Genomic DNA, 42,841 nt, shown 5'->3' on the forward strand with positions numbered 1-42,841 from the left:
CTACATCCCGGAGCCGGTGCGTGCGATCGACAAGCCGTTCCTGATGCCGGTGGAAGACGTGTTCTCGATCTCCGGCCGCGGCACCGTGGTGACCGGTCGTATCGAGCGCGGCATCATCAAGGTCGGTGACGAAGTCGAAGTGGTCGGTATTCGTCCGACCCAGAAGACCACCGTCACGGGCGTGGAAATGTTCCGCAAGCTGCTGGACCAGGGCCAGGCAGGCGACAACGCCGGTCTGCTGCTGCGCGGCCTGAAGCGCGACGACGTCGAGCGTGGCCAGGTGCTGGCCAAGCCGGGCACGATCACCCCGCACACGGACTTCGAGGCTGAGGTGTACGTGCTGTCGAAGGACGAGGGTGGCCGTCATACGCCGTTCTTCAAGGGCTACCGTCCGCAGTTCTACTTCCGCACGACCGACGTGACCGGCGCCTGCCAGTTGCCGGAAGGCGTGGAAATGGTGATGCCGGGTGACAACGTGAAGATGGTGGTCAGCCTGATCCACCCGATCGCGATGGACGAAGGCCTGCGTTTCGCCATCCGCGAAGGCGGCCGCACCGTCGGCGCCGGCGTGGTGGCCAAGGTCATCAAGTAATACCCCTTGGGGAGCCACCTTCGGGTGGCAACCTGGAAAAAAGCCGGCCTCAGGGCCGGCTTTTTTTATGTGACTTGTACGGATTGCGCCCCTTGCTCGTCATTCCGGCGCAGGCCGGAGGCGTTCTACAACAGCCGAATGGCTGGTCATCCAGTAGCAGCATGGTTTGATGGTCGCGATAGGGGTGGATGCTTTGTTGGCTCGTTCGCGAACACCGCATTTGGTCGCCACTGGATCCCGGCCTGCGCCGGGATGACGATCAAAAAAACCAACGAATCATGCAAAAAGAACCGCTTAGGGCTTTTCTTCCGCCGAATAGTCAGCTATAGTCGCCGTCTTGCCTGTCGCCGGACCTTGGTTCGGGCGACCTTACAGCGAAATGAGGCACAGGAAGTGCTTCGAGTTCGCTGGCCTGGATGGCCAATACGCAAGAGAGGGCTCGGACGACGAAGCATGACGCTTTGTTGACCTGGCCATTTCGCGCGTTTTATACTTTTCCGTCTAGGCGGGCCCGTTTTGGGCCTGCCTAGTCTTTTAAGGTCGGTTTGAGGTGTGGCGTCAGCCACCCAAGAAACGACTGGTTGTTGGCAGTAAAGGGTTGTGCGGGTGGGCGAGAAGCTCACTCGAATCACAAGAATTGTTCTTTCGATAACAGGACACGGTTTATGGCGAACCAAAAGATTCGCATTCGGCTCAAGGCGTACGATCACCGTCTGATCGATCGCTCGGCCAGCGAGATCGTCGAGACTGCCAAGCGCACTGGCGCAACGGTGCTCGGCCCGATTCCGCTCCCGACCAAGATCGAGCGTTACACCATTCTGGTGTCGCCGCACGTCGACAAAGATGCCCGCGACCAGTACGAAACCCGTACCCACAAGCGCGTGCTTGACATCGTCGACCCCAACGACAAAACCGTGGACGCGCTCATGAAGCTGGACCTCGCCGCTGGCGTGGACGTTCAGATCAAGCTTGGTTGAGCGAGAGACAGGATACGAAGATGAGTATCGGACTAGTTGGCCGCAAGTGCGGCATGAGCCGACTCTTCACTGAAGATGGCCGTTCGATTCCGGTGACCCTCATTGAGGCCACCCCGAATCGCGTCACGCAGCTGAAGACGGAAGAAAATGATGGTTACAGCGCTGTGCAGGTCGCAGCCGGCGTCAAGCGCGCCAGCCTGCTGACGCAGCCGCTGAAGGGTCACTACGCGAAGGCCAAGGTTGAGCCGGGTCGTGGTCTGTGGGAGTTCCGCGTGTCTGCCGACGATCTCGGCAAGTACAGCGTGGGCGCCGAGATCAAGGCCGACGACGTGTTCCAGGCAGGTCAGATCGTTGACGTTGCCGGCGTGTCGAAGGGCAAGGGCTTCCAGGGCACCATCAAGCGCTGGAACTTCACCATGGGTGACGCGACCCACGGTAACTCGCTGTCGCATCGTGCGCCGGGTTCTATCGGTCAGCGTCAGACCCCGGGTCGCGTGTTCCCGGGCAAGAAGATGTCGGGCCACATGGGTGCGGTCAACCGCACGCAGCAGGGCCTGGAAGTGGTCAAGGTCGACGCCGAGCGTCATCTGATCGCGGTGAAGGGCGCGGTGCCGGGTGCTACCGGCGGCGACGTCGTCATCCGTCCGACGACCAAGGGCTGAGGAGAGACGCCATGGAACTCAATGTTATTGGCGCCAAGCCGCTCAACGTGTCGGACGAAGTGTTCGGCGGTGAGCTCAAGCAGGCCCTGATCCACCAGGTCGTCATCGCCTATCAGGCGGGCGGCCGTGCCGGTACCCAGTCGCAGCTGTCGCGCGGCGAGATGTCCGGCACCACCAAGAAGTTCAAGAAGCAGAAGGGCGGCGGCGCCCGTCACGGTGACTACCGTGCACCGATCTTTGTCGGTGGTGGCCGCACGTTCGCTGCCAAGCCGCGCAGCTACGAGCAGAAGGTCAACCGCAAGTCGTATCGCGTTGCCATCCGTTCGATCCTTGCTGAGCTGATCCGTCAGGACCGTCTGAAGGTGGTCGAGAGCTTCGGCATCGATACCCCCAAGACCAAGGCGATGGTTGCCAAGCTGGCTGAACTGCAGGTCTCGGGTCGCGTGCTGCTGGTGTCGGAAGACGCCAACGAAGCCACCTTCCTGGCCGCGCGCAACATCCCGTACATCCACGTCGTGGACGTGCTGGCTCTGAACCCGGTCAGCCTGGTCGGTTCGGACCACATCGTCATGACCGTCGATGCGGTGAAGAAGATCGAGGAGTGGCTGGCATGAGCAACGAACGCATTCTGAATACGCTGCGTGCGCCGCACATCTCGGAAAAGGCTGCACGCCTGGCCGAGAAGAACCAGTACGTATTCGTGGTTGCTCCCGAAGCAACCAAGGCCGATGTCCGCGCAGCGGTGGAACAGATGTTCGACGTCAAGGTCGAGCAGGTGAACCTCGTCAATGCCAAGGGCAAGGTCAAGTCCTTCCGTTTCCGCACTGGCAATCGCCAGGGCAAGCGTAAGGCCTATGTCCGCCTCGCCGATGGCCAGACCATCGACGTGTCGGCCAAAGCCTGAGCCAGGAGTTGAATTGAGATGGCACTGATCACTCACAAGCCGACCTCCCCCGGTCGTCGCGACGCAGTCAGCGTTCGCACCGAGGGCCTTCACAAGGGCGCGCCGTACGCGGCGTTGACCGAGGCGAAGACCAAGAACGGCGGTCGCAATAACTACGGTCGCATCACCGTTCGCCACCAGGGCGGCGGTCACAAGCAGCGTTACCGCATCATCGACTTCAAGCGCGACAAGGAAGGCATTGCCGCCAAGGTCGAGCGCATTGAATACGATCCGAACCGTACCGCGCATATCGCACTGCTGTGCTATGCCGACGGTGAGCGTCGTTACATCATCGCGCCCAAGGGCGTGCAGGCAGGCGATCGCCTGGTGTCGGGCAGCGATGCTCCGATCAAGGCCGGCAACAGCCTGCCGCTGCGCGCCATCCCGGTGGGTTCGACCATCCACTGCATCGAGATGCGTCCGGGCAAGGGTGCGCAGATTGCGCGTTCCGCCGGCGCTTCGGTCCAGCTGGTGGCTCGCGAATCGGGTTACGCCACGCTGCGTCTGCGCTCCGGCGAAATGCGCCGCGTGCCGGTCGATTGCCGCGCCACCATCGGTGAAGTGGGCAACGGCGAGCACAGCCTGAAGAAGCTCGGCAAGGCCGGCGCCAAGCGCTGGTTGGGTATTCGTCCCACCGTTCGCGGTGTGGTGATGAACCCGGTCGACCATCCGCATGGCGGTGGTGAGGGCAAGACCTCTGGCGGTCGTCACCCGGTTTCTCCGTGGGGTACGCCGGCCAAGGGCTACAAGACGCGCTCGAACAAGCGCACCCAGCAGTTCATCGTGCGTCGTCGCAAGTAATAGGAAACGATCATGCCGCGCTCTCTAAAGAAAGGTCCGTTTGTCGACCTGCACCTCGTAAAGAAGGTGGAAGCCGCCGTTTCCGCCAATAACAAGCGTCCGATCAAGACCTGGTCGCGCCGCTCGATGATCCTGCCGGAAATGGTCGGCCTGACCATCGCCATCCACAACGGCCGTCAGCATGTCCCTGTGCTGGTCAACGAGAACATGGTCGGGCACAAGCTCGGCGAGTTCGCGACGACCCGTACGTTCAAGGGCCATGGCGGCGACAAGAAGGGCAAGTGATGAGCACTGAAGCCAAAGCGATCCTGCGCAGCGCCCGCATTTCGGCGCAGAAGGCACGCCTGGTGGCTGACCTGGTCCGCGGCATGCCCGTGGGCCGAGCCAGCGACGTGCTCCAGTTCACCAACAAGAAGGCCGCAGCCCTTGTTCGCAAGGTGCTGTTGTCGGCTGTCGCCAACGCTGAGAACAATCTCGGCGCCGACGTCGACGACCTGAAGGTCGCGCGCATCTTCGTCGACGAAGGTCCGGCGATGAAGCGCATGTACGCCCGCGCCAAGGGTCGCGGTTCCCGCATCCTGAAGCGCACGAGCCACATCACTGTGGTCGTTGGCAACTAAAGAGGACGTAGACGATGGGTCATAAAGTTCATCCCACCGGTATCCGCCTCGGCATTGCCAAGGACTGGAACTCGAAGTGGTACGCCAATAAGGGCGAATACGCCCAGTACCTCGCTGCTGACCTCAAGGTCCGCGAGATGCTGCGCAAGAAGCTGGCCCAGGCCGGCATCTCCAAGATCCTCATCGAGCGTCCGGCCAAGACCGCACGCGTGACGATTCACACCGCCCGTCCGGGCGTGGTGATCGGCAAGAAGGGCGAGGATATCGAGAAGCTGCGTAAGGAAGTCAGTGACCTGATGGGCGTTCCGGCGCACATCAACGTCAGTGAAGTCCGTAAGCCTGAGCTGGACGCACAGCTGGTTGCCGAGTCGATCGCGCAGCAGCTGGAGCGTCGCATCATGTTCCGCCGCGCCATGAAGCGCTCGGTCGGCAACGCGATGCGCCTGGGCGCACTGGGTATCAAGATCAATGTCTCTGGCCGTTTGAACGGCGCTGAGATTGCTCGTTCCGAATGGAGCCGCGAAGGTCGCGTGCCGCTGCATACGCTGCGCGCCGACATCGACTACGGCACCGCCGAGGCTCATACGACCTACGGCGTCATCGGCATCAAGGTGTGGATCTACAAGGGCGAAATCTTCGACCTTGCAGCAGCCGGCCAGGAGTCGAAGGAAGAGCAGTCCCAGCCGCGCCGTGAGGGTGGTGAGGGTCGTCGTGAAGGGCGTCGCGAGGGCGGTGAAGGCCGTCGCGAGCGGACGGCGAAGTAAGGAGAGTTGCCATGCTGCAACCTAAGCGAACCAAATACCGTAAGCAGTTCAAGGGCCGTAACGATGGTCTGGCTTTCTCCTCGAACCTCGTCAGCTTTGGCGAGTTCGGTCTGAAGGCAACCACCTTTGGCGCCCTGACCGCTCGTCAGATCGAAGCCGGTCGTCGTTGCATCACCCGTTTTGTGAAGCGCGGCGGCAAGCTGTGGATCCGTGTGTACCCGGATAAGCCCATCACCAAGAAGCCCATCGAAGTTCGAATGGGTGCCGGTAAGGGTGGCGTCGAATACTGGGTCGCTCCGATCCAGCCGGGCCGCATGCTCTATGAAATCGAGGGTATCGACGAGGCGACGGCACGCGAGGCGTTCCGCCTGGCCGCCGCCAAGCTCTCGGTCCAGACCCAATTCGTGACCCGGGCGGTGATGTGATATGGCCATCAAAGATTTGACCACCAAGTCGGCCGACGAGCTGAACAAGCATCTGCTGGATCTGCGTAAAGAGCAGTTCAATCTGCGCATGCAGAAGGGCACCGGCCAGCTCAATCAGCCGCACCAGCTGCGCCGCGTTCGGCGCGACATCGCCCGCACGAAGTTCGTGCTCGGCGGAAAGAAGTAAGGGACGGCTGATATGAGCGACAACCAAAAGCAGACGCGCACCCTCGAGGGCCGCGTCATCAGTAACAAGATGGACAAGACCGTGACGGTCCTGATCGAGCGCCAGGAACAGCATCCGCTGATCGGCAAGATCATCCGTCGTTCGACCAAGCTTCACGCACAGGACGACCTGGGCGCGAACGAGGGCGACCTGGTCCGCATTGCAGAATGCCGTCCCTTGTCCAAGACCAAGCATCACCGCGTGGTCGAAATCATCACGCGCGCTAACGTCTAAGGGAGGGTGCAGACATGATCCAGATGCAAAGCACGCTATCCGCGGCCGATAACAGCGGTGCTCGCGAACTGATGTGCATCAAGGTGCTCGGCGGCTCCAAGCGCCGTTACGCCGCGATCGGTGACGTTATCAAGGTCACCGTGAAAGATGCCATCCCCCGCGGCAAGGTGAAGAAGGGCGAGGTGTACAACGCCGTGGTGGTTCGTACCGCCAAGGGTGTGCGCCGTCCCGATGGCTCGCTGATCCGTTTCGACGGCAACGCAGCGGTCCTCCTCAACAACAAGCTCGAGCCGATTGGCACCCGTATCTTCGGGCCGGTCACTCGCGAGCTGCGCAGCGAGAAGTTCATGAAGATCGTCTCCCTCGCGCCCGAAGTGCTCTGAGCGGAGACTAGACCATGAACCGTATCCGCAAGGGTGATCAGGTCCTCGTGATCACCGGCAAAAACAAGGGTCAGCGCGGCGACGTGCTGCGCGTTGATGGCGACCGCGTGTTCGTCTCCAACGTGAACCTGGTCAAGCGTCACACCAAGCCGAATCCGCAGGCCAACCAGGCCGGTGGCATCGTCGAGCGTGAGGCTTCGATCCACCTCTCCAACGTCCAGCTGTTCAACTCCGCCACGGGCAAGGGTGAACGCGTTGGCGCCAAGACGCTCTCTGATGGGCGTAAGGTGCGCGTGTTCAAGTCCTCCGGCGAAGTCGTGGACGCGTAAGGAATTAACTATGACGACGCGTCTCGAAAACTTTTACAAAGACCAGGTCATCCAGAAGCTCACCGAGCGCTTTGGTTACCAGAACGTGATGCAGGTTCCCCGCATCACCAAGATCACGCTGAACATGGGCGTGGGCGAAGCGGCGGGCAACAAGAAAGTGCTCGAAAACGCCGTGGCCGACATGGCCAAGATCGCCGGCCAGAAGCCGATCCAGACCAAGGCCCGCGTGTCGGTTGCCTCGTTCAAGATCCGCGACGGCTGGCCGATCGGCTGCAAGGTCACCCTGCGCCGCGCGCAGATGTGGGAATTCCTCGATCGCCTGATCAACATCTCGCTGCCGCGTACGCGCGACTTCCGTGGTGTGTCGGGTCGCGCTTTTGACGGCCGCGGTAACTACAACTTCGGCGTCAAAGAGCAGATCATCTTCCCGGAAATCGACTTCGACGCCGTCGACGCGATGCGTGGCATGGATATCTCCATCACCACCACCGCCAAGTCGGACGACGAAGCCAAAGCGCTGCTGGAAGCCTTCAGCTTCCCGTTCCGCAACTGATACACGCGAGAGATATCTATCCATGGCAAAGACCTCGATGGTCAACCGCGATATCAAGCGGACCAAGCTCGTCAAGAAGTACGCCGCCAAGCGCGCCGAACTGAAGGCGATCGTGCTGAGCCCCAACGCCTCGTATGACGAGAAGATGGAAGCCCAGACCAAGCTGCAGAAGCTGCCGCGCGATGCGAGCCCGTCTCGCCAGCGCACCCGCTGTGCTCTGACCGGCCGTCCGCGCGCCGTGTATCAGAAGTTCGGCTTGGGCCGCAACAAGCTGCGCGAAGCCACCATGCGTGGTGACGTGCCTGGCCTGCGCAAGGCCAGCTGGTAATACCCCAAACAGGGCGTTGACGGGTTTCGGCCCGTTGGCGTTCGATGCGGCGGTGGGCACAGCCTGCCGCCGTTGGCGCGATTTATGCGCTGCTGTTCGCAAAGTCGGAAAAAGCTGTTATAGTCGTCGGTCTGCGTTCCGCAGGTCGGCACTGTGCCGGCTCACAATTGAATTGATTTCCGGTTTTTCGGATATCGGTGCACTCTGAAGGATGTTTTCATGAGCATGACTGATCCCATCGCCGATCTGTTTACGCGCATCCGCAATGCCCAGCTCACGGGCAAGCAGACCGTAAACATGCCGTCGTCGAAGCTGAAGGTGGCCATCGCCAACCTTCTCAAGAATGAGGGCTATATCCTCGACGCCAAGGCCTCCTCCGTGGAAGGCAAGCCGGTGCTCGAGATCAAGCTCAAGTATTTCGAAGGCCGTCCGGCTATCGAAACCATTGCCCGTGTCAGCCGTTCCGGTCTCCGCGTCTACCGCGGCAAGGACGAGTTGCCGAAGGTCCTCGGTGGCCTGGGTATCTCGATCATCTCGACTTCCGCCGGTCTGCTGACCGACGCGCAGGCCCGTTCGAAGGGTCTGGGCGGCGAAGTCATCGGCCAGGTCGCATAAGGAGCCGACGATGTCCCGCGTAGCCAAACAACCGATCAACCTGCCCAAGGGCGTTGAAGTCAAGTCCGACGCCAACGGCATTTCCGTCAAGGGCCCGAAGGGCACCCTGGCGATCCATCACCTGCCGGGCGCCTCGATCAATATCGACAATGGCGTGGCCAACATTGTTCTCGCCGAAGGCGCGGACGACAAGTTCGGTGGCACCCTGCGCGCGCTGCTGGCCAACATGGTCAAGGGCGTGTCCGACGGTTACGAGCGCAAGCTCGAGCTGGTCGGCGTGGGCTACCGTGCTTCGATGGCCGGCAAGTCGCTGAACATTGCCCTGGGCTTCTCGCATCCGGTCGTGTTCGAAGCGCCCGAAGGCATCACCATCGAAACCCCGACGCAGACCGAAATCCTGATCAAGGGTTCGGACAAGCAGCGCGTGGGCGAGGTGGCCGCCAAGATCCGTGGCTTCCGTCCGCCGGAACCCTATAAGGGCAAGGGCGTGCGCTACTCCGGCGAGAAGATCACCCTGAAGGAAGCCAAGAAGGCGTAAGCGGTCCCTCGCGAAAGAGCAGCCATCCATGGCTGCACTCTTCAAAAAGGCTAAAGCTGCTTGTCGATCCGCTTCTAGGAACTATGACGATGAACAAGAACGAATCCCGCCTGCGTCGCGCCAAGTCGACTCGCTCCCACATCCGCAAGCTCGGTGTGGCTCGCCTGTCGGTGCATCGCACCGGTCAGCACCTGTACGCACAGGTGTTCGACGCTTCGGGCACGAACGTGGTGGCTGCTGCCTCCACCGTGCAGAAGTCGGTTGCTGAAGGCCTCAAGGGCACCAAGAACCTCACCGCTGCCGCCGCTGTCGGCAAGGCCGTGGCTGAGCGTGCGCTGGCCGCTGGTATCGAGTCCGTGGCGTTCGATCGCTCGGGCTTCCGCTACCACGGTCGCATCAAGGCGCTGGCCGATGCGGCCCGCGAAGCCGGCCTGAAGTTCTAAGGCCGCTTGGTATCGGGTGCCGGTTCGCCGGCACTTGATGCCAGCTGAAGTACCCACAACTCCAAGCGGCTCAGCCGCAAGTAAAAGTCCCGGTTTGCCGGGCACATGGAAAAAAACATGTCTTCTACCGATCGCGAAAATTCAGACGGCCTGCTCGAGAAGCTGATTGCCGTTAACCGCGTGGCCAAGACCGTCAAGGGTGGCCGCCAGATGAGCTTCACTGCGCTGACCGTGGTCGGCGACGGCGAAGGCCGCGTGGGTTTTGGTTATGGCAAGGCGCGTGAAGTGCCGGTCGCCATCTCCAAGGCCATGGAACGCGCCCGCCGCCAGATGGTGAGTATCGACCTGAACAACGGCACCCTGTGGTACGCCATCAAGGCCAACCACGGCGCAGCCCGCGTGTTCATGCAGCCGGCTTCCGAAGGTACTGGCGTGATCGCCGGCGGCGCCATGCGCGCTGTGCTGGAAGTGGTGGGCGTGAAGAACGTGCTCGCCAAGGCCGTTGGTTCGCGTAACCCGATCAACCTGGTCCGCGCGACCATCAAGGGCCTGCAGGCCGTTGCCTCGCCGAAGCAGATCGCTGCCAAGCGTGGCAAGACCCTGGAAGAGGTGCTGGGCAATGGCTAAGAACAACGAAACCGCCGCCACCGTGCGCGTGCGCCTGGTCAAGGGCCTGCGCGGTGTGCAGAGCCGCCATCGCCTGAGCGTGAAGGCGCTCGGCCTGAGCAAGCTCAATGACGTCCGTGAACTGAAGGACAGCCCGCAGGTCCGCGGCCTGATCAACACGGTCTATTACCTCGTGCGGGTTGAGGAGTAATCACCATGCGTCTTAACGACATCAAGCCGGCCGCCGGCTCCCGCAAGACCCGCCTTCGCGTGGGTCGCGGTATCGGTTCGGGCCTGGGCAAGACCGCCGGTCGCGGTCACAAGGGTCAGCACGCTCGCGCGGGCGGCACCCACAAGTACGGTTTCGAAGGCGGTCAGATGCCGCTGCAGCGTCGCCTGCCGAAGGTTGGCTTCCGCTCGCTGAAGAAGAAAGAAAGCCAGGAAGTGTTCCTGTACCAGCTGGCCACCCTGAAGGCTGACGTGATCGACACGATCGCGCTGCATCAGGCTGGTTTGATCGACAGCCATGCCAAGAAGGTGAAGGTTGTCCTCAAGGGCGAAATCGGCCGCGCCGTGAAGCTGTCGGGCGTGCTGGCTACGGCCGGCGCCAAGGCAGCGATCGAAGCTGCCGGCGGCAGCGTGGAGTAATCACGTGGCGTCAGCCCAGGGCACATCGCTCGGATCGCTCGGCAAGCTGACGGAACTGCGTCAGCGCATCTTCTTCGTGATTGGTGCGCTGATTGTCTTCCGTCTCGGTTCCTTCATCCCGGTTCCCGGCGTCAACCCGGAAGCCATGACGAACCTGATCGAGCAGGGCGGCGGCCTGATGAACATGTTCAACATGTTCTCGGGTGGCTCGCTGGCACGTTTCTCGGTGTTCGCGCTCGGCGTGGTGCCGTACATCTCTGCCTCCATCGTGGTGCAGATGATGGGTTCGGTGATCCCGAGCCTGCAGGCGCTGCGTAAAGAGGGTGAGTCTGGTCGTCGCAAGATGACCATGTACACCCGCTTTGGCACGGTAGGCCTGGCGGCATTTCAGGCGTTCAGCATCGCCATGGCGTTGCAGAAGCAGACCGCCCTGGGTGGCGCGCCGGTGGTGTATACGCCTGGCATGGGTTTCGTCATGTCGTCGGTGGTTGGCCTGACGGCCGGCACGATGTTCCTGATGTGGCTGGGTGAGCAGATCACCGAGCGCGGTATCGGCAACGGCATTTCGCTGCTGATCTTCGCCGGCATCGTCTCCGGCCTGCCCGGTGCGGTGGCGCACACGCTGAGCATGGCCAACAACGGTGAGCTCTCGGTCATCAAGATGCTCATGGTGGTTGCCGTGATCCTGCTGGTGACAGCGTTCGTGGTGTACATGGAGCGCGCCCAGCGGCGCATCACCGTGAACTACGCGCGTCGTTCCGGTGGGCAGCGGGCCTACATGAACCAGACCTCGCACCTGCCGCTGAAGGTCAATATGGCCGGCGTGATCCCGCCGATCTTCGCTTCGAGCCTGCTGTTGTTCCCGGCGACTGCTGCTACCTGGTTCGGCCAGGGTCATCAGGCGCGCTGGATCACCGAGCTGACCCAGGCGCTGACCCCGGGCGAACCGCTGTACGACATCGTCTTCGCGGTGCTGGTGATCACTTTCGCCTTCTTCTATACGGCGATCGTGTTCAACTCTCAGGAGACGGCGGACAACCTCAAGCGCTCCGGCGCCTTGATTCCGGGCATCCGCCCGGGCCGCTCCACGGCTGACTACATCGACAACGTGATGACCCGTCTTACCGGTGTCGGCGCGCTGTACCTGGTGCTGGTCTGCCTGGTTCCATCGTTTATGCAAAAAGCGTGGCACGTCCCGTTCTACTTCGGTGGCACCTCTCTGCTCATCGTCGTGGTCGTGGTGATGGATTTCACTGCTCAAGTGCAGGCGCACTTGGTCAGTCACCAGTACGAAAGCCTGCTGAAGAAGGCCAACCTCCGCCGCAACTGATGGCTGCTGGGGTGGTGTGAAGTTGGTCTAAGTCGGAGGGCGGCGGTACCCCAGGTACCGCAGGGCTTTCCTAATGGGTTGTTTAAGGTTAGAATTGCGCGTTTACCGCGCACGAAACGCATCGGAGAAAGTACATCATGGCGCGCATCGCGGGTGTCAATTTGCCGGTCCAGAAGCATGTCTGGGTTGGCCTGCAGAGCATTTACGGGATCGGCCGCAGCCGGGCCAAGAAGGTCTGCGCGGACGCTGGCGTGGTTCCCACCACCCAGATCAAGTCCCTGAGTGAAGGCGAGGTGGAGAAGATCCGCCACGAAATCAGCAAGTACGTCGTTGAAGGCGATCTGCGTCGCGAGGTGGGTATTGCCATCAAGCGTCTGATGGATCTGGGTTGCTACCGCGGTCTGCGTCACCGCCGTGGTCTGCCGGTGCGCGGCCAGCGCACGCGTACCAATGCACGCACCCGTAAGGGTCCGCGTCGCGCCATCAAGAAGTAACGGATTCCGAACATGGCTAAGCCTGTCAAGACCAAGAAGAAGATCAAGCGCGTTGTCACGGATGCCGTGGCCCACGTGCAGGCCTCCTTCAACAACACCATCGTCACCATCACCGATCGCCAGGGCAATGCCCTGTCGTGGGCGACTGCCGGCGGCGCGGGTTTCCGCGGCTCGCGTAAGTCGACCCCGTTCGCTGCCCAGGTTGCCGCCGAAAAGGCTGGCCGCGCTGCTGGCGACTACGGTGTGAAGACCGTGGAAGTGCGCATCAAGGGCCCGGGTCCGGGTCGTGAGTCCGCCGTGCGTTCGCTGAACGCGCTGGGCTACAAGGTGCTCAACATCATCGACGTCACGCCGATTCCGCATAACGGCTGCCGTCCCCCCAAGAAGCGTCGAGTCTAAGGAGCATACCCATGGCCCGTTATCGTGGAGCTACCTGCAAACTCGCCCGTCGTGAGGGTGCAGATCTCAGCCTGAAGAGCCCGGCGCGCGCGCTGGACTCCAAGTGCAAGCTGGAAAACAAGCCCGGCCAGCATGGCGCCAACAAGCGCATGCGCATGTCCGATTACGCTAACCAGCTGCGTGAAAAGCAGAAGGTCAAGCGCATCTACGGCGTGCTCGAGCGTCAGTTCAGCAACTACTACTCCAAGGCGTCGACCCTCAAGGGCAACACCGGCGAGAACCTGCTGCGCCTGCTCGAAAGCCGTCTGGACAACGTTGTTTACCGCATGGGTTTCGCGGTCACCCGCGCCCAGGCCCGTCAGCTGGTCAGCCACAAGGCTGTGCTGGTCAACGGCAAGAAGGTGAACATCCCCTCGTACCAGGTCCGTCCGGGCGACGCGGTTGCACTGACCGAGCGTGCGCGCACTCAGCTGCGCGTGCAGGAAGCGGCAACCGTGTTCGACACCATGGACCTGCGTCCGCAGTGGGTCGAAGTCGACAGCAAGAAGTTCGAAGGTACGTTCAAGTCGATGCCGGACCGCGGCGATCTGCCGACCGACATCAACGAGAGCCTGATCGTCGAGCTCTACTCGAAGTAATCAACCGGAGCCCTGCATGGCAGTTTCGTCAACTAGCGTGCTGCGCCCTCGCGGCCTCAGCGTCGAGCAACTCGGAGCCAACCGCGCCAAGGTGGTGGTCGAGCCGCTCGAGCGTGGTTTTGGCCACACCCTGGGCAACGCGCTGCGCCGCGTGCTGCTCTCCTCGATCCCTGGCTCTGCCATCGTCGAGGTGGAAATTGATGGCGTGCTGCACGAGTACACCACCCTGGAAGGCCTGCAGGAGGACGTCATTGAAGTCCTGCTCAACCTCAAGGACGTGGCGATTCGCCAGCATTCGGGTGATGAAGTCACCCTGACCTTGTCCAAGAAGGGCAAGGGCGTGGTCACCGCCGGCGACATCGCCGTCGACCACTCGGTGGAAATCATCAACCCCGAGCATGTGATCTGCCACCTGACCAAGGACATTGCCCTCAACATGCGTTTGAAGGTGCGTCGCGGCGTCGGCTACCAGCCGGCCAGCTCGCGCCAGCATCCGGATGACGAGGCTCGTCCGATTGGCCGCCTGCAGCTCGACGCGTCGTTCGCGCCGGTCCTGCGTGTTGCCTACGAAGTTGACGCCGCTCGCGTTGAGCAGCGCACCAACCTCGACAAGCTCGTGCTCGACATTGAAACCAACGGCACCATCGGTGCGGAAGACGCGGTTCGTAAGGCCGCTGAAATCCTCAACGACCAGCTGTCGGTGTTCGGTGACTTCTCGCGTCGCGAGAGCGCCACCGACAAGGCGGAGAAGGGCGGTTTCGATCCGCTGCTGCTGCGTCCGATCGACGATCTGGAGCTCACCGTGCGTTCGGCTAACTGCCTGAAGGCCGAGAGCATCTACTACATCGGCGACCTGGTGCAGAAGACGGAAGTCGAACTGCTCAAGACGCCGAACCTCGGCAAGAAGTCCCTGACCGAAATCAAGGACGTGCTGGGTGGTCGTGGTCTCGCGCTCGGTATGAAGCTTGAAAACTGGCCGCCGCCGGGTCTGTCCCACGGCATGCAGCTGGGTTAAGTGTTTTGGCGGTCGTTCGCGACTGCCGGCTGTAACGGCAAACTGGCGAGCGTACTTCGGTGCGCTCGCCAGCTGCTAAAGCGGTATCAAAACCGCATGATGTTTTGGGTGACTACTTTGGTCGCCGGTATTGGTGCTCTGACGAGTGTTCTACCCTCGGATTTTGCAGACACCTGAAACGGCCAGCTTGGCCGTCTTGCTCAATAAGAGCCCGTAGTACCAAGGGCTTCATCAGCGGGTAACCGCGGGAAGTCGGACCTAACCGCCGGCTTTTCATAACAACAGACATAGAGAGTATTGCCATGCGCCACCAGAAATCCGGTCGCAAGCTCAACCGCACGAGCAGCCACCGCGAAGCCATGTTCAAGAACATGGCCGCGTCGCTGATCAAGCACGAGCTGATCCGCACCACCCTTCCCAAGGCGAAGGAACTCCGTCGCGTCGCCGAGCCGCTCATCACGCTCGCCAAGACCGATGGCGTTGCCAACCGTCGTCTCGCTTTCGCGCGTCTGCGCGACAAGCAGGCCGTCGGCAAGCTGTTCGTCGAGCTGGGTCCGCGTTACCAGACCCGTCCCGGCGGCTACCTGCGCATCCTCAAGTGCGGCTTCCGCCCGGGCGACAACGCTCCGATGGCGTACGTCGAGCTGGTCGATCGCCCGCAGACCGACGAAGCTGCCGAGTAATCGGTAGCAACAAGTGTTTTGCAAAACCCTGGCAGGGCAACCTGCCGGGGTTTTTGCTTTTTGGGGCAGGGAGTGGGAGTGCTGCCATGGGACGCGCAAGCGCCTCGGCGTGGCATTTCAGCTGACCGCGGCCGCGGGGAGTTGCGGTTTGGCGAGCACGCCGCCGACCTGCGACTGCGCCACCAGCGCGTGGGTGAATCGGCAGGGCTGACAGGGGCGGGGCAAGCGGGTAATGTCCGCTTTCGCATTGCAGCACAGTCAGGTCATGAACCCTTTCCGTTGGTCGTATCGCGCCACCTGCTTCGCCGGTTTCTTCATCTGCGTGGCTCTGCTGGGCTTTGCCCTGTACGCCGAGCACGTGCTCAACATGATCCCGTGTCCGCTGTGTATTTTTCAGCGCATCGCCTTCATGGTGATGGCCGTGTTTTTCCTGCTCGGCGGCTTGCATGCACCGCGCGGGGGCGCGCGCTGGATTTATACCGGTGGCGTCCTGCTGGGCGCCCTGGGCGGCATCGTCACGGCGGCGCGCCATCTTTGGCTGCAGACGCTGCCTGCCGATCAGATTCCCGCATGTGGCCCGAATCTCGGCTACATGATGGATACGTTCCCGTTCGCCAAAGTGCTAAAACTGGTGTTCACCGGCTCGGGCGAGTGCGCCAAGATCGAACCGGTGCTTGGCCTGCCCATGCCGGCGTGGACGCTGATGTGGTATGTGCTGCTGGTGATCGCGGCGGTCGTCGCCGCCACACGCAAGCGAGTCTGAGCAAGGTCGTTTTCTATGTCGCAGGTCATGCCCGTCAAGCCTTCACCCTCTGCAGATCTGGAAGGCTGGTCGCCACAAAGTTGGCAGGGCCGCCAGGCGTTGCAGCAGCCGCTCTATGAGGACGCCGCCGAACTGGCGCGCGCCACCGATCAGCTGGCCACGCTGCCTCCGCTGGTCACCTCGTGGGAAGTGCTGTCCCTCAAGAAAGCGCTGGCCGAAGCGCAGGAAGGGCAACGTTTCCTGCTGCAGGGCGGCGATTGCGCCGAGAGTTTCGCCGACTGCACCAGCCCGATCATTTCCAACCGGCTCAAGGTGCTGTTGCAGATGAGCCTGGTGCTGGTGCATGGGCTGAAGAAGCCGGTGCTGCGCGTGGGCCGGTTTGCCGGCCAATACGCCAAGCCGCGCTCGACCGATCACGAGACGCGCGATGGCGTGACCCTTCCGAGTTTTCGCGGCGACGTGGTCAATGGACCGGAGTTCACGCCTGAAGCGCGTCGAGCCGACCCGCAGCGCCTGATTCAGGGGCATGCGCATTCGGCGCTGACCATGAATTTTGTGCGTGCGCTGATCGATGGCGGTTTTGCCGATCTGCACCATCCTGAATACTGGGATCTGGCCTGGGTCGAGCACTCGCCGCTGGCGGCCGAATATCGCCGCATGGTCGCGGCCATCGGAGATTCATTGCGTTTCATGGAAACGCTGGCCGGGCCGATTGCCGGTTTCTCCCGCGTGGATTTCTTCACCTCGCACGAAGCGCTGTTGTTGCACTACGAGCAGGCGCTGACGCGCAAGGTGCCGCGGCACCAGGGTTGGTTCAACCTGTCCACGCACTTTCCGTGGATCGGCATGCGTACCGCGGCGCTCGATGGCGCCCATGTTGAATATTTCCGTGGCATTCGCAATCCGATCGCGGTGAAGGTGGGGCCCTCGGTCACGCCGGATCAATTGCTGCCCGTCATCGATGCCTTGAACCCGGAAGACGAGCCCGGCCGCCTCACCTTGGTCCACCGCATGGGCAATGGTCTCATCGGCAGTGCACTGCCGCCGTTGCTCGAGGCCGTCAGGCGGGAAGGGCGCCGTGTGCTGTGGGTGGCCGATCCCATGCATGGCAATACCGAAACCACCTCCAATGGGTATAAGACGCGCCGTTTCGACAATATCCGGGGCGAGCTGGACCAGGCCTTCGATATCCATGCGGCCTCGGGAACGCGACTGGGCGGCGTGCATCTGGAATTGACCGGCGAAGACGTGACCGAATGCATGGGTGGCGCCCGCGATCTCAACGAGGCGGATCTTGATCGCGCCTACAAGTCCATGGTCGACCCGCGGCTCAACTACGAGCAGTCGCTGGAGCTGGCCATGTTGATCGTGCGCAAATCCGTCGGCTCGTCGCCGCGCTGACCGGCTGTGCGCGTGAACCTGCAAAAAAAGATGTGAAAATCAGCGCCCGGCCCCGTCGCCGGGCTTTGTTTTTGCATGGAGAACGGCAAAGGCCCGCGACTGCCGCGATGCAGCGCGTTGCGTAGGACGTTTCCTGCGACAATCGGCGACTCGCTGACGGCCCGATCTCACCGCTCCGCAACGCCTGGATCGGTCTCACGCGTTTATTGAAACAGGGGTTTGGCACCACTCGATGGGCACGGCAACGAAAGAATACGGCGACGCAGGGAAACGTGCGGCGCTCCACGCAAAGCTTCGCCAGGTCGGCGTTGTCGTCGCTTATGCGGTGGGTTTCTCGCTGCTCAAGGAAATCTCCACGTCCCACTGGAACATGATTGCCGGCCTGCGCCTGCTGTGTCTGCTGGTGGTGCCGTATCGCTACTGGCCGGCCATGATCATCGGCGAGACGATCCCCCTGATCGGGCTGGGTTGGGCCTACCATGACCGTTTTGGAACACTCTGGGCACTTTCGGTCACTGTGTCGCCGATGCTGGTGACCGCACCGGTCATTGCCTGGTGCCGGCGCCGCGTGCCTGTGTGGGCGGACGGCCGGGTGAACATCACCGCGATCATGACCTGCATTCTTGCCGGCAGTACCGTCAGCGCTCTGGTCAATAGCGCTTCGTTTGCCACGATGACGTTCCGGGCAAGCGAAAAACCGCATCCGCTGACCGTGCACACGGTGCTCGAGTATTTCCTGGGCAGTTACCTTGGTGCGCTGACCCTGGTTCCGCCAGTATTCGCCTGGCTGAGTTGGTCGGGTCGGCAGGTGGTGGGTGCCCCCTCGATTAAGCGAGATGCATTGATCGATTGCCTGAAGGGCGTGGTGCCGTCGCTGCTGCTGCTGATCTGGCTGGCCTCGACCCAGCTTGGCGATGAGGTGGTGGCCGTCGCCCGCATGGCCATGTTCCTGCCAGTGGCATGGCTCACCCTGCGCCTGGGCTGGCAGGGTGCGGCCATCGGTGGCCTGCTCGCCAGCATCGCCGTCGAGCTCACCATGACGGTGGAGCGCGACCCGGCCGTCATGCAGGCGCAGGCACTCATTTCCTTCGCCGTCTCCAGCTTGATCATGCTGGGCGCACGCCTGGCGCCGAAGTCGGTCGGTGATCAGGACGGGCGCCTGGAAAGCAACGAGAGCCTGCGTGGATTCCTGTTGGCGCAGCAAGGCCTTTATCAGGAGGAGTTGCGCCTGCGCCACGTGGCCGAGTCGCTCGATCGCCTGGGCCAGTCGATGCGCGATGGCCAGCACCGCATGATGGAGCGCCTGCGGCCGGTGCTGCCGGCCAGCATGGAGCAGACCTATGCACGGCATCTGGATCTGACCCAGCTGGAAATGCAGCGCCTCGCCGACGCCCTGCATCCGCGCGCGTGGCGTGAACATGGTTTGGCGGCGACCTTCGAGAGCGGTCCATTGTCGAAGGCCGCCTCGCTGGTGGGCGCGGCCTACAGCTGCACGCTCACCGGCAGCGGCCTCAACCTGCTGGCGCCCGACGTCCACATGATGCTCTACCGCCAGGCCTGCGAAGTGCTGGTGTACATGCTGGCGCGCGAGCCGATGAAGCGCGTGCGCGTACATATTCGCGGCGGCTGCTCGCACGGCCGGCGCTGGGTAGTGTTGCGCATGAGCGCCGTTCGCTCGGCGCCTGCGCAGCGCGGTCGGCCAGTACCCGAATGGCGCCAGCTCGTATCGCTGCTCGGCACCAATGGACAGGGCATGGCCACCGTGCGCGAACGCGCGCTCATCTACGGTGGCGTGGTGCACGAACGCGAGAGCCAGGATCATCTTGGGGTGACCCTGCTGTTGCACGACGCGTTGCGCGTCGACACGCCGGCTTCGCTGCAGATGCCGCCGCTGGATCGAGCGGTGTCGGCCTGACCCACACGGGAAATCGACAGCACCGGGATCAAGCTTGTGCGGCATGATGTCGCTAAATCGCGCCGTCTGATGGTTTGATCCTGCACAGCGTGGATGCGCGCCTATAATCGACCACCGTTGCGGCGCGGCACGTTCTCGCCGCGCACTCACGCGTAGGTCGGGGAAACATGAAAACCCTTTCAGCGAAGTGGTCGCAGGCCGGGCGCGCATGGGGCGCATGGATGGCGTTGATCTTGTTGGCGCATGTTGGCCTGGCCCACGCACAGGACGCGCCGCATCCTGTTATTCCCGACACGCTGCAGCAACGCATTGCTGCATGCACCGCCTGCCACGGCGCGCATGGTGAAGGCACGCCGGAAAGCGGATTTTTTCCGCGCCTGGCGGGTAAGCCCGCCGGCTATCTCGCGCGCCAGCTGAAGGATTTCCAGCTGGGCCTGCGCAAGTACGGTCCGATGGAATACACCGTGCGGCAGCTCAGCCCCGAATACATGCACGAGATTGCCGAGTACTTCGCCGCGCAAGAGGTTCCTTACGCGCCTTCACCGTTGCCCCGCATCACCGCGCAAGCGCAAGAGCGCGGCGAAACGCTGGTGCTGCATGGTGATCCGTCGCGCCAGATTCCCGCTTGCCAGTCTTGCCATGGCAGTCAGCTCACCGGCGTGCAGCCCGATATTCCGGGACTGGTCGGCTTGCCGTACGACTACCTGAGCTCGCAGCTCGGCTCATGGCGGACAAAAACGCGAGCGATGACGGCACCGGACTGCATGGCGGAAATCGCCAATCGCCTGAGCGACTCGGACATCACCGCCGTGTCGGCATGGCTGGCCAGCCGTGCACTGCCGGCCGACATGCACGCGCAGGCGCCAGGGTCGGTGACGCCGCCGCTTCGTTGTGGCGTGCTTGGCGACAAGGGAGACGGCGCATGAAGCGCATGGCAATCATCGTTGTCGTGGTTCTGCTGCTGGCCGGTGGCTGGTGGTGGTTCCAGCATGAGGCGCAGCCTTCCGTGGCGCCATCCACCAGCAGGGCCGATACAGCGAGCTTGAAGGATCCGGCGCTGATCGCGAAGGGCGAATACCTCACAGCGGTGGGTGATTGCGCGTCGTGCCACACCGCCCAAGGTGGCGAGCGTTACGCAGGTGGACGCGTGCTGCCGACGCCGTTCGGCAATATTCCCTCGCCCAATATCACGCCTGATCACGCGACTGGGTTGGGTGACTGGAGCTTCGAGGATTTCTGGCAGGCGCTGCACAGCGGCAAGGGACGCCAGGGTGAATTGCTGTATCCGGTGTTCTCCTATACCTCCTACACCAAGGTGTCGCGCGACGATGCGTTGGCGATGTTCGCCTATCTGCAATCGTTGGCGCCCGTGCATGCGCCAGCGCAACAACCGACGCTGGAATTTCCATACAGCGTGCGCAGCGGGCTGAAGGCGTGGCGCGCGTTGTATTTCCATGAAGGCGAGTTCCAGCGCGATGCGTCGAAATCCGATGCATGGAATCGCGGTGCATATCTCGTGCAGGGCTTGGGCCATTGCAACGAATGCCATGCACCGCGCGATTCCTTGGGCGGGCAGGAAGGCAAGGCTTCGCTGGCCGGCGGACAGATTCCCGCGCAAAACTGGTACGCGCCGGATCTGAGCATGCAAGCCAATGGCGGCCTTGCCGGCTGGAGCGAGCAGGACATCGTCGATCTGCTGAAGACGGGTCAGTCCGCGCGCGGCACGGCGTTTGGCCCCATGGCCGACGTGGTGATGCAGAGCACGCAGCATCTGCACGATGAAGACCTGCGTGCGATCGCCACCTATCTGCAATCCTTGCCGCCGCGGGCCGCAACAAAGTCGCAGGAATCGTTGCTCGACACGCACGCCATCATGGCGCAGGGCGCGAAGGTGTACGAACAGCGTTGCGCGGATTGCCACGGCAAGGACGGCAACGGCGTGGCGGGTGTCTATCCGCCGCTCAATGGCAATTCTTCGGTGAATGAGCCGACCGCCATCAATGCGATGCGCGTGGTCCTGCTGGGCGGATTTGCGCCTGTGACCAAGGGCAATCCGCGGCCTTATTCGATGCCGCCGTTCGCGCAGCAATTGAGCGACGCCGATGTTGCGGCGGTGGTGACCTACATCCGCAGGTCGTGGACGAACTCCGCCTCGGTGGTGATGGAGCGCGACGTCGGCAAATACCGCCACACGCCGATCGACTGATCGGCGCTGCGCGTATCACGCCGGCGCATCTGCGTGGCCGGCGACCTTGCTGATGCAGCCGGCACCGACAAGTGCTGCGCGAACCGCCTGGTCGAATGGCGTATAGAGCTCGTTTCCAAGGAACGCCTTGAGCTTGGCATCGTCGAGCTGGACGCGGTCGCGCCACAGATAGCGCATCTTGCAGAGCTCGCGCATGGTTTCGTTGAACGGCGAGGCGAGCTGCGCCAGCCACCAGGGAAAACGCCCAGCCTTGATCGTGTCGTCGCCGGCGGCATGACGCACGGCGTCGAGCATGGCGTGCCCGTCGACCCAGTAGCCGCCGAAATGAAAGCGCTCAAACGGTGCCAACTCCGCTTCGCGATCGAGGAGGCGTGCCAGCGTCTGAGCGACATCCGGCAAATAGGCCCAGCTATGGCCGATGCTGTAGTCGCCGGGATAAGCGATGCGCGTGACCGGCTTGCCGGCCTGCAGCAAACCCTGCGCGAACCAGTTGTTGCCGGCGCGCGGTCCAAAGAAGTCACCGCAGCGAAGCACCAGCACGTGGGCACCTGTCTGCGCGGCGGCCTGCAAACGGCGCTCCATCTCGACGCGGATCTCGCCCTTGCGGGTGCGTGGATGCTGCGGCGCCTTCTCGCCAAGCAGGGGAAAGGCGTCCGGACCGTAGTTGTAGACGGTGCCCGGCAGCACGATGCGGGCGCCATTCGCCTGGGCGGCGGCGATGGTGTTGTCCACCATGGGCAGCACCAGTCGGTTCCAAGCCTTGTAACCCGGTGGATTCACGGCGTGGACGATCACCGCCACGCCGGCCGCGGCCTCGAGCACGTCGGCGCGCTGCATGGCGTCGCCGATGCGCCAGTCGATGGTGTTCGGACCCGCTTCCGGGACCTGGCGGACCAGAGCGCGCACGCGCCAGCCGCGTCGCAGCAGGGCCGTGCAGGTTTCCTGGCCAATCCCGCCGTTGGCGCCGATCACTAGAGCCGTACGCTGTGATTGCATGACAAGTCCTCGTTGGGGAGGGCCACAGCTTGCGAGCCCGGCAGCTAAAAGAAAATTGCCGATCGGCGAAGATCTGCTATAAAAATATGCATGGCCAACGTGGAACCCGGTTGGGAGCTTTATCGGTCTTTTCTCGCCGTGATGCGGGAAGGCAGCCTGTCGGGTGCGGCCCGCGCGCTGGACATGACCCAGCCCAGCCTTGGGCGCCACATGCGTGAGCTGGAATCGACGCTGGGCGCGGCGCTGTTTGCCCGGTCGCCGCAAGGCCTGGTGCCCACGGAGCTGGCGCGGGAGCTGCTGCCGCACGCGCAGGCCATGGCCTCGGCCTCGGCTGCGCTGCAGCGTACGGCCTCAGCTGGTCGTGGCGAGGTCAGTGGCACAGTGCGGCTGACGGCGAGCGAGGTGATCGCCGCCGAGGTGCTACCGTCGATGCTGGCCGACTTCCGCGAACGCCATCCGGGCATCGTGATCGAGCTGGCGCCGTCCAACCAGGCCGCCGACCTGCTGCGACGCGATGCCGACATCGCCATCCGCATGCACCAGCCCACCCAGGACGCGCTGATCGCCCGTCACGTGGGGCGCGTGGAATTGGGCATGTTCGCCCATAAGCGCTACCTGGAATCGCACGGCTTTCCGCAGACGCTGGCGGAACTGCCCGGGCATGCGTTGATCGGCTTCGATACCGAAACACCCTATATCCGTCGGCTGCGTCCCCAGGGCGTGCCTTATGCGCGGGAACACTTCGCCCTGCGCACGGACAGCGATCTGGCCGCCCTGGCCGCGATTCGCGCGGGCTTCGGCATCGGCATCATGCAGGTGAACCTGGCGAAGCGGGATGCACAGTTGATCCGGCTATTCCCGGCCGACGTGTCGCTGGCGCTGGAGACCTGGGTGGTGATGCACGAGGACCTGCGTCCCAGCCTGCGTGTGCGGCGCCTGTTCGATCATCTGGCGTCGGCGCTGGAGAGCTACACGCAGGCCTAGCGCGCCCTTACCAGGGCAGCGAGCGCGCGCCAGGGGGCAAGATCCCAATGGCCTCTCGCCTGGCCAGACGGGGAGGGCAGCACAAACAGCTGCGTCGGCCCGTAGCGTTCTTCCTGCAGGCCATAGTCAGCCGCGCGCCCGAGCGCGGCACGTGCGGCGGCCTTGCTGGTGAAGGCCAGCACGCGGGGCGCATGGCGTTCGATGCGCTCGCGCAGTGCTGCTGCATCAAAAGCGTCCCGCGGCAGCTCATCGTCATTGCCCACGTGATGCTTGGCCAGATCGGTCAACCCGATGCCGAGCGCAGGGAGCTGCGGATACTCGGCCGGCGCAAACAGCCGCGGCGTCAGCGCCACGGCGTGCAGCGCGCGCCAGAACAGGTTGCCCGGATGAGCGTAGTAGGCCGCCTGCTCGGCCGAGCGTCGCCCGGCAGCGGTGCCGCAGAACACCAGGTCCAGGCCGGGTCGCAGCAGATCAGGAAGGATGGGATCGGGCATCCGGACAAGCATAGCCCGCCGATTCCTGCGCAGCTAATGGAACACTCGCCGGTACATGAAATCCCGTGATTTGCGCGCTGGTTGGCGACGTGGCGGAGCTCGCGCGGCCTAGCCTCTTTCACGCATCGACAGTGTGCGCATGCAGCCGTTATAAAGATCGTCCATGCATTGGAGTCACCGGTGAGCGAAGAAATCCTGATCAACGTGACCCCTCGCGAGACACGCGTCGGCGTGGTTGAAAACGGCATGTTGCAGGAGGTGCACGTCGAGCGGGCCTCCCGCCGCGGCTATGTGGGCAATGTGTACAAGGGGCGCGTGCAGCGGGTGATGCCCGGCATGCAGGCGGTGTTTGTCGATATCGGACTGGAGCGTGCGGCTTTTCTGCATGCCTCGGACATCGTGCGTCCGCCCGTGCCGGCCGCCGCCGAAGGGGCGGAGGTGGCGGCAAGCGGCAACGGTCATACGCCTTCGATCAGCGAACTGGTGCACGAAGGCCAGGAGATCGTGGTGCAGGTGGTCAAGGACCCGATCGGCACCAAGGGCGCCCGGCTGTCCACCCACTTGTCGATTCCTTCGCGCTACCTGGTGCTGCTGCCGTATGCGCGCACGCTGGGCATTTCGGCCCGGGTCGAGGAGGAGGCCGAGCGCCAGCGCCTCAAGGAAGTGCTCACCTCGCTGATTGGCGAGAACCCGCTGGGCTATATCGTGCGCACCAATGCGGAAGGGCAGACCGCCGAATCGCTGGCCTTCGATGTCACCTACCTGGGCAAGGTCTGGCGCGTGGTGCAGGAGAACATCGTCAAGGCCAAGGTCGGCGAGCGCGTCTACGAAGAGCTGTCGCTGCCGCTGCGCAGCCTGCGCGACATGCTCAACGACGATATCGAAAAGGTGCGGGTGGATTCGCGCGAGACCTTCGAGAAGGTCGTCAAGTTCGTGCACAAGTTCATGCCGCAGCTGGACGACCGCATCGAGCACTATTCGGGCGAGCGCCCGATTTTCGACCTCTATGGCGTCGAAGATGAAATCCAGCGCGCCCTGAAAAAAGAAGTACCGCTCAAGTCCGGCGGCTACCTGATCGTCGACCAGACCGAGGCGATGACCACCATCGACGTGAATACCGGCGGTTACGTCGGTACGCGAAATCTGGAGGAAACCGTTTACCGGACGAATCTGGAAGCAGCGCAGGCCGCCGCACGCCAGCTCCGACTGCGCAACCTGGGTGGCATCATCATCATTGACTTCATCGACATGACCGACGAGGAGCACCGGCGCCAGGTGCTGCGCATGCTCGAAAAGGGGCTGCTGCGCGACCACGCCAAGACCACGGTCTACCCCATGTCGGCCCTGGGCCTGGTGGAAATGACGCGCAAGCGCACCACCGAAAGCCTGGAACGCCAGCTGTGCGAACCCTGCCCGGCCTGCAGCGGGCGGGGCACGCTCAAGACCGCCGAAACCGTGACCTACGAGATCTTCCGTGAGATCACCCGGGCCGTGCGCCAGTTCAACACCGAAAAACTACTGGTGATGGCCAGCCCGAACGTGGTCGGCCGCATCCTGGAAGAAGAGTCCGCCGCAGTGGCCGAACTGGAAGAGTTCATCTCCAAAAGCATACGCTTTCAGGCCGAGGAGCATTATTCGCAGGAACAGTTCGATGTGGTTCTTCTGTAAGACGCGCCGCCCCGCGCTTCGCGTCGCGAGCCAGTCGTGAGCGCACCCTGGTTGAAACGTACTCATTTCTGCGCCCGGGCTGTCGCCTGGGTGGTCGGCGTGGCCGTGATTTCGCTGGCCGTGCTGATGGGACTGGCCCAGCTGCTGTTGCCGCTGCTGGCCAAGCACCCTGCATGGGTGGAGACGCAGCTGGCCGCCAAACTGCATCGTCCGGTGACCTTCGAGTCGATGGAAGGTCGCTGGCAGCCGTCCGGTCCCATGTTCGTCATGCGTGGCGTCACCATCGGGTCGGGCGACGGCGGTGCGCCGCTGCAGATTCCCGAAGCGGAACTCAAGCTTGATCCGGGTGGTTGGTTGCTGCCATCGCGCCATGTGGTGAACCTGCATGCGCGTGGCCTGCAGTTTGACCTCAGCCGCGATACCGATGGCACCTGGCACGTCAACGGCTTTGGCCTGGCGGGCGGTGGCGAGCGACAGAAGCCGGGCTTCAACCAGTTGTCGATCGGTTTGTCGCTGAGCGATACGCGGCTGGATATCACAGATAACCGCATCAATCGTCATTTCACCTTGCTGGCCGACCAGCTGCGCCTGAGTCGGCAGGGCAGCCGCATTCGCGTCGGCGCCTTGTTGCGTCGTGAAGGGTCGCCGGGCCAACTGCGTGGCGCCGGCAATTTCAGCGACGACGGTTCGGACGGCAAGCTGTGGATCAGCGGCAGCAATCTTGACCTGCACGCCTTGTCCACCGGCATCGATATGGCCGGCTATACGGCCGACAGCGGCAGCGGTTCGTTCGAAAGCTGGCTGGATTGGCGCGATGCGCGCGTGGTGCGCAGCCTCACGCGATTTCATCTGAGCGATCTGAAACTTGGCAATCCCGATGGCGCCACCGCCAGCGCGGAGGGCCTCGATGGACTGGCCGAAGTGGCCATCGGCAAGGACAGTTACACCATACGCTGGGCGGCGGATGACGGCGGTATCGCCGTAGCTGCGCTGAAGGGCATGAACACCGATCAGGCCAGCGTCGATGTCGTTGCGCGCAACCTGCAACTGGCGCCGCTGGTGCCCTGGCTGGCGCTCAAGCCGCAGTTGTCGCCGGGCCTGGCGCAGTGGGTCGGGACGGGAAAGCCGCGCGGCCAGATCACACAGGCGCAGTTCGGCTGGAATCACGCTGAAGGTTTGCGCTCGCTCGACGTCTCCTTCGACAACGTGGCGATCAACCCGGTCGGCAAGTTGCCCGGTATCGATGGCATCCACGGCGAGTTTCGTGGCGATACGCAGGCGATGGCCGTCTCGCTGCCGGCGCAGGCCACGGTAGTGCGCTTTCCGCACACCTTCCGCGAACCGTTCGTGATGTCGAAGCTGGGCGGCGATGTGGCGTTCTGGCGCGATGACGACGCGTTGCATATCGGCACGCAGGCATTTGCATTCGAAGGCGCGGGGTTCGGCGGCGAAGCGCGTGGCGAAGTGGCGTTGCCCAATGAGGGTGGACGTCCATTCATGGATCTGTACGCCACCATCTCCCATGCCGATATCGTCGCCGCCAAGCTGTTCTGGCCCGTGGATTCGATGTCGCCCGCCGCTGTGCAGTGGCTGGACCAGGCATTGGTCGACGGCAAGATGGATCATGCCGATGTGCTGGTGCGCGGCGACCTGAAGGATTGGCCGTTCCACCACAACGAAGGGCGCTTCGAGGGACGTGCCGAGCTCAGCGGGTTGGAGCTCAACTATGGCCGGGACTGGCCGCATGCGCAGAACGTCACGGCGGTCGCCAACTTCATCAACGGCGGCATGTTGGTCGAAGCCAGTGCCGGCGAGTCGCTGGGCAACAAGGTCGAACGCGCGGTGGCGATCATTCCGGAACTTGGCCACAGCGTGCTCGACCTCAATGTGAGCGGCAACGGCACGGGCGCCAGCATGATGGACTTCGTGCAGCGCAGCCCCATCGGCATCCATCACGCGGACACCTTGTCCAAGCTGCGGCTGGGCGGCAGCGGCGATTTCGATTTCCACCTGTCCTTGCCGGTGGCGGACTCCAGCAACTTCATCCTCGATGGTCGTGCGCAATTGAAGGGCGTGGATTTCGACGCGCCGGAGTGGAACCTCAAGCTCGACAAGCTCACCGGCCCGGCGACTTTCGACAAGGCCGGTTTCCACGCGGGGCCGCTTGATACGAGTTTCCGCGGTCAGCCGGCCAAGCTGGATCTGGCCATCGCCGGCGCCACCGGGCAGCCCAATACGGTGCTCTCGGCCAAGCTCGCTGGCCGTTTCAGCATGGCCGAGCTCACCCAGGGTTACAAACAGCTCGACTGGCTGAACCAGGTAGCGGATGGGCGTAGCGACTTTACCGTCGGTTTCAACATCCTCACGGCGCCGGGCTCGGCCGCCAGCACGCAGCAATTGAGCGTGGATTCGATGCTCAATGGCATGACGCTCGATTTCCCCACGCCGTTGAAGAAGTCGGCCGAGGGGACGCTGCCGCTGCATGTAGAGATGAATCTGCCCATGCAGGGCAGCGACGTGCAGCTGAGCGTGGGGCAGGTCGTACGCGCACGCTTGCGTCTTCCCCAGAACGACAGCCAGTCGCTGGCAGCCACCTTCGCCTTTGGCACGAAGGCGCCCGATTCGGTACCCGACAAGGGTATTCGCATACGAGGCCGACCCGGCAAGCTCGATGTGACTGGCTGGACGCAGTACGCCTCGTCGGGCAGCAGTGCCAACGGCCCGGGGCTGGAGAGCATCGATGTGACGGCCGAACAGGCGATGGTGTTTGGCCATCCGTTTGCCGATATGCACCTGCTCGCCAGCTCGCAGCCGGATGGCCTGGTCGTGGACGTCGACAGCGCCGGGCTGGCGGGTCGTTTCAATATTCCGCTGGCCGATCTCACGCGCCGCGGCGTAACTGCGCGATTGCAGCGCCTGTACTGGCCCAAGGATGTAGTGACGCCGAAGAAGCCTGCCGGTGGCGCCACCGATGCAACGTCGGCGCAGAGTACGGCTGCACAACCGGGCGCCAGCGCGTCAGCCGCGCCGCCCAATCCAGCCGTCACCGGCATCACGCCGTCGGCGCTGCCGCCGTTCCATCTCTGGGTGAACGACCTGCGTTTCGGTGATTCCAAACTCGGCGAAGCCCGGCTGGAAACGTGGCCGACCGACAAGGGCATGCATATCGACCAGCTACGCACCTTGTCGCACGGCGTGCAGATCAACGGTGTCGGCGACTGGAACGGCACGGCGAACGACAGCCACTCGCACATGCGCTTCGATTTTGCCGCCGAGAACATGGGCGACATGCTCGGTGCCTTCGGCTATGAAGGATTGCTAGCCGGCGGCAAGGTCCGTTCGCAGCTCGATGCCACCTGGCCGGGCGCACCCTCGGCGATGGAGCTGGGCAATATGGACGGCAAGCTGAGCATCAACATCACTGACGGTCGCATGCCTGAAGTGACGCCCGGCGTGGCGCGCCTGTTCGGCCTGGTGTCCGTGCTGGAACTGCCGCGTCGCCTGTCATTCGACTTCGGCGATGTGTTCGGCAAGGGTCTGGCCTTCGACGCCATTTCCGGCGATTTCAAATTGGGCGATGGGAACGCGAACACCGACAATCTGCAGATACGCAGTCCGGCAGCGGAGATCTCCATCACCGGGCGCACAGGCCTGCGTGCCAAGGACTATGACCTGCAGGTGCTTGCCATACCGCATGCCGGCAACAGCTTGCCGGTGGTCGGCGCGTTTGTCGGTGGGCCGATCGGTATTGCCGCCGGCTTCGTGGCTCAGGGGTTGCTGGGGCACGGCATCAATCGTTTCGCCAGTGCGCGATACAAGGTCACCGGCAGCTGGGACAAGCCCACGATCACCTTGATCGAGAAGAAGGATGTGCCGGTGCCGCCCGCGTTGGCCGCGCCGGGCGCCGCCACCTTGCCGGCGCCGGCGAGCAGCAGCGCGCGATAGCCCTCACTTGTAGGAGCGCACTTGTGCGCGACCGCTTTGCACGGAGGGCACGGCCGGCTGGTGGTCGCGCACAAGTGCGCTCCTACAGGTGTGGTTTCACGCCGACGGTTCTCGCGGCTTCGTACTTCCCCGAAACGGAAACAGCTGCTGGCGCACGAAGCCATCAGGCATGTAGTCGCCGACCACGCCGTAGCTTTCCGGAAACTTCTTGGTCGACTTCACCGCCGTGCCAAACAGGTAGTCGAGAAACGCGTAGTGCGCGGCGTAGTTCTTGTCGATCGCCTCGTCGTCGGAGGCGTGGTGCCAGTGATGGAAGTCCGGCGTGACGATCACGTACTTCAGCGGGCCCCACGGCAGATGCACGTTGGCGTGATTGAACACGGCCTGGAAGCCGACCACGATGATGTACGCATTCATCACACCCTCGCTGAAGCCCAGGATGTAGAGCGGCGCCAGCACGGCCACACGCGTGACGATCAATTCCAGCATGTGCTGGCGCGAGCCGGCCAGCCAGTCCATCGTCTTCACCGAATGATGCACGGCGTGGAAGCGCCACAAGAACGGCACCTCGTGATACGCGCGATGCGTCCAGTACTGCGCCAGGTCGGCCACCAGGATGCACACCAGCAGCTGCGGCACGAACGGCGTGTGCTGCACGAACTGCTGGAAGTCGCTGCGCACCAGCCAGCCGAACAGGTGATGCAGCAGAAAGTTCACCACCAGCAGGGCCAGGCCCACGATGAAGTGATTCACCGCGAAGTGCTTCAGATCGGTCTGCCATTCCTTGCGGAACAGCGTCTGGCCCTTGTACAGCGGAAACAGCTTCTCGATCACCACGAACACCAGGGTGGAACCGAGCAGGTCCAGGATGAACCAGTCCAGCCCGATGTACGGCGTGTGGTCGGGAAAGTCGCCCACCGGCACGCGCGAACCGCCCAGTGCGGTCGCGCCGATCACCAGGGCGAACGCCACCATGCTGAGCCGGCGCGCGCGGCCCAGGATGATGTTGGCCAGCGACATGCCGCCCGCGACTAGCAGGGCGGCCAGCAGCAGCTGGCGCAGCACGTCCACGGAATACTCGTGCCGCAGGTCGGGGGTGGTCAGGTATTGGGGAAAGTGGAAGGCCAGTACCGCCAGCAGGCTCAGGAAGCCCAGCGACAGCGCGATGACGCTGCTCACCATGCCCTGGCCCGGCTTGAGCTGGCCGTCCTTGTGCAGCAGCTCGCGGGCTTCCTCGATGGGTGCCTTGATGGTGCGGTCGATCACCTTGTGGGCCAGCGGCTGCCGGGGCGTATCGCTCATACGTGTTCCTTCACATGTGCGTCATCGATGGAAGGCCGCATCGTAACCGTTGGCCCGGCCCGGCTCTATCAGACGAGGCTTTAAACGCCCGGCGAGTGGCCCCAACTTGCTAAAGTCCCCCTTTTGCAAACGGCACCGACTTCATGGATTCCCTGATCGCGCAGGCAGAACGCCGCCTGCTGTCGCCGGGCGGCCTGGCCGCCACCGACCTAGACCGCGTCTTCAACCAGTTGATGGGCCCCTCCATCGACGCCGCCGACCTGTATTTCCAGCATTCGCGCAGCGAGTCCTGGGTGCTGGAGGAGGGCATCGTGAAGGATGGCAGCCACTCCATCGAGCAGGGCGTGGGCGTGCGCGCAATCAGCGGCGAGAAGACCGGCTTCGCCTACTCCGACGAGATCGTCCTGCCGCAGCTGCTGGAAGCCTCCAAGGCCGCCCGTGCGATTGCCCAGGGTGGCAATGGCGCCGGTAAGCCGCTGGCCCTCAACGGCGCGCGCCAGCTGTATCCGGCGATCGATCCGGTCGAAAGCCTGCCCAATCCCGACAAGATCGCCCTGCTGCGCGAAGTGGACGCCTATGCGCGCTCCCGCGATCCGCGCGTGAAGCAGGTCATCGTCAGCCTGTCGGCCACCATGGACACGGTGCTGATCGCCGCCTCCGACGGCACCCTGGCCGCCGATGTACGCCCGCTGGTGCGCATGAACGTCACCGTGATCGCCGAGCAGAACGGCCGCCGAGAGCAGGGCAGTTCGGGTGGTGGTGGCCGCTATGGCTATCGTGAGCTGATCGAAAATGGCCGCGCCATGGGCTTCGCCGATGAGGCCGTGCGCGGGGCGCTGGTCAATCTGGAAGCCGTCGACGCGCCCGCCGGCAGCATGCCCGTGGTGCTGGGGCCGGGCTGGCCGGGCGTGCTGCTGCACGAAGCGATCGGCCACGGCCTGGAAGGCGACTTCAACCGCAAGGGCAGCTCGGCATTTGCCGGCCGCATCGGCCAGCGCGTCGCCGCGCCGGGCGTCACCGTGGTGGACGACGGCACGCTGTCCGGACGCCGCGGCTCGCTCAGCGTGGACGACGAAGGCACCGCCACCGAATGCACCACGCTCATCGAGGACGGCATCCTCAAGGGCTATATGCAGGACAAGCTCAACGCGCGCCTGATGGGCATGGCACCCACCGGCAACGGTCGCCGCGAATCGTTCGCGCAACTGCCGATGCCGCGCATGACCAACACCTACATGCTCGCCGGCCAGCACGATCCGCAGGAGATCATCCGCTCGGTGAAAAAGGGCTTGTACGCCGTGAATTTCGGTGGCGGCCAGGTCGACATCACCAATGGCAAGTTCGTGTTCTCCGCCAGCGAGGCCTACCTGATCGAGGACGGCAAGATCACCCGTCCGGTGAAGGGCGCCACCCTGATCGGCTCCGGTCCCGACGTGCTCAACCGCGTATCGATGATCGGCAACGATCTCGCGCTGGACGAAGGCGTCGGCGTATGCGGCAAGGATGGCCAGAGCGTGCCCGTGGGCGTGGGCCAGCCGACGCTCAAGGTCGATGCGATGACGGTGGGCGGCACGGCGTCCTGACGCCGCTGCAGAGCCTGCCTGCCGCCAGTCTGCGGCTATATCGATAGAACAAAAGCTCATTTCGCTTTGACGAGCCGCAGCCGGACAGTGTCCGCTGCGGCTTTTCCCGTTGGCCGCCCGGACGTCTGGACGTCCGGTTCATCTTTCGGTGAGGGGCGGTGCGATGAGCGAAGCGACACGAGTTCTGCCGGGCCAGGCCCGCGCCCAGGCGGCTGCCGCCACGCGCACCGCGCGGTGGGGCGTGTTCTCCAACGAAGACTGGTGGTCGGTGTGGATCGGCTTGCTGGTGATCGTGGTGGCCTGGGCGCTGTTTGCCAACGGCAGCAGCCTGAAGTGGCTGGCGGTGGCGCCGGCCAAGTGGAAGACGCTGGCCGAAGCGTGGCAGGGCGTGGTCTCGCACGCACCCAACTATCTCGCGCTGTTCGCTGCGTTCGCGCTGCTGTTCGGCACGGGACTTGCGGTGCTCGGGCAGTCGCTGACGCGTTTTCTGCCCGCCTTTGCGATTCTGTTCGTGGTGTCGTTGCTGATCTTCAGTGCTTCCGCGTGGGTCGAGGCTTCGCGCTACAACCTCGAGGCGCCCTTGCTCGCACTCGGACTGGGCCTGATCGTTTCCAACACGGTCAAGTTGCCCGAGTGGTTCCAGTCGGGGCTGCGGGTGGAGTTCTACATCAAGGTGGGCATCGTGCTGCTCGGTGCGACCTTGCCGCTGACCCTGCTGTTCTGGGCCGGTCCGGTGGCGGTGGGGCAGGCGACCATCGTCTCGCTCGCCACGTTCTTCACCATCTTTCTGGTCGGCAAGTCCCTGGGTCTCGATAAGCGATTCGCCGCCGTGCTCGGTGTGGGTGGCGCGGTATGCGGCGTTTCCGCGGCGATTGCGAGCGGCGGCGCAGTGCGCGCCCGTCGCGAAGATACCTCGGTAGCCATCACGCTGGTGGTGGTGTGGGCCATCGTGATGATTTTCGTGCTGCCGTTCGCGTCGCGCGCGTTGGGTTTGTCGACGCCGGTAGCCGGCGCCTGGATCGGGACGTCCGAATTCGCGGATGCGGCCGGCGTAGCGGCGGCACAGGCTTACGGCGATGCTGCGCGCAACGCGGGCGGTGCCATTGCGGGTGCGCCGGATGCTGCCGTGCAGGCGTTCACGCTGATGAAGGTGGTGGGCCGCGATATCTGGATCGGCATCTGGGCCTTCGTGCTGGCGTGGGTTGCCACGACGCGTTGGAACACTTCTGACGATGGCGTGCAGGCGAAGGCCGATGTGCGAGAGATCTGGGCGCGCTTTCCGAAGTTCGTCTTTGGTTTCGTCATCGCCTCAGCCCTGGTCACGTGGATCGCCAGCCACTATTCGCTGGTCGACTATCGCAAGGTGGTCACGCCGGATCTGGTCGCGCCGATCAGCACGCTGCGTACCTGGGCTTTCACGCTCTGCTTCTTGAGCATCGGGCTCACCACGCGGCTGCGTTCGCTGACAGCCACTGGATGGCGTCCGCTGGCGGCGTTTACCGCGGGCGTGGTGGTGAACGTGATCATCGGCTACGTGCTGTCGGTGCACGTGTTTGCGAACTATTGGAACGGACTGGGCGGATGAGCGCGGTAGCGACACTCGCGGCGTGTTGCGCGCAATGTCGTCATCGTTGCGATGACCCGCGCGAGACGGAGCAGCGTGTGCCGGGATTGACGTCGTTCGGCTCGGCGTATGGCGCGAGTATCGGGGCGAGTGCGTTGTGCGAGGTGCACGATTGCTTCGTGTCGCCGCGAGATACGTGCGGGCGGTTCAGTGCCGTTGAAGACTGAGGCGGGTTGAGTCGCGCACAGGGTGCGCTCCCACGAGGTGACTTCGATCCTGTGGGAGCGCACGCTGTGCGCGACTCACGCTGGCCTCAATCCTCGTTTTCTTCCGGCGCGTCGTCTTCGTTTTCGTCGACGGCCTCGTCGGTGCGGCTGCCTGCCGCCAGATCCTTCAGCAACTGATAGATCTCGCGATACGCCCGCGGCGGCTTATTGCCGTCTTTTTCGATCTTGGCCTGGCGCACCAGCGAACGCAGGTGCTGGCGGTCGACATTCGGATACTGGGCGATCACCTCGCTCATGGCGTTGTCCGGATCGCTCAGCAGGCGATCGCGGGTGGCTTCCAGGCGGTGCATGGCGGCCGTTTCCTGCCGTTGGCGATCGCGGTTTTCGCCGAGTGCGGCCCTGACGCCTTCAAATACGCTGGCGTCGTGACGGCGCATCACCTTGGCCAGAAATGCCAGCTGTCGCTTGCGCGCGATATGCGCGGTGATGCGGCGTGTGTTGGCGATCTCGCGCTCCACATCTTCCGGCAGCTCCAGCTTGGCCAGCTTGCTCGGCGGCAGCTCGAGCAGTTGGACGGCCAAGGCCAGCACGGCCAGCGCGTCCTTGCGTTGCTGCGTGCGGGTCGGGCCGTAATCGTGGTCCGGATTGTCGGTGTAAGTGCGATTCACTGGGGTATTCCAACAGATGGAGCAAACGCTCAGGGGGCAGCGATGACGCCGTCGAGCAGGTCCGGTTCGGCCTGTTCCAACGCGAAGCGGGAAATCGGCTCGCCCTCCAGCTCCACGGTTTCGCAGAACATGGCGGCGGGACGCACCCACAGGCCGTAATCGCCATAGAGCGCCTGGTAGACCACTACCTCTTCCATCGTTTCGCTGTGCCGGGCCGTGCCCAGGACGCGGTAACGCTGGCCTTTGTAGTGACGGTAGATGCCGGCTGTCAGTGACATGGCGTTCTCCGCGACGCTCCGTTGCTTTCGGGTGTGCGACCCCCACTTTCGGAGGTGCGCGGCTAGGACCGCGTATTCTACCCGTTCCCCGCTTGCCCGTAGGAATCGACGCGTGACCCAGCTCAGCCCCACCCAGGACCGCAGCAACGACGAACTCGACCGCCTGGCCCAACTGGCCGAGGACGTGATTCGCCGGGCCCGCGCCGCCGGCGCCAGCCAGGCCGAGGTGGCCGCCAGCATCGACACGGGCCTGAACGTGAACGTGCGCCTGGGCGAGGTGGAAACGGTCGAACACACGCGCGACCGCGGTTTCGGGCTTACCGTGTACTTCGGCCAGCGCAAGGGCTCGGCCAGCACGGCCGACCTCAACCCCGATTCCATCCAGGCCACGCTGGAGCAGGCCTGCGCGATCGCCCGCTACACCGAGGAAGATCCGGCCGCGGGCCTCGCCGACGCGTCCCGCATGGCCACCCAGTTCCCCGACCTGGACCTGTGGCACCCGTGGCGCATCGAGACCGACCAGGCGATCGAGCTCGGCAAGCAGATCGAGGACGCCGGTCGCGCCCACGCGGGCATCACCAACTCCGACGGCGCCAGCGTGCAGATGGGCGAAAGCCTGGCCGTCTACGCCAATTCGCATGGTTTTGTCGGCCGCGAGCGAGGCACCCGCCACTCGCTGTCCGTGGCGCTGATTGCCGGCGACGACGACGGCATGCAGCGCGACTATTGGTACGACAGCGTGCGCTCGGCCGAGGATTTCATCAGCGCCCAGGCGCTTGGCGACAAGGCGGCGCAGCGCACGCTGGCCCGGATGGGGGCACGCTCGCTGTCCACGCGCCAGTCTCCTGTGCTGTTCACGCCGGACGTGGCGCGCGGGTTGATCGGCCATCTGATTGGCGCCGTCAGCGGTGGCGCGCTGTATCGCCGTGCCAGCTTCCTGCTGGACCACGCCGGCAAGCAGGTGATGCCGTCCTGGATGAATATCGTGGAGCGTCCGTTCGTGATGCGCGGCCAGGGCTCGGGCTCGTTCGATGCGGAAGGCGTGGCTACGCGCGACAGTTCGCTGATCGAAAACGGCGTGCTCGCACGCTACGTGCTTGGCAGCTATTCGGCGCGCAAGCTGGGGCTGGAATCCACCGGCAATGCCGGCGGCATCCACAACATGATCGTGCAGCCCGGCCAGGATGATTTCGCCGGCATGCTCAAGCGCATGGGCACGGGTCTGGTGGTCACCGAGGTGATGGGGCAGGGCGTGTCCACCATCACCGGCGACTATTCGCGTGGCGCGGCCGGCTTCTGGGTGGAGAACGGTGAGATCGCCTACCCGGTGGAAGAGATCACCATTGCCGCGAACCTGCGCGATATGTACGCCAATATCGTGGCGGTGGGTGCGGATGTGGATCACCGCTCGCACCTGCTGACGGGCTCGATTCTGCTGGAGCAGATGACCATCGCCGGAGAGTGACTAGCTACACCGGTAATACGGGCGGACACTTGCTAGGATGAGGCCGTCAGCAGCAGCTGACTGAACAATCAGGCCTTTACGACCCAGGAGATGTACGCATGAGCGTTCCGCCCGAGTCCGTCGTACCGCCGCCGTCGAGCGGCCCTGCCGTGCCGCCGTCCGATACCCCTAGCGTGCAGGAGCGCCAGTGGGCGATGTTCGCCCATCTGTCTGCACTGCTCGGCCTCATCGTCACCGGCCATTGGTTTGGCTGGGGATGCTTCCTCGGGCCGCTGATCATCTGGCTGGTGAAGAAGGACAGCATGCCCTTCGTCAACGACCAGGGCAAAGAGGCGCTGAACTTCAACATCACCGTGGCCATCGTGTTCTTTGCACTGTTCGTGCTCACCTTGATCACGCTGGGCCTTGGCGTGCTGATTGCCGTCCCTGTGGGCATCGTGGTCGGCGTGGCGTGGCTGGTGTTCACCATCATTGCCGCCATCCGGGCGAATGAGGGCGTGCGCTATCGCTACCCGTTCACCTTGCGGCTGATCAGCTGAGCCTGCAAGAAAAAGGCGACCCTCGGGTCGCCTTTTTCGTTTCAGTGCAAGCCCACGTAGGTGCGTTTGAAGCCCACCGGCTGCTCCAGCGTGGGCACCTTCCAGGCGCCGGTCACCATCATCTGTTTGCCGTCGTCCGACATGGCCCAGGTCTGGTCGAGCTGGGTGCCGTCGGCGTAGCGGATAGTCACCACCAGTTGGCCACTCATGATCTGGCCGCGCACCATCGCGTTGCCGTTGAGCGACTGACGGGCCACGCCGTCCAGCTTGCCGGTGAGCTGATCGCCGTTGCTCAGGTGCACCTGAAAAGTCTTGGCATCCTGCTGCACCAGCAGCACCGAGTCGGTCTGCAGCATCGGCGGCATCGGGTAGGTCGCCGTCGCAATCGGATCTTTGTCGGAAGTCGACGCCGGTTTGCTGTCGCCGCTATCGCCTCGGTGGCCGTGACCACCGCCGCCCATGCCGCCTCCATGGCCGCCACCGCCCATCCCGCCGCCACCCATGCCACCGCCGCCCATGCCGCCACCACCGCGGTGCCCACCGCCGTGCGAGCCGGCAGGCGACGCACTGGATGACGACGAGGCGGGCGCTGAGGACTGCTGGCGCGCCGCGAGCTCCTTGCGCGCTTCCACGCGCATCGCGTTGGTCAGGCCATCCGCGCTATCGCTGTTGCGATCATCCAGGCGCCAGGCGCCGGAAAAATCGGTGGACTGCGCCGCCATCGCGGTGCCGGCTGCCAGCACGAGCGTGGCGCCGAGCCAGCGGCTGCGAAAAAAGCGGGGTAATGGCATCGGGTCGGCGCAGTCTGGGATTCAACACGCAGGAACGTTCGAGCCTGGCGACTGTTGACGCGTCGTCGGCAGCGCGCCGGTGAGCGAACTCTCAGCGCAGGCGCGCGGCGGCGTACCGGGCCAGTTCTTCCAGCAAGCCGGCGCGTTCGCCGAATGGCGCGATGGCGTCGAGTGCATCCTGGGTGAGTCGTGCCAAATGCTCGCGCGACGCTTCCATACCGATGATCGAAGGGAAGGTCGGCTTGTCGGCGGCCGCGTCCTTGCCGGCGGTCTTGCCGAGCACGGCCGATTCGCCTTCCACGTCGAGGATGTCGTCGCGCACCTGGAAGGCCAGGCCCACGGCATGGCCGTAACGATCGAGCGCCAGGAGATCGTCGTCCGAGGCCCCGGCAGCCAGGCCGCCCAGGCGCACGGCCGCCCGAATCAGCGCGCCGGTCTTGCAGGCGTGCATGAACTCCAGTTCCGTGAGCGTGAGCTTGCGCCCCACCGCGGCCAGATCCAGCGCCTGGCCACCGGCCATGCCGTCGGCACCGCAGGCGCGGCCGAGCACGCGCAGCATCTCCACGCAGCGCGCAGGCGATACGCCAAGGTCCACGTCGTGGGCCAGCAGCTCGAACGCCAGGGCCTGCAGCGCATCGCCGGCCAGGATGGCCATCGCCTCGCCAAACACGATGTGGCAGGTGGGACGGCCGCGACGCATGGCGTCGTCGTCCATCGCCGGCAGGTCGTCATGCACCAGCGAATAGGCGTGGATCAGTTCGACCGCCACTGCGGGAGCATCCAGGCGCGAACCTGTTTCGCCGAACGCATGGCCAGCCGCATAGACCAGCAGCGGGCGCAGGCGCTTGCCGCCACCGAGCACGGCGTAACGCATCGCCCGATGCAACTCGATGGGGGCGGTGTCTTCCGGCGGGAGGGAACGGACGAGCGCCTCTTCGGCGCGGGCGATCAGCGACTTGAGCTGGGCGCCAAGCTCGGAGCTCTCAGAGCTCGGGTTCAAAAGGTTCGGCTGTGTCTGGGGCATCGGGGTCGAGCAGCATCCGTACGCGCAACTCGGCATTTTCCAATGCCTGCTGGCAATGGCGATAGAGGCCGATGCCACGTTCGAAGGAGGACAGGGATTCGTCCAGGCTCAATTCACCGCCCTCCATACGCGCAACCAACTGCTCGAGTTCGTCCAGCGAGTGTTCGAAATCGGCGGCGGGGGCGACGGGGACGGATGCTGACTTGGCCATGGCCCGCAAAGCTAGCGCAGGGGCGGTGCGGAATCAATCGCAACAACGCTCAGTAGGCCGGTTGCCATAGGGGCCGCGCCTCGCCGAACACGGCTACGCCATGGGCGCTCAGCCAGCGGTCGCCCACCCCGATCAGCTCGTCTCCTGCGTAAAGCATGGGGCAGGCCAGCCGACGCCATGGCGGCATGCCGCCCTGCTGGAACAGGTCGCGCAGTTCGCGGGTGTGCGCATCGCCCGCCGGACGCAGCTGCTCGCCACCACGGCGCAGGCGGATGCTGATTGACGCGTCCAGCTGACCGGGCGGATCAAGCCGCAGGCTGCCGCCATCGGGCAGGGCCAGCGGCTCGCCGTGCCAGTGGGCACTCCATTGCGGATCGATCACCGGCTGCGGCGGCAGCGCCCACAGGCGTCCACGCCACACATGCACCTCGGCGCCTGGCCAGCGGATGCAGGGCAGCTGGCCGTCGCGGGCGCCGCACTGGCGTTCGATCTGCTCGCGCTGGGCCGTGGTGGGCGCGGTGAGTCCGCGCGCGTGCAGCCAGTCGTCCAGCAGTGGATGACGCAGCGCGGGCGAAAGCGCGAGCCAGCCGTGGGCGTCGAGGCTGCCGTTGGTGGTGTCCAGCAAGCGTGCCTGCTCGCTGCGCCACTGCCGTTCCAGCGTTTCGGTGGCGGCACGGTGGAGGCTGGCGCTGTGCACGATGGAATCCACCGCTTGCGGCCAATGCTGAGTGAGGCGCGGCAGGATCTCGTGGCGAAGAAAATTGCGCGAGAGGCGAGCATCATGGTTCGACGGATCGTCGATGCAGGGCAGTTCGTGCTGCGCCACGTAGCGACGCAGTTCGTCGCGCGACGTGTCCAGCAGCGGACGCCACAGCAGGCCTTCGCCAAGACGACGCGTGGCGCGCATGCCGCCAAGTCCTTCCGGGCCGGCGCCACGGAGCAACTTCAGCAGGACCGTTTCAGCTTGATCATCACGATGGTGCGCCAGCAACAGTCGTTCGCCTTTTTGCAGCGAGGCGGCGAACGCGCGATAACGCGCATCGCGCGCTGCCGCCTCCAGGCCATAGCCGCGTGCATGATCGACGTGGACGCGCAACACCAGGCAGGGCACACCCCACTCGCGCGCCATCTGTTTGCAGCGTTCGGCCCATGTCGCGCTGTCCGCATGCAAGCCGTGGTCGATATGCAGGGCGCGCAGCTCACGCGCGTTTGCTTCCGGCAATTGGGCCAGCGCATGCAGCAACGCGGTGGAATCGGGGCCGCCGCTGTACGCAACGCACAGTTGTCCTTGCGGTTGCTGCTGCAAGGCGTGACGAAGCGTGTCGACCAGCTTATTCACGAGCGGCCGTCTTCTTGCCCTTGTTGCGCACGTAGATCACCTTGGGGCGTCCTTCGCCGGGGCTGCGGCGATCCAGTTCGAACAGCGTGGTGGCGGCAATCAATTCGCTCAGCTTGTTGTAGCCATAGCTGCGGGCGTCGAAGTTCGGACGTTGCTTGGTGATGATGGAACCCACGCCGCCTAGTGCGGCCCAGCCGTCGTCGTCCGAGGCCGCTTCCAGGGCATTGCGCAACAGGTTCACCAGGCTGGAATCCTGCTTGAGCTGGGCGGCGGTGCGCGGCTTGAGCGGCTGCTCTTCATCGGGTTTGCCGACGATGATGTCGGTGTAGATGAACTTGTCGCAGGCCGCCACAAACGGATCAGGCGTCTTGCGTTCGCCGAAGCCATAAACGATCAGTCCCGATTCGCGGATGCGCGCGGCCAGGCGGGTGAAGTCGCTGTCGCTGGAGACGATGCAGAAGCCATCGAAGCGCCCCGAATAGAGCAAGTCCATCGCATCGATGATCATCGCCGAGTCGGTGGCGTTCTTGCCGCTGGTATAGCCGAACTGCTGGATCGGCTGGATCGACTGGGTGAGCAGTTGCTCTTTCCAGCTCTTCAAATGATTGGACGTCCAATCGCCATACGCCCGCTTGACGTGCGCGGTGCCGTACTTGGCCACTTCGGCGAGCAATGGCTCAGCAATCGCCGGCTGCGCGTTGTCGGCGTCGATCAGGACGGCGAGCTTGCTGGTGGGTTCGTTGGCCATGGACGCGATTCCGGGCGACGTTGGCACGGATGGTAGCGCGCTGGGGCGACGATGGTATTTCTATGTAGGAGCGCACTTGTGCGCGACCGGCTACGGGGCGCAGAGCGGTCGCGCACAAGTGCGCTCCTACACGGGTATGGCGCTGGTTATTCGATGTACGCGCCGTAGCCGCGCAGACGCTTGTAGCGCAGATCCATCAGATCCTTGACCGGCAGCGCTTCAAGCTCGTCGAGCTGGTTGAGCAGCACAGCCTTCAGGCGCACCGCCATCGAGTGCGGGTTGCGATGGGCGCCGCCCAGCGGTTCGCGCACGACCTTGTCGACCAGGCCCAGCTCGAGCAGGCGCGGCGCGGTGAGGCCCAGGGCTTCGGCCGCGTCGCGGGCTTTCTCGGCGCTCTTCCACAGGATGGACGCGCAGCCTTCCGGCGAGATCACCGAATACGTGGAGTACTGCAGCATGATCGTGCGGTCGCCCACGCCGATGGCCAGCGCGCCGCCCGAGCCGCCTTCACCGATCACCGTGCAGATGATGGGCGTCTTCAGATCGGCCATTTCCAGCAGGTTGCGGGCGATGGCTTCGGACTGGCCGCGCTCTTCGGCGCCGACGCCGGGGTAGGCTCCCGGGGTGTCGATCAGGGTGATCAGGGGCAGGCCGAAACGCTCGGCCATCTTCATCAGGCGCAGCGCCTTGCGGTAACCCTCAGGGCGCGGCATGCCGAAATTGCGGCGCACCTTGCCCTTGGTATCGCGCGCCTTCTGGTGACCAATGATCATCACCGAGCGGCCGTTGATGCGGCCCAGGCCACCCACGATGGCGGCGTCGTCGGAGTAGGCGCGGTCGCCGGCCAGCTCATGGAACTCGTCGCACATCACGCTGATGTAATCGAGCGTGTAAGGACGACCCGGATGGCGCGACAGCTGAGTCACCTGCCAGGGCGTGAGGTTGCGGAAGATCTCGTTGGTCTTGAGCTTCAGCTTCTCGCGCAGGCGTGCGACTTCTTCGTCGATGTTGAACGCCTGCCCGTGACTGGCATGACGAAGCTCTTCAATCTTCGCGTCCAGCTCGGCGATGGGTTGTTCGAAATCGAGGAAGTTGGGATTCATTCGGTGCAGTTCATGACACGGAAGCGCGCAAGTATACCGGTCCGCGGAATTTCGCGGGAACGGGGGCGTATGGGGTTAGGAATTGGTGAAGGGCGGCTTGGATGTGGCTTGGATGTGACGGTGAGGCTAGATTGGCCCCTCACCCCAACCCTCTCCCCGACTGGGAGAGGGAGAAGTGATGTACGTCGCGAAAACCAGCAAACCAGGGGCAATGCGAAGCGAGCCTCCGCTCTAAGTCCTCAGCGATTCGGGCGCGTTGCGCAGCGCTTGGAAGTATCCCCTGTGTACCCTCGGAGGTTGTCCCATCAGGACGCGCCTCGAGCGTTCGGGCTTATCCCAACACGATGCTGCGGGCGTTATCAGGCCATTTTCTTTGGGTTA

51 protein-coding genes are annotated in these 42,841 nt (G+C 63.9%); 40 read left to right on the top strand and 11 right to left on the bottom strand.

Annotated features, from left to right (window positions below):
- The 33 genes from AB4Y82_RS20010 to AB4Y82_RS20170 all read left to right on the top strand — a co-directional run.
- Positions 1-592: EF-Tu/IF-2/RF-3 family GTPase (locus AB4Y82_RS20010; protein WP_441611603.1), on the top strand; the 592-nt coding region annotated here is incomplete at its 5' end.
- A gap of 665 nt (positions 593-1,257) precedes the next feature.
- Entirely contained in the window at positions 1,258-1,569 is a 312-nt protein-coding gene (gene rpsJ / locus AB4Y82_RS20015) for a 30S ribosomal protein S10 (RefSeq protein WP_017461875.1), read from the top strand.
- 20 nt (positions 1,570-1,589) lie between these two features.
- A complete protein-coding gene (gene rplC, locus AB4Y82_RS20020; RefSeq protein WP_046972913.1) occupies positions 1,590-2,231 on the top strand; it encodes a 50S ribosomal protein L3 in 642 nt (213 codons plus the stop codon).
- 11 nt (positions 2,232-2,242) lie between these two features.
- Positions 2,243-2,845: a 50S ribosomal protein L4 gene (rplD, locus tag AB4Y82_RS20025; RefSeq protein ID WP_204634037.1), complete on the top strand. Its 603-nt coding sequence runs from the start codon at positions 2,243-2,245 to the stop codon at positions 2,843-2,845.
- Entirely contained in the window at positions 2,842-3,135 is a 294-nt protein-coding gene (rplW, locus tag AB4Y82_RS20030; protein WP_046972911.1) for a 50S ribosomal protein L23, read from the top strand. The genes rplD and rplW overlap by 4 nt, the downstream gene beginning before the upstream one ends.
- A gap of 18 nt (positions 3,136-3,153) precedes the next feature.
- Positions 3,154-3,975, top strand: a complete 822-nt coding sequence (rplB, locus tag AB4Y82_RS20035; RefSeq protein ID WP_046972910.1) for a 50S ribosomal protein L2 — start codon at positions 3,154-3,156, stop codon at positions 3,973-3,975.
- 12 nt (positions 3,976-3,987) lie between these two features.
- Positions 3,988-4,260 carry a 30S ribosomal protein S19 gene (gene rpsS / locus AB4Y82_RS20040; RefSeq protein ID WP_046972909.1) on the top strand — a complete coding sequence of 91 codons (273 nt, stop codon included), beginning with the start codon at positions 3,988-3,990 and terminating at the stop codon, positions 4,258-4,260.
- The gene (gene rplV / locus AB4Y82_RS20045) at positions 4,260-4,595 is read left to right on the top strand and encodes a 50S ribosomal protein L22 (protein WP_046972908.1); all 336 of its coding nucleotides are present in this window, start codon (positions 4,260-4,262) and stop codon (positions 4,593-4,595) included. Before rpsS ends, rplV begins: the two co-directional genes overlap by 1 nt.
- Before the next feature lie 14 nt (positions 4,596-4,609).
- Positions 4,610-5,359 (top strand): 30S ribosomal protein S3, encoded by a 750-nt coding sequence (gene rpsC, locus AB4Y82_RS20050; protein WP_121881668.1) that lies wholly within the window; start codon positions 4,610-4,612, stop codon positions 5,357-5,359.
- A gap of 11 nt (positions 5,360-5,370) precedes the next feature.
- Positions 5,371-5,784 (top strand): 50S ribosomal protein L16, encoded by a 414-nt coding sequence (rplP, locus tag AB4Y82_RS20055; protein WP_019464892.1) that lies wholly within the window; start codon positions 5,371-5,373, stop codon positions 5,782-5,784.
- Between the two features lies 1 nt (position 5,785).
- Complete coding sequence (rpmC, locus tag AB4Y82_RS20060; RefSeq protein WP_046972906.1) at positions 5,786-5,971, top strand: 50S ribosomal protein L29; 186 nt, start codon at positions 5,786-5,788, stop codon at positions 5,969-5,971.
- Positions 5,972-5,983: 12 nt separating this feature from the next.
- A complete protein-coding gene (gene rpsQ / locus AB4Y82_RS20065) occupies positions 5,984-6,244 on the top strand; it encodes a 30S ribosomal protein S17 (protein ID WP_038620426.1) in 261 nt (86 codons plus the stop codon).
- A 14-nt stretch (positions 6,245-6,258) separates the two neighbouring features.
- Complete coding sequence (rplN, locus tag AB4Y82_RS20070; protein WP_038620422.1) at positions 6,259-6,627, top strand: 50S ribosomal protein L14; 369 nt, start codon at positions 6,259-6,261, stop codon at positions 6,625-6,627.
- A 14-nt stretch (positions 6,628-6,641) separates the two neighbouring features.
- Entirely contained in the window at positions 6,642-6,956 is a 315-nt protein-coding gene (gene rplX / locus AB4Y82_RS20075) for a 50S ribosomal protein L24 (RefSeq protein ID WP_441605431.1), read from the top strand.
- 10 nt (positions 6,957-6,966) lie between these two features.
- Positions 6,967-7,509: a 50S ribosomal protein L5 gene (gene rplE / locus AB4Y82_RS20080; protein ID WP_441605432.1), complete on the top strand. Its 543-nt coding sequence runs from the start codon at positions 6,967-6,969 to the stop codon at positions 7,507-7,509.
- Between the two features lie 22 nt (positions 7,510-7,531).
- Positions 7,532-7,837 carry a 30S ribosomal protein S14 gene (rpsN, locus tag AB4Y82_RS20085; RefSeq protein WP_441605433.1) on the top strand — a complete coding sequence of 102 codons (306 nt, stop codon included), beginning with the start codon at positions 7,532-7,534 and terminating at the stop codon, positions 7,835-7,837.
- 219 nt (positions 7,838-8,056) lie between these two features.
- Entirely contained in the window at positions 8,057-8,452 is a 396-nt protein-coding gene (gene rpsH, locus AB4Y82_RS20090) for a 30S ribosomal protein S8 (protein ID WP_441605434.1), read from the top strand.
- A gap of 10 nt (positions 8,453-8,462) precedes the next feature.
- On the top strand, positions 8,463-8,990 hold the full coding sequence (gene rplF, locus AB4Y82_RS20095; RefSeq protein WP_441605435.1) for a 50S ribosomal protein L6: 528 nt from the start codon (positions 8,463-8,465) through the stop codon (positions 8,988-8,990).
- Between the two features lie 83 nt (positions 8,991-9,073).
- On the top strand, positions 9,074-9,433 hold the full coding sequence (gene rplR / locus AB4Y82_RS20100; RefSeq protein WP_441605436.1) for a 50S ribosomal protein L18: 360 nt from the start codon (positions 9,074-9,076) through the stop codon (positions 9,431-9,433).
- A 117-nt stretch (positions 9,434-9,550) separates the two neighbouring features.
- Positions 9,551-10,060, top strand: coding sequence for a 30S ribosomal protein S5 (gene rpsE, locus AB4Y82_RS20105; RefSeq protein WP_046972899.1), 510 nt, complete (start codon positions 9,551-9,553; stop codon positions 10,058-10,060).
- Entirely contained in the window at positions 10,053-10,250 is a 198-nt protein-coding gene (gene rpmD, locus AB4Y82_RS20110) for a 50S ribosomal protein L30 (RefSeq protein WP_046972898.1), read from the top strand. Before rpsE ends, rpmD begins: the two co-directional genes overlap by 8 nt.
- A complete protein-coding gene (gene rplO / locus AB4Y82_RS20115) occupies positions 10,250-10,687 on the top strand; it encodes a 50S ribosomal protein L15 (protein WP_199045596.1) in 438 nt (145 codons plus the stop codon). The genes rpmD and rplO overlap by 1 nt, the downstream gene beginning before the upstream one ends.
- A gap of 4 nt (positions 10,688-10,691) precedes the next feature.
- Positions 10,692-12,017 (top strand): preprotein translocase subunit SecY, encoded by a 1,326-nt coding sequence (gene secY / locus AB4Y82_RS20120; RefSeq protein ID WP_441605437.1) that lies wholly within the window; start codon positions 10,692-10,694, stop codon positions 12,015-12,017.
- A gap of 137 nt (positions 12,018-12,154) precedes the next feature.
- Positions 12,155-12,511, top strand: coding sequence for a 30S ribosomal protein S13 (gene rpsM, locus AB4Y82_RS20125; RefSeq protein WP_046972895.1), 357 nt, complete (start codon positions 12,155-12,157; stop codon positions 12,509-12,511).
- Positions 12,512-12,523: 12 nt separating this feature from the next.
- On the top strand, positions 12,524-12,910 hold the full coding sequence (rpsK, locus tag AB4Y82_RS20130; RefSeq protein ID WP_007513384.1) for a 30S ribosomal protein S11: 387 nt from the start codon (positions 12,524-12,526) through the stop codon (positions 12,908-12,910).
- A gap of 11 nt (positions 12,911-12,921) precedes the next feature.
- Entirely contained in the window at positions 12,922-13,548 is a 627-nt protein-coding gene (rpsD, locus tag AB4Y82_RS20135; protein ID WP_046972894.1) for a 30S ribosomal protein S4, read from the top strand.
- Between the two features lie 16 nt (positions 13,549-13,564).
- Entirely contained in the window at positions 13,565-14,563 is a 999-nt protein-coding gene (locus tag AB4Y82_RS20140) for a DNA-directed RNA polymerase subunit alpha (RefSeq protein ID WP_441605438.1), read from the top strand.
- 302 nt (positions 14,564-14,865) lie between these two features.
- Complete coding sequence (gene rplQ, locus AB4Y82_RS20145; protein WP_121881660.1) at positions 14,866-15,246, top strand: 50S ribosomal protein L17; 381 nt, start codon at positions 14,866-14,868, stop codon at positions 15,244-15,246.
- Positions 15,247-15,511: 265 nt separating this feature from the next.
- The gene (locus tag AB4Y82_RS20150) at positions 15,512-16,009 is read left to right on the top strand and encodes a disulfide bond formation protein B (RefSeq protein ID WP_441605439.1); all 498 of its coding nucleotides are present in this window, start codon (positions 15,512-15,514) and stop codon (positions 16,007-16,009) included.
- A gap of 15 nt (positions 16,010-16,024) precedes the next feature.
- Positions 16,025-17,410, top strand: coding sequence for a class II 3-deoxy-7-phosphoheptulonate synthase (locus AB4Y82_RS20155; protein ID WP_441605440.1), 1,386 nt, complete (start codon positions 16,025-16,027; stop codon positions 17,408-17,410).
- A 232-nt stretch (positions 17,411-17,642) separates the two neighbouring features.
- The gene (locus AB4Y82_RS20160) at positions 17,643-19,325 is read left to right on the top strand and encodes an MASE1 domain-containing protein (RefSeq protein WP_441605441.1); all 1,683 of its coding nucleotides are present in this window, start codon (positions 17,643-17,645) and stop codon (positions 19,323-19,325) included.
- Between the two features lie 221 nt (positions 19,326-19,546).
- Complete coding sequence (locus AB4Y82_RS20165) at positions 19,547-20,251, top strand: c-type cytochrome (protein ID WP_441605459.1); 705 nt, start codon at positions 19,547-19,549, stop codon at positions 20,249-20,251.
- Positions 20,248-21,531, top strand: a complete 1,284-nt coding sequence (locus AB4Y82_RS20170; RefSeq protein ID WP_441605442.1) for a c-type cytochrome — start codon at positions 20,248-20,250, stop codon at positions 21,529-21,531. Before AB4Y82_RS20165 ends, AB4Y82_RS20170 begins: the two co-directional genes overlap by 4 nt.
- A 15-nt stretch (positions 21,532-21,546) precedes the next feature.
- Here AB4Y82_RS20170 and AB4Y82_RS20175 read toward each other — a convergent pair whose 3' ends face one another.
- Complete coding sequence (locus AB4Y82_RS20175) at positions 21,547-22,527, bottom strand: NAD-dependent epimerase/dehydratase family protein (protein WP_441605443.1); 981 nt, start codon at positions 22,525-22,527, stop codon at positions 21,547-21,549.
- Between the two features lie 90 nt (positions 22,528-22,617).
- Here AB4Y82_RS20175 and AB4Y82_RS20180 point away from each other — a divergent pair, with 90 nt between their 5' ends.
- Positions 22,618-23,511 (top strand): LysR family transcriptional regulator, encoded by an 894-nt coding sequence (locus tag AB4Y82_RS20180; protein ID WP_441605444.1) that lies wholly within the window; start codon positions 22,618-22,620, stop codon positions 23,509-23,511.
- Here AB4Y82_RS20180 and AB4Y82_RS20185 read toward each other — a convergent pair.
- Entirely contained in the window at positions 23,508-24,017 is a 510-nt protein-coding gene (locus AB4Y82_RS20185; protein WP_441605445.1) for a mismatch-specific DNA-glycosylase, read from the bottom strand. The genes AB4Y82_RS20180 and AB4Y82_RS20185 overlap by 4 nt on opposite strands.
- 168 nt (positions 24,018-24,185) lie before the next feature.
- Between AB4Y82_RS20185 and rng the strand changes: the two genes are divergently transcribed.
- The gene (gene rng / locus AB4Y82_RS20190; RefSeq protein WP_441605446.1) at positions 24,186-25,673 is read left to right on the top strand and encodes a ribonuclease G; all 1,488 of its coding nucleotides are present in this window, start codon (positions 24,186-24,188) and stop codon (positions 25,671-25,673) included.
- A gap of 51 nt (positions 25,674-25,724) precedes the next feature.
- Positions 25,725-29,618 carry a YhdP family protein gene (locus AB4Y82_RS20195; protein ID WP_441605447.1) on the top strand — a complete coding sequence of 1,298 codons (3,894 nt, stop codon included), beginning with the start codon at positions 25,725-25,727 and terminating at the stop codon, positions 29,616-29,618.
- A gap of 96 nt (positions 29,619-29,714) precedes the next feature.
- On the opposite strand, the gene AB4Y82_RS20200 is transcribed toward AB4Y82_RS20195, so the two are convergent.
- Entirely contained in the window at positions 29,715-30,920 is a 1,206-nt protein-coding gene (locus AB4Y82_RS20200; protein ID WP_441605448.1) for a sterol desaturase family protein, read from the bottom strand.
- A 143-nt stretch (positions 30,921-31,063) separates the two neighbouring features.
- Here AB4Y82_RS20200 and tldD point away from each other — a divergent pair, with 143 nt between their 5' ends.
- Together tldD and AB4Y82_RS20210 are read left to right on the top strand one after the other, a co-directional pair.
- Positions 31,064-32,503, top strand: coding sequence for a metalloprotease TldD (tldD, locus tag AB4Y82_RS20205; protein WP_441605449.1), 1,440 nt, complete (start codon positions 31,064-31,066; stop codon positions 32,501-32,503).
- Positions 32,504-32,666: 163 nt separating this feature from the next.
- Positions 32,667-34,088: a YeiH family protein gene (locus tag AB4Y82_RS20210; protein ID WP_441605450.1), complete on the top strand. Its 1,422-nt coding sequence runs from the start codon at positions 32,667-32,669 to the stop codon at positions 34,086-34,088.
- 292 nt (positions 34,089-34,380) lie between these two features.
- Here AB4Y82_RS20210 and yjgA read toward each other — a convergent pair whose 3' ends face one another.
- Entirely contained in the window at positions 34,381-34,962 is a 582-nt protein-coding gene (yjgA, locus tag AB4Y82_RS20215) for a ribosome biogenesis factor YjgA (RefSeq protein WP_441605451.1), read from the bottom strand.
- Positions 34,963-34,991: 29 nt separating this feature from the next.
- Positions 34,992-35,240 carry a DUF1653 domain-containing protein gene (locus tag AB4Y82_RS20220; RefSeq protein WP_046972880.1) on the bottom strand — a complete coding sequence of 83 codons (249 nt, stop codon included), beginning with the start codon at positions 35,238-35,240 and terminating at the stop codon, positions 34,992-34,994.
- A gap of 112 nt (positions 35,241-35,352) precedes the next feature.
- Between AB4Y82_RS20220 and pmbA the strand changes: the two genes are divergently transcribed.
- Both pmbA and AB4Y82_RS20230 read left to right on the top strand, forming a co-directional pair.
- The gene (gene pmbA, locus AB4Y82_RS20225) at positions 35,353-36,705 is read left to right on the top strand and encodes a metalloprotease PmbA (protein WP_441605452.1); all 1,353 of its coding nucleotides are present in this window, start codon (positions 35,353-35,355) and stop codon (positions 36,703-36,705) included.
- Positions 36,706-36,803: 98 nt separating this feature from the next.
- Positions 36,804-37,244 (top strand): DUF4870 domain-containing protein, encoded by a 441-nt coding sequence (locus AB4Y82_RS20230; protein ID WP_441605453.1) that lies wholly within the window; start codon positions 36,804-36,806, stop codon positions 37,242-37,244.
- A gap of 41 nt (positions 37,245-37,285) precedes the next feature.
- Here the strand turns inward: AB4Y82_RS20230 and AB4Y82_RS20235 are convergent, their stop codons facing one another.
- From AB4Y82_RS20235 to AB4Y82_RS20260, 6 genes are all read right to left on the bottom strand, one after another.
- Positions 37,286-38,035 carry a hypothetical protein gene (locus AB4Y82_RS20235; RefSeq protein WP_441605454.1) on the bottom strand — a complete coding sequence of 250 codons (750 nt, stop codon included), beginning with the start codon at positions 38,033-38,035 and terminating at the stop codon, positions 37,286-37,288.
- Between the two features lie 91 nt (positions 38,036-38,126).
- Complete coding sequence (locus AB4Y82_RS20240; protein ID WP_441605455.1) at positions 38,127-39,059, bottom strand: polyprenyl synthetase family protein; 933 nt, start codon at positions 39,057-39,059, stop codon at positions 38,127-38,129.
- Positions 39,019-39,270 (bottom strand): exodeoxyribonuclease VII small subunit, encoded by a 252-nt coding sequence (locus tag AB4Y82_RS20245; protein ID WP_354013004.1) that lies wholly within the window; start codon positions 39,268-39,270, stop codon positions 39,019-39,021. Before AB4Y82_RS20245 ends, AB4Y82_RS20240 begins: the two co-directional genes overlap by 41 nt.
- A 49-nt stretch (positions 39,271-39,319) precedes the next feature.
- Positions 39,320-40,609 (bottom strand): tRNA lysidine(34) synthetase TilS, encoded by a 1,290-nt coding sequence (tilS, locus tag AB4Y82_RS20250; protein ID WP_441605456.1) that lies wholly within the window; start codon positions 40,607-40,609, stop codon positions 39,320-39,322.
- Positions 40,602-41,357 (bottom strand): NYN domain-containing protein, encoded by a 756-nt coding sequence (locus AB4Y82_RS20255; RefSeq protein WP_441605457.1) that lies wholly within the window; start codon positions 41,355-41,357, stop codon positions 40,602-40,604. Before AB4Y82_RS20255 ends, tilS begins: the two co-directional genes overlap by 8 nt.
- Before the next feature lie 146 nt (positions 41,358-41,503).
- On the bottom strand, positions 41,504-42,460 hold the full coding sequence (locus AB4Y82_RS20260; protein ID WP_441605458.1) for an acetyl-CoA carboxylase carboxyltransferase subunit alpha: 957 nt from the start codon (positions 42,458-42,460) through the stop codon (positions 41,504-41,506).
- Positions 42,461-42,841: the final 381 nt, after the last annotated feature.

The sequence above is a fragment of the Dyella sp. 2YAF14 genome (genome assembly GCF_052114725.1).
GTDB lineage: Bacteria > Pseudomonadota > Gammaproteobacteria > Xanthomonadales > Rhodanobacteraceae > Dyella.

Coding starts and splice junctions, on each gene's coding strand:
- rpsJ (WP_017461875.1), top strand. CDS start 1,258: ATGGCGAACCAAAAGATTCGCATTCGGCTCAAGGCGTACGATCACCGT.
- rplC (WP_046972913.1), top strand. CDS start 1,590: ATGAGTATCGGACTAGTTGGCCGCAAGTGCGGCATGAGCCGACTCTTC.
- rplD (WP_204634037.1), top strand. CDS start 2,243: ATGGAACTCAATGTTATTGGCGCCAAGCCGCTCAACGTGTCGGACGAA.
- rplW (WP_046972911.1), top strand. CDS start 2,842: ATGAGCAACGAACGCATTCTGAATACGCTGCGTGCGCCGCACATCTCG.
- rplB (WP_046972910.1), top strand. CDS start 3,154: ATGGCACTGATCACTCACAAGCCGACCTCCCCCGGTCGTCGCGACGCA.
- rpsS (WP_046972909.1), top strand. CDS start 3,988: ATGCCGCGCTCTCTAAAGAAAGGTCCGTTTGTCGACCTGCACCTCGTA.
- rplV (WP_046972908.1), top strand. CDS start 4,260: ATGAGCACTGAAGCCAAAGCGATCCTGCGCAGCGCCCGCATTTCGGCG.
- rpsC (WP_121881668.1), top strand. CDS start 4,610: ATGGGTCATAAAGTTCATCCCACCGGTATCCGCCTCGGCATTGCCAAG.
- rplP (WP_019464892.1), top strand. CDS start 5,371: ATGCTGCAACCTAAGCGAACCAAATACCGTAAGCAGTTCAAGGGCCGT.
- rpmC (WP_046972906.1), top strand. CDS start 5,786: ATGGCCATCAAAGATTTGACCACCAAGTCGGCCGACGAGCTGAACAAG.
- rpsQ (WP_038620426.1), top strand. CDS start 5,984: ATGAGCGACAACCAAAAGCAGACGCGCACCCTCGAGGGCCGCGTCATC.
- rplN (WP_038620422.1), top strand. CDS start 6,259: ATGATCCAGATGCAAAGCACGCTATCCGCGGCCGATAACAGCGGTGCT.
- rplX (WP_441605431.1), top strand. CDS start 6,642: ATGAACCGTATCCGCAAGGGTGATCAGGTCCTCGTGATCACCGGCAAA.
- rplE (WP_441605432.1), top strand. CDS start 6,967: ATGACGACGCGTCTCGAAAACTTTTACAAAGACCAGGTCATCCAGAAG.
- rpsN (WP_441605433.1), top strand. CDS start 7,532: ATGGCAAAGACCTCGATGGTCAACCGCGATATCAAGCGGACCAAGCTC.
- rpsH (WP_441605434.1), top strand. CDS start 8,057: ATGAGCATGACTGATCCCATCGCCGATCTGTTTACGCGCATCCGCAAT.
- rplF (WP_441605435.1), top strand. CDS start 8,463: ATGTCCCGCGTAGCCAAACAACCGATCAACCTGCCCAAGGGCGTTGAA.
- rplR (WP_441605436.1), top strand. CDS start 9,074: ATGACGATGAACAAGAACGAATCCCGCCTGCGTCGCGCCAAGTCGACT.
- rpsE (WP_046972899.1), top strand. CDS start 9,551: ATGTCTTCTACCGATCGCGAAAATTCAGACGGCCTGCTCGAGAAGCTG.
- rpmD (WP_046972898.1), top strand. CDS start 10,053: ATGGCTAAGAACAACGAAACCGCCGCCACCGTGCGCGTGCGCCTGGTC.
- rpsM (WP_046972895.1), top strand. CDS start 12,155: ATGGCGCGCATCGCGGGTGTCAATTTGCCGGTCCAGAAGCATGTCTGG.
- rpsK (WP_007513384.1), top strand. CDS start 12,524: ATGGCTAAGCCTGTCAAGACCAAGAAGAAGATCAAGCGCGTTGTCACG.
- rpsD (WP_046972894.1), top strand. CDS start 12,922: ATGGCCCGTTATCGTGGAGCTACCTGCAAACTCGCCCGTCGTGAGGGT.
- AB4Y82_RS20140 (WP_441605438.1), top strand. CDS start 13,565: ATGGCAGTTTCGTCAACTAGCGTGCTGCGCCCTCGCGGCCTCAGCGTC.
- rplQ (WP_121881660.1), top strand. CDS start 14,866: ATGCGCCACCAGAAATCCGGTCGCAAGCTCAACCGCACGAGCAGCCAC.
- AB4Y82_RS20150 (WP_441605439.1), top strand. CDS start 15,512: ATGAACCCTTTCCGTTGGTCGTATCGCGCCACCTGCTTCGCCGGTTTC.
- AB4Y82_RS20155 (WP_441605440.1), top strand. CDS start 16,025: ATGTCGCAGGTCATGCCCGTCAAGCCTTCACCCTCTGCAGATCTGGAA.
- AB4Y82_RS20160 (WP_441605441.1), top strand. CDS start 17,643: ATGGGCACGGCAACGAAAGAATACGGCGACGCAGGGAAACGTGCGGCG.
- AB4Y82_RS20165 (WP_441605459.1), top strand. CDS start 19,547: ATGGCGTTGATCTTGTTGGCGCATGTTGGCCTGGCCCACGCACAGGAC.
- AB4Y82_RS20170 (WP_441605442.1), top strand. CDS start 20,248: ATGAAGCGCATGGCAATCATCGTTGTCGTGGTTCTGCTGCTGGCCGGT.
- AB4Y82_RS20175 (WP_441605443.1), bottom strand. CDS start 22,527: ATGCAATCACAGCGTACGGCTCTAGTGATCGGCGCCAACGGCGGGATT.
- AB4Y82_RS20180 (WP_441605444.1), top strand. CDS start 22,618: ATGGCCAACGTGGAACCCGGTTGGGAGCTTTATCGGTCTTTTCTCGCC.
- AB4Y82_RS20185 (WP_441605445.1), bottom strand. CDS start 24,017: ATGCTTGTCCGGATGCCCGATCCCATCCTTCCTGATCTGCTGCGACCC.
- AB4Y82_RS20200 (WP_441605448.1), bottom strand. CDS start 30,920: ATGAGCGATACGCCCCGGCAGCCGCTGGCCCACAAGGTGATCGACCGC.
- tldD (WP_441605449.1), top strand. CDS start 31,064: ATGGATTCCCTGATCGCGCAGGCAGAACGCCGCCTGCTGTCGCCGGGC.
- AB4Y82_RS20210 (WP_441605450.1), top strand. CDS start 32,667: ATGAGCGAAGCGACACGAGTTCTGCCGGGCCAGGCCCGCGCCCAGGCG.
- AB4Y82_RS20220 (WP_046972880.1), bottom strand. CDS start 35,240: ATGTCACTGACAGCCGGCATCTACCGTCACTACAAAGGCCAGCGTTAC.
- AB4Y82_RS20230 (WP_441605453.1), top strand. CDS start 36,804: ATGAGCGTTCCGCCCGAGTCCGTCGTACCGCCGCCGTCGAGCGGCCCT.
- AB4Y82_RS20235 (WP_441605454.1), bottom strand. CDS start 38,035: ATGCCATTACCCCGCTTTTTTCGCAGCCGCTGGCTCGGCGCCACGCTC.
- AB4Y82_RS20240 (WP_441605455.1), bottom strand. CDS start 39,059: ATGCCCCAGACACAGCCGAACCTTTTGAACCCGAGCTCTGAGAGCTCC.
- AB4Y82_RS20245 (WP_354013004.1), bottom strand. CDS start 39,270: ATGGCCAAGTCAGCATCCGTCCCCGTCGCCCCCGCCGCCGATTTCGAA.
- AB4Y82_RS20255 (WP_441605457.1), bottom strand. CDS start 41,357: ATGGCCAACGAACCCACCAGCAAGCTCGCCGTCCTGATCGACGCCGAC.
- AB4Y82_RS20260 (WP_441605458.1), bottom strand. CDS start 42,460: ATGAATCCCAACTTCCTCGATTTCGAACAACCCATCGCCGAGCTGGAC.